A 56,736-nucleotide genomic window follows, 5' to 3' on the forward strand; every position below is an offset into this window, starting at 1 on the left:
AGGGTGTAGTCCCAGGTTTCGGGCATGGGTCAACTCCGTTCAGAGCGAGGGGATTTCGCGGGCGGTGGCATTGCCGCAGCCGTCATGGCAGGACGGCACGGTGCACTTCCGCTGCGTGTGCGTCGCGTCACCGACGGTAGGACCTAAATTTAGGTCCATGCAAGCCGCTGTCGTAATCTTGCCTCCGAACGAGTCACAGCCCCCCGGGAGTTGGGGGTGAGGAGGAATCCGATGGGGCGTCGTCAGCAGCCCACAGCACGTCAGGTGCGTCTGGGCCTTGAACTGCGGAAACTGCGCGAAGCTGCCGGCCTCAAGGCGACCGAGGCGGCAGGCCTGCTCGGCGTGAACTCGGTCCAGATGAGCCAGATCGAGTCGGGGATCTCAGGGGTCAGCGAGCAGCGCGTGCGCCGCCTTGCCGCGAACTACGCCTGCTCCGACGAGAAGCTGATCGATGCCCTGGTGGTCATGGCGACCGACCGCACCCGGGGCTGGTGGGAGGAGTACCAGGGCATCCTTCCTGCCGCATATCAGGACCTGGCCGAGCTGGATCACCACGCGAGGTTCCGCCACGACGTGGCGGTCATCCATGTACCGGGGCTCTTCCAGACGGAGGACTACGCCCGGGCCCTCTTCGCCTACATGAACCCGGAGTTCCCGGACAGCGAGGTGGGACTCCGTGTGGAGCATCGGATGAAGCGGCGGGTCGTCATCGAAGGCCCCGCCCCCATCCCGTACGAGACCGTGATCCACGAGGCGGCGCTTCGTATCAACGTGGCCGGGCGCGCCGCCACCCGGGCTCAACTGACCCGCATCCTGGAAACGTCCGAGGCCGCCCACGTCACGGTTCGGGTCATCCCCTTCGCCCTGGACGACTTCGCAGGAGCCGGAAGCACCATGGTGCACTTGGGTGGAGCCGTCGCGCGTCTGGAAACCGTCGTACGCGATGCTCCACACGGCACCGCCTTTGTCGACTCCGAAGCACAACTGGAACACTTTCGAAAGCTCTTCCGTAAGGTGAAGGAAGAGGCACTCCCCCCGCAGCAGTCACGTGACCTCATCCACCAGTTGGCCAAGGAGCTGTGAGGACCAGCATGATCACCCCCACCCCGTGGAAGAAGTCGTCCTTCTCCGGCGGAGGCGAGGGCAATGACTGCGTCGAAGTCGCGGACCTGGACTCCCACATATCCATACGCGACTCCAAGGCCCCCGCCAGAGCAGTCCTCACCTTCCCGACCGCGGCCTTCACCCCCTTCATCGAAGCCCTGAAGGAGACGTACCGCACCCGCTGAAGCCGCCGTTCTCGCGTCGCATAACATGACCAGACAAGCCAAGTTGCCTCAGACGGCCATAAGTTGAAAAGGGCAAACATGTCGTTCGGTCCGTCACCCGCAGGGTTCGGGCCTGCGACGCCGCCAACCTGGACTCCGCCTGCCTGGACGCCGCCGACGGAGATCGAGCAGGCGCTCTTCGAGGCCAAGTCGCGTGAGGACTGGACGGCGTACTTCGAGACCCTTGCACGGCATCACCTCTACTACGAGATACGGCGCGAGAAGTCGGATGCCGACCCGAGCAAGGTCCATCCCCTCTTCGGGCACGATCCTCGGGTTGCCGGCGGCCGAATCTGGGCCGTGTACACCGAGGGAATGCTGCCCGCGCCGGAGCCGCACCGCGTGTTCGACCGGAAGTCGCTCGGGTGGTTCGCCCGGGGGTGGGAGCCCACGGACCCTCCGTGGATCGTGGTCAATCCCGGCAGCCCCTGCGAGGCCTTCCTCCCGTCCGCGCCGCCGCACTCCGGGGCCTGGGGCCAGCACTCCGAACGGCTCGGTGTGCCCTCGTGCAGTCCGGGGCTGCGCGCCCTCCGGGTCGGTGGGCCGCTGCAAGGACCCGTGGCCCATGGACTGGCCTGTGGTGCTCTGCTCTTCGTGAAGTGCGGGCACTCCTGGAACGCCATGGCGCATCACGGCCACGGGTACCCCAAGGAGCGCGAGCTGCTCAGGGAGTGGTGGGGTGTCACCAGTCGCGAGGGGTGGCAGGAGCAGCAACGCGCCCTGCTCGATCCCGACGGCGGCAACCCCGTGTGGGAGTTCGCTCTCGGGCTGCGCCGGACCATCGCGCGTGACTTCGGCGGGCACGTCGACACCGCCTACTGGCGTGACGCGGTCGCCCGGGTGCTGCGCGGCAACGCGGGCGGCGAGACCGTCATCACCCCGGACGGGGTCACCACCACCCCCACCGTCCCCGAGGCGGAGACCGAGGCACGCATCAAAGGCGTCCAGGCTCTCGTCGGGCGCATCACCCGCTACGAGGCGCGTTTCCGGGCCGACGGCATCCTCGACGGGAACCGGTTCGTCAGCTCCGTGGACGCCTGGAACTTCGGGCGGGCGTCGGGCATGGCCCGCTGGGGGCTGGGCGCCCGGTTCTGCTCGCTGCAGGAGGCCGAGTCCGCCGTGGTCGAGGCCGGGCGTGCCGCCGCGCGGTCGTACAAGTCCTGGCAGGACTTCGCCGCCGGGTACATTCTCGGGCGCTGTCTGCACTTCGATGACGAAGAGTTCGGCTCGTGGTACACGGACATGGTCGACGTGCACCGGATTCTGATGTCCGATCCCGGCAGCCCCTGGCTCAACGTCTCCTTTCGGTGATCCATCCGATTACATTCATTAAATATGTAATTGAGACCAGTTTGCCCTAATGATCGTGATCCGGGACCATCCCTGCCATGGCAACCCTCTGCCGCCCTGCCGTCGCGGTTCCCGAGCACGTTCTGACCCTGGCCGAGACCCTGGAGCTGGCCCGCACCCTCCATCCGGACCACCCCCAACTGGCCCTCGCCACCCGCCTGATCGAGAACACCGGGGTCCGCAAACGGCACCTCGTACAGCCCGTCGAGGAGACCCTGCGGCATCCCGGGTTCGAGGCCCGCAACAAGGTCTACGAGGCCGAGGCCAGGCGACGCGTGCCGGCCGTCGTACAACAGGCCCTGGAGCACGCCGAGTTAGCTCCGCACGACATCGACATGATCGTGTACGTCTCGTGCACCGGGTTCCTGATGCCCTCGCTGACCGCCTGGCTCATCAACAGCATGGGCTTCAGGCCCGACACCCGGCAGCTGCCCATCGCGCAGCTCGGCTGCGCGGCCGGTGGCAGCGCCATCAACCGGGCGCACGACTTCTGCACCGCCCGCCCCGCGGCCAACGTCCTCGTCGTCGCCTGTGAGTTCTGCTCGCTGTCCTACCAGCCCACCGACCTGAGCGTGGGCAGCCTGCTGTCCAACGGCCTGTTCGGTGACGCGGTGGCGGCGGCGGTGGTGCGCGGCGACGGTGGCACCGGGATCCGGCTGGAACGCAACGCCTCGCATCTCGTACCGGGCACCGAGGACTGGATCGCCTACAGCGTCCGCGCCACCGGCTTCCACTTCCTGCTGGACAAACGTGTTCCGGGCACCATGGAGCCACTCGCTCCGGTCCTCGCCCAACTCGCCGACCGGCACGGCTGGAACGCCTCGGACCTCGACTTCTATCTCGTCCATGCCGGGGGCCCACGCATCCTCGACGACCTGTGCACCCACCTGGGGGTGGCGCCGCACGTCTTCCGCTTCAGCCGGGCCACGCTCACCGAGTACGGGAACGTCGCGAGCGTGGTCGTCCTGGACGCCCTCGCCCGGTTCTTCGACGAGGGCGGTGCGGTGGAGGGCGCCAAGGGGCTGATCGCCGGGTTCGGGCCCGGCATCACCGCAGAGATCGCCCTCGGCCGCTGGACCGGTGCCGGCTCCGCGCCCCGTCGGCGGACCACCACCGTCATCGGCCGCCAGCGTTCCGCCGTCGCCGGGCTCGACCGGGCCCACTGAGGGTCGCTCACCTGCCCTGCGACACCCGTTCCCGACACGCCGACACGCCGACACGCCGGCCCCCTACATCTCGGCATCCCCTATTCCTCCGACATCCGCAGGACGGACCGCCCTTGATCAGTACAGCGAGCACGCCACCCGTCCACTTCTGGACCCCGCCGGACCTTCCCGGTCTCGACTTCGACCCCCTGCTGGCCCGGCTGCTGCACGAGGAACCGGTGGCCCGCATCCGGTTGCCGAACGGCGAGGGGCACGCCTGGCTGGTGACCCGGTACGAGGACGTCAGGTTCGTCTCCACGGACCCGAGGTTCAGCCGGAAGGCCGTCGTCGGTCGCTCCGTCACCCGGCTCGCCCCGCACTTCATCCCGCTGGACGAAGCGATCGGGCTCGCCGATCCCCCCGACCACACACGGATGCGCCGGGTCGTGGCGGGCGCCTTCACCGCCCGCAGCATGAACCGTCTGCGCGACCACGCCCAGCAGGTCATGGGCGAGCTGCTCGACCGGATGGAGCGGCACGGCCCGCCCGTGGACCTCGTCGCACACCTCAACCGGCCCTTCCCGCTGGCAATGGTGAGCACCCTGACGGGCGTGCCCGAGGAGGACCGGGCGCAGATGGCCCGCTGGTCCGACGCCATCATCTCCGCCACGGCCGGGCGGGCGGCGAGCGAGCGGGCGAAGGGGGAGATCGCCGACTACTTCACGGCGTTGCTCCGGGAGCGCGCCGCCGGCCCCCGGGTCCCCGCACAGGTCCGTCCGGACGGCGCAGCCCGCCCGGACGACCTGGCCGGCGTCCTCGCCGAGGGCGTGGAGGCGGGCGCGCTCAGCCTGGACGAGGCCGTCGCCCTTGCGGTGCTGGTGCAGATCAGCGGCGCCCACGCCGTGCGCAACAACAGCGCCAACATGGTCTACGCGCTGCTCACTCACCCTGCCCACCTCGCCCGGCTGCGCGCCGAACCCGCGCTGGTCCCGCGGGCCGTCGAGGAGCTGCTGCGCTACATCCCCCACCGCAACGCCGTCGGTCTCTCCCGTATCGCTCTTCAGGACGTGGCGGTGGGCGGGGTGACCATTCCCCGGGACGACGCGGTGTACGTCTCGTACCTCACCGCCAACCGGGATCCCGCGGTGTTCGCCGACCCGGACGGGCTCGACTTCGACCGGGCCGGCCCGGCGCACGTCGCGTTCGGCCACGGGCCGCACTACTGTCCTGGCGCCGCGCTGGCCCGGATGGAGTCCGAACTCGTCGTCACCTCGCTCTGGGACCGCTTCCCCACCCTTCGGCTCGACGTGCCCGAGGAGAGGCTGCGCTGGCAGCGGCGTGCGCTGATCCGCGGGCCGGAGGAGCTGCCGGTGCGGTGGTGAGAGGGGGGTGAAGGGGGTGCGGGGGGTGAGTGAGACGCACGAAGAGTCGTACAGAGGAGAACGGGAGACAGCATGACGATGGCGCGGCCCACCCAGGGTCTGGTGATCCCGCCCGGTGCCGGGCGCACCGTCTCGACCGCCGCCCAGCAGGTGACCTTCAAGGTCACGGGAGCCCACTCCCGCGTGGCGTCGACCTTCGAGGTCGTCGTACCACCCGGCTTCGACGTGGGGGCGCACACCCACACCCGGGGCGAGGAACTGTTCTACGTGATCGAGGGCGAGCTGGACGTCATGGCCTTCGAGCCCAGGGTGCGCACCTGTGACGGCTGGCGGGACTGGGAGTCGGCCACGGGCGAGCGCCCGGTCCGCGCAACCCCGGGGACGCTGATCCTCGTTCCGCCCGGCTGCCCGCACGCCTTCGCCAACCTCACCGGCAGTCCGGTCCGGATGCTGTTCCAGTCCGCCCCGCCACCCGCTCACGAGCGGTACTTCGAGGAGTTGCTGGAACTGCTGAACTCCCCGGGCGGGCCCGCCCCCGAGGCGGTCGGGGAACTGCGTTCGCGGTACGACATCCAGCAGCTGACGCCGCTGCGGCATGCGCCGGCGGCCGCGGCGAGGGCGGTGGACGGATGACCGGGTCGACGAGCCGGGGAGGCGAGGGTGTGACCGAGGCCGCCGCCGTCCCTGCCGGGCGTCGCCCCGAGTCGTCCTCCGTCGTGCACCACTGGCCGGTGGACCACCTCGACGGCCTCGACGTCGACCCGCTGCTGCGCCGGCTGGTGCGGGACGAGCCCGTGGCGCGGGTGCGTATGCGCTACGGCGAGGGCGACGCGTGGCTCGTGACGTCGTACGAGCACGTCAAGAAGGTCACCGCCGATCCGCGCTTCAGCCGCGCGCTCACCGTCGGCCGGCCGGTGACGAGCATGACGCCGCACACGGTGGCCCCGGCCGGCGGCATCGGCAGGACGGATCCGCCCGACCACACCCGCCTCAGGCGGCTGGTCTCCCGGTCCTTCGACCGCAGGCGGGCGGCGCTGCTGCGGGTGGACGCCGAGGGCACCGCCGACCGCCTGGTCGCCGCCATGACCGCCCTGGGGCCGCCCGCCGACCTGACCGAAGCGCTGACCGGGCCGATGCCGGAGCGGTTGATCGGCACGCTGCTGGGGCTGCCCGCCACCGACTTCGCGCGGATCCAGGCCTGGCGCCGTGTCCTGCTCTCCAGCGACCGCTCGCTGCGGGAGAGCGACGCCGTGAAGGCCGAGATCGCGGTGTACTTCCGTGAACTCGCCGACCTGCGGAGCCGGGAGCCGCGCGACGACCTGTTCAGCGACCTGGTCGCCGCGCGGACGGCCGGGACGCTGAGCGGCCCCGAGCTGATCTCGCTGACCCTGATGGTGGTGCTGAACACGCTCGACCAGGTGCTCAACCAGGCCGCCACGATGGTCTACACCCTGCTCGTGCACCCGGCGGAACTCGCCCGGCTGCGGGCCGATCCCGTGCTGCTGCCCGGGGCGGTCGAGGAACTGCTGCGGTTCGTCCCGCAGCGCAACGGTGTGGGCCTGCCCCGGATCGCCGTGACGGACGTACCGGTGGGCGAGGTCCTGATCAGGGCCGGAGAAGCCGTCCACGTCTCCTACCTGGCCGCCAACCGCGATCCCCGCGTCTTCACCGACCCCGACCGCCTCGACCTGACCCGGAACGAGGCTCCGCACCTGGCCTTCGGGTCGGGCACGCACTACTGCCTGGGCGCGGCACTCGCCAGGATGCAGTGCGAGGTGATCCTCTCGACCCTGCTGCGCGAGCTTCCGGGCCTCCGGCTCGCCGGCGCACCGCAGGAGGTTCGCTGGCGGAGGGGCACCGTCAACCGAGGGCCCGAGGCCCTTCCGGTGTGCTGGTGACGCCGTCGACTTTCAGCCGGAGCCCGGGGGCGCCTTGGCGCGCTCTTGACCTGATCATGCCAACCCCTCACCATGAGCGCCAACCCCGCACAGCGGGCCCACAGCACCACGCACGACGGGTCCGCACCTGCACGTCGCACTGACGCACCCCCCAGCTCCACTCCCCACATCCGGCGACCCCGGAATTCCTGGAGACCCAAGGAGAGTTCATGCGACTCCGCATCCGCGCCTCCGGCGCGCGCGGCGGCAGGCGTACCGCGGCGCTCGGCGCGCTGCTGGCCCTCGCCCTCGCCGCCCCCGTGTCGGCCACCGCCACGCACGCCACCGCCGACAGTGCCCGGAAGGCCCCCTCCTCCGGCGAGGACGTCCGGCAGTACGAGATCCATCAGAGCACCACCCCCGTGACCCGTACGGCCATCCAGGCCACCGGCGTCACCGTCGACGAGGCCGACGAGGAGACCGTCGTCGTCTCCGGGCGGGCCGAACAGATCAGGAAGCTACGTCGACTCGGCTACGACGTCAGCCCGTTGGGCGCGGCACCGCAGCGGTCCGAAGCCCGGCTCTACGACTTCCCCAGCGCCGACTCGAAGTACCACAACTACGCCGAGGCGAACACCGAGATCGACCAGCGGCTCGCCGCCTACCCGGGCATCATGAGCAAGCGGGTCATCGGGAAGTCGTACCAGGGGCGGGACATCGTCGCCATCAAGGTGAGCGACAACGTGGGCACCGACGAGAACGAGCCCGAGGTGTTGTTCACCTTCCATCAGCATGCGCGCGAGCATCTGACCGTCGAGATGGCCCTGTATCTGCTGCGGGAGCTGGGCGCCGGATACGGGAGTGACTCGCGGATCACCAACCTCGTCAACAGCCGGGAGATATGGATCGTCCCGGATCTGAACCCGGATGGGGGCGAGTACGACATCGCCACCGGGTCGTACCGGTCGTGGCGGAAGAACCGGCAGCCCAACACAGGGTCGTCGTACGTCGGGACCGACCTCAACCGGAACTGGAACTACAAGTGGGGCTGCTGCGGCGGCTCGTCGGGCTCGACCTCGTCCGAGACCTACCGCGGTGCCGCCGCCGAGTCAGCGCCCGAGGTGAAGGTCGTCGCCGACTTCGTACGGAGCCGGGTCGTCGGGGGCAAGCAGCAGATCAAGGCCGGGATCGACTTCCACACCTACAGCGAGCTGGTGTTGTGGCCGTTCGGGTACACGTACGCGGACACGGCGACCGGGATGACCGCGGACGACGCCGCCACGTTCAAGGCCGTGGGACAGAAGATGGCCGCGAGCAACGGGTACACGCCCGAGCAGTCGAGTGATCTGTACATCACCGACGGGTCGATCGACGACTATCTGTGGGGTACACAGAAGATCTTCGACTACACCTTCGAGATGTACCCGACGTCCAGCTCGGGGGGCGGGTTCTACCCGCCCGACGAGGTCATCGAGCGGGAGACGTCCCGGAACAAGGATGCGGTGCTGCAGCTGCTGGAGAACGCGGACTGCATGTACCGGGCGATCGGGAAGGCCGCCCAGTACTGCAGCTAGGCCTCCTCGAAGTACGCGTCCAGTACCGCGTCCAGCTCCGACTCCCACTCCTTGAAGCGCGCCCTGGCCGCCGCCTCGATCTCGATCGGGAACCAGCGGCGGTCAGGGGTGTGCACCGTGATGGTGAAACGCTTGCCGAAGCGGGGGGACTCGGTCTCGACCGCGGCGATCTCGTCCCAGCGGAACTCGCAGTTCTCCTCGTCCAGGCTGAGCCGGACCCCGCGGTGGTCGGCGACGAACTTGGCGCGGCGGTCGGCGGCTTCGAAGACGGGGCCGTCCTCGGGCGCCGCCTCCTCTTCCTCCGGCTCTGCCGGTTCGTCGGGCGCCTTTGCCTCCGGCTCCTCGGCAGGTTCCGGTGCCGGCTCCGCCTCGGCCGTCGGCTTCGCGTCCTCCGGCTCGGCCTGCGCGGGCGCGGTGAGCCCGGGGATGAAGGCCGGGTCGAATCCGGCGCCCTTGACGGGCTCGCCCTCCAGGGGCTTGCTGCTCGATCCTATGCGCTGCTCCACGGCGGAAGTATGGACGACATACCTGTGCCGGAACCAGTCGGACCGTCCGACACATTGGTTGAGCCTGGTCACGCGTTCCACTTCTCGACACGGCCGACGCACTCCCGCCCCCTTCCTTGCCCGCACCTAGACGAACAGGCTCACCACGCCGGCCATCACGAACCCCGCCACCGACAGCACGGACTCCAGCACCGTCCAGGTCCGCAGCGTGTCCCGTTCGCTGATGCCGAAGTACTTGGCGACCATCCAGAAGCCTCCGTCGTTGACGTGGGAGGCGAAGATGGAGCCGGCCGAGATGGCCATGATGACCAGGGCGACGAACGCCTGGGAGTGGTCGCCCTCGGCGAGGAGCGGGGCGACGATGCCGGCCGTGGTCACGATCGCGACCGTGGCCGAGCCCTGGGCGACGCGCAGCACCAGCGAGATCAGATACGCCAGCACGATCACCGGCAGGCCGACGCCGTTGAAGGTGTCGGAGAGGGCCTGCGCGACGCCGCTCGCCTTGAGGATCGCGCCGAAGACACCGCCCGCGCCGACCACCAGCAGGATGTTGCCGACCGGCTTGAGGGACGAGGTCGACACCGCTTCGAGGGACTTGCGGGACCAGCCGCGCCGGATGCCGAGCAGGTAGTAGGCGAGCAGCAGGGCGAGGGTGAGGGCGACGAACGGGCTGCCGAAGAACTCGATCACCGAGCGGCCGGTGGAGGGATCGAGCGCGATCGAGGAGAAGGTCGCGGCGAGGATGAGGACGAGCGGCGTACCGATGATGGTGAGGACCGTGCCGAGCGGCACCGGCTTCTCCTGCGGCGGGACCCCGGCCCCCCGCTGCTCCTCCACGACCGCCCTCTTGGCCTCCTCCGCGGCCTCCACCATGTCCTGCGGTACGGCGACGAAGATCCGCTTGCCGATCCAGGCGGAGAACGCCCAGGCGGCCAGGACGGCGGGGATCCCGCAGACGATGCCCATGAGGATGACCCAGCCGAGCTGGACGTGCAGGAGACCGGCGGCGGCCACCGGGCCCGGGTGCGGGGGCAGGAAGGCGTGGGTCATGGACAGGCCCGCGAGCAGGGGCAGGCAGTAGAGCAGGATCGACTTGCCGGAGCGCTTGGCGGCCGCGTAGACGAGGGGCGCGAGGACGAAGATGCCGACGTCGAAGAAGACCGGGATGCCGAAGATCAGGCCGGTCAGGCCCATGGCCAGGGGTGCGCGCCGCTCGCCGAAGAGGCCCAGCAGACGGGACGCCAGCACCTCTGCCCCGCCGCTGACTTCGAGGATCGCACCGAGCATCGTGCCCAGCCCGATGATGATCGCGACGTGGCCGAGGATGCCGCCCATGCCGGTCTCGATGGTGGAGACGGCGTCGGAGCGCTGGACGGTGCCGAAGAGTTCGGTGACCGAGAGGCCGCCGAGGAGGCCGACGGTTATCGAGACGGCGAGCAGGGCGACGAAGGGCTGCAGACGGACCTTGATGATCAGGAAGAGCAGCAGGGCTATGCCGACGGCGGCGACGGTGAGCAGTCCCGCGGTGCCGTCGACGAGCAGGAGCAGGCCTCCGGTGTGGGGTGGGGCGGCGGGGGCGGTTGTGGCGAGGGGAAAGGACATTCGGGGGGTCCTCTTCGTAAAGGCATGGTTCCGGGGGGTCTGGGGGGTGTCCCCCCCCCAGAGGGCACAGCCGGGCAGGGGAGATCGCGGCACGGCACCCGGGGTGGGCGCCGTGCCGTGCGGACGTGCGGGAGGAGGGAGTCGAGCTGCCGTCAGCTCAGGACGGCGAGAGCGTCGATCTCGATGAGGAGTCCGGCCGGCAGACCGACGTAGACCGTGGTCCGGGCGGCGGGCGGCTGGGTGAGGCCCTGCTCCTCGAAGTAGGTGTTGTAGATCTCGTTCATCTCGGCGAAGTGGTCGACGTCGGTGAGATAGACGCGGATCATCATCACGTCGTCCCAGCTCGCGCCGCCCTCTTCGAGGATCGCCTTGACGTTGGCGAGGGTCTGGAGGGTCTGCTCGCGCAGGGTGGGACCGGCCGGCGTCGGGGGCTTGCCCTCCTCGGCGGGCAGGAAGCCGACCTGGCCGGCGACCTGGAGGATGTTGCCCTTCTTCACGCCGTGGGAGAACTTCGCGGGCGGGGTGGTGTGCGTCTTCGGGGTGAGCGCGATCTTCTCGGTCATTCGGGGGTGCCCTTCACTGGCGTTCTTCCGGAGTACTCGCCGCTGATCGCGTCCGCGGTACGGCGCACCTGCGGGAGCAGGGTGAGGAGTGCTTCGGCGGTGACGACGACGTTCGGCGCGGACACCGACATCGCGGCGACCACCCGGCCGTCGGCGCCGCGGATGGGGGCCGCGACACAGTTGATGGACTCCTCGTGGCCACCGAGGTCGGTGGCCCAGCCCTGTTCGCGCACCTGCTCCAACTCCCGCAGGAACGCGGTGGCGTTGGGGGTGGAACGGGCCGTGTACAGGGGGTAGTCGAGCTTCTCCGCGAGGGCTCGGCGCTCGGGTTCGGGCAGGTCGGCCAGGAGCAGCTTGGCGACGGCGGCGACCGTGATGGCGACGGGCTTGCCGATCCGCGAGTACATGCGGACCGGGTACCGGCTCTCGACCTTGTCGATGTAGAGCACCTCGTTCTCCTCGTACACGGCGAGGTGCACGGTGTGGCCGCAACTCTCGTTGAGGCGGACGAGGTGGGGGTGGGCGATCTCGCGGATGTCGAGGTTCTCCATCGCCTCCTGAGCGAGGGAGAAGAGCCGGGCACCGAGGCGGTAGCGCTGGTCGGACTGCCGGTAGACCAGGCCGTGCTCGTGCAGGGTGCGCAGGAGTCGCAGGGCCGTGGACTTGTGGACGCCGAGGCGGTCGGCGACCTGGCCCAGGTCGGCGGGGCCCTCGGCGAGCAGCGGCAGGATGCTCAGGGCGCGGTCGACGGTCTGACTCATGGGGTGTTCGCCTCCTCCGGGGCCTGCTCGGCTTGCGTCCAGCCGGGGCCGAGTCGAAGTCTCCCCCATGCCTCGTCGTCCAGGGCGGCCAGACGGTCGGCGTGGCTGCGGGCGGGAGGGGTGGCGAGGTCGCCGGGCGTGGTGAGCGCCGCCGCGGCCATGAGGTGTCCGTGCCGGATGCGCTCGCGCCGGGGCAGTCCGCGCAGGGTGGCGGAGAGGAAGCCGGCGGCGAAGGCGTCGCCGGCTCCGACATGGGCGATGACGTCCACGGTCGGTGGACGGACGAGGGTCGCGGTGCCGTCGGCGTCGTCCAGCCCTGCGGTGTCGCTGTCGAACGCGGTCGCTCCGCCCCTGCCGTGCTTGACGACCACGGTCCGCGGCTCGGGCAGCGCATCGAGGATGGCCCGGCCGCCGTGCAGCCCCCACGCCTGACGTGCCTCGTCGTCGCCCACGAACACGATGTCGGCGCGCCGCGCCAGCTCCAGCAGCACTCGTGACCCGTCCGCGTCCGGCCAGAGTGCGGGACGGTAGTTGACGTCGAAGGAGACGAGCGGACGGCCGGGCCGGGGTGCCGTCAGTTCGTGCATCAGGGCCAGGCAGTCGTCGGAGAGGGCCGCCGTGATGCCCGACAGGTGCAGGATGCGTCCCGCCCGCACCGCCGTCAGGTCGACGTTGTCGACGGCCATCGCGGAGGCGGCCGATCCCGCCCGGTAGTACGCCACCTCGTGTGCGTCGGTGGCGCGGTCGGCCGCCGTGCGGAAGTAGATGCCCGTCGGCCGGGCCGCGTCCCGCCGTACCCGGGCGACGTCGACGCCGTAGCCCCCGACCGTCTCGACCAGGTGGTCGCCGAACCCGTCGGCCCCCACCCGGCTCACCCAGCGCGTGGAGTGGCCGGCGGCCGCCAGCATGCACGCCACGTTGGACTCCGCGCCGCCGATGGTCCGCTCGAAGGAGGGGACGTCGGCGAGGCGGCCCGGGCGGGTGGGGAGGAAGGTGACCATGGACTCGCCGAGCGCGACGACATCCACGACGTCGGGGGCGGCGCTGGAGTGTCCGTCGGCGGTCACGATGGGGAGGCTCCTCGTCGGTCCTGGGGTCGGTGGCGGCTTCGTTGACCCCGTGTTGGCCGAGATGTTAGACAGCAGTAAGCGATATACGCAATGGATGTTGCAGAGTATGCAATGCAGCAGATCAGGAGGGTCCTATGGTCCGTGACACCGGCACCGAAGCGCTTGCCCACCTCGCCGAGGAGCGGGTCGACCACCGCTTCAAGGGCCTCCCGACGGACGCCGTGGGCCTGACCGTCGCCGAGCTGGCCGCCCAGCGCCGCAACCTCTTCACCGACGGCTTCACCACGCCCGTGCTCGCGCTCTCCGCCGAGCGCCTGGAGCACAACCTGCAGCTCATGGAGACCTACGCGACCCGGCACGGCCTCGCCTTCGCCCCGCACGGCAAGACCTCCATGGCCCCCCAGCTCTTCCGGCGCCAGATCGAGCACGGGGCATGGGGCATCACGCTCGCGGTGCCGCACCAGGTCTGGGTGGCCCGGGCGTTCGGGATCGAGCGGATCTTCCTGGCCAACGAACTCGTGGACCCGGCCGCCCTGCACCGTGTCGCCGCCGACCTGGCGGCCGACCCCGACTTCCGGTTCGTCTGCTACGTGGACTCCGTGCGCGGGGTCGAGCTGATGGACGCGGCGCTGCGCGGCGCCGCCCGCCCGGTGGACGTCGTGGTGGAGCTGGCGGCGGGCGAGGGCGCCCGCACCGGCGTGCGCACGGAGGCGGAGTGCGCCGCGGTCGCCGACGCCGTGGCCGCCGTACCGACCCTGCGTCTGGTCGGGGTCGCGGGCTACGAGGGCGAGGTCCCGCAGGCCGATCCGGAGCGGGTGACGGCCTATCTGCGGCGGCTCACGGCGCTGGCCGCCGACTTCGACAAGGGCGGCCGGTTCGCCGCGACGGACGAGATCGTGGTGAGCGCGGGCGGCAGCGCGTGGTTCGACGCGGTGGCCGACGTGTTCGCGGAGCTTCCCGAACTCTCCTTGCCGGTCCTGAAGTTGCTGCGTTCCGGCGCGTACGTCTCGCACGACGACGGGCACTACCGCAGGCTCACCCCGTTCGCCCGCGTCCCCGAGGAGGGCGCCCTGGAGCCCGCCTTCCGCCTGTGGGCGCAGGTCGTCTCCCGCCCGACGCCCGAGCAGGCCTTCGCCAACGCGGGCAAGCGCGACGCGGCCTACGACCTGGATCTCCCCGACGCCCAGGTGATCCGCCGGGACGGCACCGAACGCGCGGCCGCGGGCGTCTCGGTGACCGGCCTGTCCGACCAGCACGCCTGGCTGCGCACGACGGCGGAGGCGGACCTGGAGGTGGGTGACTGGATCGGCCTCGGCCTGTCCCACCCCTGCACGTCCTTCGACAAGTGGCAGCTGATCCCGGTGGCCGAGGCCGACGGAACGGTCGTCGACTACATCCGTACGTTCTTCTAGGGGGCGCCGTGGAGGAGCTGGTCATCCGGGACGCGGACGTCGTCGACGGCAGCGGCGCGGACTCCTACCGCGCCGATGTCGTGGTCGACGGCGGCCGCATCGTCTCGATCGTCAAGGAGGCCGCGGCGGCGGGCTGCCAGCGGCCCGGGGCGCGGCGCGAGCTGGACGCGGAGGGACTGGTCCTCTCCCCCGGCTTCATCGACATGCACGCGCACTCCGACCTGGCCCTGCTGCGCGACCCGGACCACAGCGCGAAGGCCGCGCAGGGGGTCACGCTCGAGGTCGTCGGCCAGGACGGTCTGTCGTACGCGCCGGTGGACGAACGCACCCTGGAGGAGGTCCGGCGGGCGATCACCGGCTGGAACGGGTACGGCGACGACGTCGACATCGACTGGCGGACGGTCGGCGAGTACCTCGACCGCCTGGACCGGGGCATCGCCGTCAACGCCGCCTACCTGATCCCCCAGGGCACGGTCCGCGCGCTCGCCGTCGGCTGGGAGGACCGGCCGGCCGCGCCCGCCGAGCTGGAGCGGATGCGGCAGCTGGTCGCCGAGGGCCTGGAGCAGGGCGCGGTCGGCCTGTCCTCGGGACTCACGTACACGCCGGGGATGTACGCCGGGGACGCCGAACTGACCGAGCTGTGCCGGGTGGTGGCACGGTACGGCGGCTACTACTGCCCGCACCACCGCTCCTACGGCGCCGGCGCCCTGGAGGCCTACGCCGATATGGTCGCGCTGACCCGGGAGGCGGGCTGTCCGCTGCACCTGGCCCACGCGACGATGAACTTCGGGGTGAACAAGGGCCGGGCCCCGGAGCTGCTGGCCCTGCTCGACGAGGCCCTGGACGCCGGCGCGGACATCACGCTGGACACCTACCCCTACACCCCGGGCTCCACCACCCTGGCCGCGCTGCTGCCGAGCTGGGCGAGCGAGGGTGGCCCGGAGCAGGTGCTGGCCCGGCTCGCCGACCCGGCGACGGCCGCACGGATCCGGCACGACCTGGAGGTGACCGGCTCGGACGGCTGTCACGGGGTGCCCGTGGAGTGGGAGACGATCGAGATCTCCGGCGTGACGGCCCCGGGACTCGCGGACCATGTCGGCCGCACCGTCCGGGAGTCGGCGCGGCTGCGCGGCGAGAGCCCCTGGACGACGGCCCGTCGCCTGCTGGTCGAGGACCGGCTCGGTACGACGATCCTCCAGCACGTCGGCCACGAGGAGAACGTCCGCACGGTCATGCGGCACCGCGCCCACACCGGCGGCTCCGACGGCATCCTGCAGGGCGCCAAGCCGCACCCGCGGGCCTACGGCACCTTCCCCCGCTATCTCGGCCACTACGTCCGGGAGCTGGGCGTGCTGACGCTGGAGGAGTGCGTCGCGCACCTCACGGCGCGGCCCGCGGCCCGGCTGCGCCTGCCGGACCGCGGGCTGGTGCGCGAGGGGTACCGGGCCGACCTGGTGCTCTTCGACCCGGACACGGTCGCACCCGGCGCCACCTTCGCCGAGCCCCGCACGCTCCCGACCGGGATCCCGTACGTGCTGATCGACGGCAGGTTCGTCATCGAGGACGGGCGCCGGACGGACGTACTGGCGGGCCGGGCGGTCCGCCGGACACCGGTGTGACCGCCCGGGCGCGGGCTACGGCTTGGGCAGGGTGCAGCCGGAGGCGCTGAGGTTGAGCTTGTTGCCGGTCGTGAAGCAGGCCGGGATCTGGTAGGTCTCCTCGGCGTAGTTGATGCCCTGGCGGACGGTGACGTTGCCGCTCTCGTCCACCTCGCACGGGTTGTTCTCGGTGCAGCGCTCGCCGTCCTCGTTGCCCGTGTTGTTGACGGCGACGACGTTACCGGTGGCCGTGTCGATCACCGGGGAGCCGGAGGTGCCGCCGATGGTGTTGCAGGCGGAGGTGTAGCGCAGCGAGTCCTTCCAGGTCCAGTCGCCCTCCTTCAGGCGGTACACGAACCCGTCGGCGTTGCAGCTGTAGATCCGCTTCCAGTAGCCGGAGACGACCTTGATGGCGCTGCCGGCGGTCGGGTGCGTGTTCTGCACGGTGAGCGGGCTGATGCCGTACGAGCTCTTGATCGCCGCGTACGTGGTGGTCAGCCGGTAGATCGTGACGTCCGTGTCCGTCATGGTCGAGTAGACGACCTGGTTGGCGCGGAGCGTGGCGACCCTGCTGCCGGAGGAGTTCAGCAGACCGAAGGTACGGCTGGAGGACTGGCCGGTGATGACCTCGCCCGGCTCCGGGAAGCCGGTCTCCAGGCAGTGGCCGTTGGTCATCACGAGCGCCGGGTCGCTGTCCGCGGAGTTCGGGAAGCGGACGACCGAGCCGGAGCAGTTGCTGAGCGAGACGGTCCCGGCGAAGTTGACGGTCACCGCCTTGGCCGCCTTGGTCTGCGGTGCGGCGACCGCGGGGGTCGCACCGAGCCCGGCGATCGCCAGGGCGGAGAGCGCGGCCAGGAGAGGCTTGTTCATGTGGGGGTCCCCTCTTACGACTTGGGCGACCGGAGTTCATCCGGCCGCCCCTCGTTTGTCATGCGCATTGTCAATGCAGGAGGGGGGTGGGAACAAGGAGCCGGCTCAGGTCATAGGGGTTTCCCTGTGCGGAACGACCGCCTTCGGCTTCGTGACGACGGCACCGAACAGCGCCAGTCCCTTGACGACGACACGCGGGGCACCCGGCCGTCCCGGCCCGCGGGCGCCGCGCCTTTTGAACACGCCGAACAGGGCGAAGCCCCTGACCTCGACGTCGATGTCGTCCGGGACGACGATCCCGGTGCCGCCCCACAGGGCCACGGCCCGGATCACGGTCTCCCGGGCGGTGAAGCGAGCCTCGCTCAGGTCGAGCCGGCCGCCGCCCCACATCGACCAGGCGGTGAACCTGGCCGGAACCACCCACTCGCCGTCCCGCCGGAACCCGCCGAACAGGCCCAACGCGAAACGTGATGTGGGCGCTCGGTCCACCACCAGCGCGTCCCTGGGCCCGGGCTCGGGCAGTCCCCTTCCGGCGGCCTGCAGCTCGACCGGCGTCCGGGCGTCGTAGACCTCGGTGAGCCGGCCGTCCAACTCGGCCAGGTCCAGGCGCCCGTCCGCCACGGCAACCCGCACCCGCTCGGCAACGCGCTCACGGTCCGCGTCGGAGGCGAGCACGTCGGGGTCGGGAGCGGCAGAGGAAGACGTCTGCTTCTCGAGGGGAGAAGGGCGGGACGGTTCGGACATGGGGGCAACTCTCGCATGCCGCAACTCGGATGCCCACCATGAGGTCGACTGCCTTGCTGTGGAAGGCAGTTGCCGCGAAGGCGGCACCGACCGCGGAGCGGTGGGCCCGCGCCGGTCCGCCGTTCAGTGGGGCCATTTCGTGCCGTGGCCGTGACCTCTGCCGGGTCCGCGGGAGACGGACGTCGTCGGGCCCGGCCTGGTTGTGGTGGCGAGCGTGGCGGACGCCGTGGTGGCCGGGGCCGAGGCCGTGGCCCCCGAGGTGCCGCTCGTTCCGCCGGTCGTGTCGCCCCGGGATGCGCCGGCCGTCGGTGAGGACGCCGTACGGGACGACGGGGCCGCGGCGGGCGGGTCGGCGGCGGTCGGAGCCGCCGTGGTCGAGGCGGTGGTGTCCGCGGTGTCGGGTTCCCCGGCGATGCCACGGCCGCCGTCCGCGGGACGGGAGCCGCCGGAGGAGCCCGAGCCGCCCGCCAGCGCGGCGATCACCGCGACGGCACCGGCCGCACCGAGGACCCCGGCGACGACCGCCCCCCGCCGGCGGCCGCTCTGCTTCCGCCGACGCCGGAGATCGGCCCGGCCGCGGACCTCGGCGGACCGGCGCGGACCGGCAGGATCACTGGGCCCACTCGGCTCGGGCGGCGGCGGCACCGGGGGCAGCTCACGGGTCTCGTCGTAGGCGTTCTGCCAGCCGTGGGCGGCGGCGGGATCGACGTACTCCTCGTACGACGGGGCCGGGGCCGTCTGCAGGTGGTAGACGTTCGGCAGGACGCCCGGCTCGCCGGCCGGTCCCTACGCGCCGTCCGCCCCCGCCTCGTGCTCGCGCTCGGTGGACATGACGGCGGATTCTAGAGATGCAGGCGACTCCTGAGACAGCTACCGGCGATAACAGCGCAAATCTCCGTGTCTCACGTGGTGGAAAACACGGCCCGTGGCGCGTTACCGGGCCGTAAGCTCACGGACATGCAGGTGATCCAGTCGACCAAGCTCGCCAACGTCTGTTACGAGATCCGGGGTCCGGTTCTCGAGGAGGCGATGCGCCTCGAAGCAGCAGGTCACCGCATCCTGAAGCTCAACACCGGAAACCCGGCCGCCTTCGGCTTCGAGTGCCCGCCGGAGATCCTCGAGGACATCCTCCGCAACGTCTCCACCGCGCACGGCTACGGCGACGCGAAGGGCCTGCTGGCCGCCCGCCGCGCGGTCGTCATGCACAACCAGACCCTCGGTATCGAGACGGACGTCGAGCACGTCTTCATCGGCAACGGCGTGTCCGAGCTGATCGTGATGGCGATGCAGGGCCTGCTGGACGACGGCGACGAGGTCCTCGTACCGGCCCCGGACTACCCGCTGTGGACGGCGGCCGTCTCCCTGTCCGGCGGCACGGCGGTGCACTACCGCTGCGACGAGCAGTCCGACTGGATGCCCGACCTCGCCGACGTCGAGCGCAAGGTCACCGACCGCACCAAGGCGATCGTCATCATCAACCCGAACAACCCCACGGGCGCGGTCTACGACGAGGCGATGCTCAAGGGGCTGACCGACATCGCCCGCCGGCACAACCTGCTGGTCTGCTCCGACGAGATCTACGACAAGATCCTCTACGACGGCGCCACGCACACCCCGACCGCGAAGGTCGCCCCCGATCTGCTCACCCTCACCTTCAACGGCATGTCCAAGGCCTACCGGGTGGCCGGCTACCGCGTCGGCTGGATGTCGATCTCCGGCCCGCGCGCGCACGCCGACTCCTACATCGAAGGCCTGACGATCCTGGCGAACATGCGGCTGTGCGCCAACATGCCGGGCCAGCACGGGGTGGTCGCCGCGCTCAGCGGACGCCAGTCGATCAACGACCTGGTGCTGCCGGGCGGGCGGCTGAAGGAGCAGATGGACGTGGCCTACGAACTGCTCACCCAGATCCCGGGTGTGAGCTGCGTACGCCCCAAGGGCGCGCTGTATCTCTTCCCGCGTCTCGATCCCCAGGTCTTCAAGATCAAGGACGACCGGCAGATGGTGCTGGACCTGCTGCGCCAGGAGAAGATCATGGTCGTCCAGGGCACCGGCTTCAACTGGCCCGAACCGGACCACTTCCGTGTGGTCACGCTGCCGACCGCCGGCGACCTGAGGGACGCGGTGACCCGGATCGGGAACTTCCTGGACGGATACGGCCAGCTGTAGCGGACGGAGACCGGCGGACCGCGATCCGTGACATGACTCAACTTTAGACCGAATCTAAGCTAGGATGGCTTCCTGTCAGAGCACAGGAGGCCATCCCCATGTACGAACCGATCCGCACCAAGTCGGTCCACAGCACGATGGCCGGCACCCCTTCCGACTTTCCGCACCGCTCGCGCGAGGAGGAGCTGGACATCCAGCTCGCCGGACACCTCGCCGCGCTGCTCGCCGTCACGGACGAGCTGCGTACCCTGACGCCGTCCGCCGACCTGGAGGCGGCCGCCGAGCGGCTCGCCGGCCAGGTGGCCCGGCTCCGCGGCGAGCGCACCCCGCTGCGGACGGCGCCGTCCGCCACCGGTGCGCCCGAGATCCTGCACCGGCGGGCGCACGCCCTGGCGGGCCGCGCCCTCGTGGTCGCGGCCTCCCGGGCGGACACCGCGGCGGCCATCCTCGCGGCCGAACGGATGGACGCGCACACCGCCGCCCTCTCCGAGCCGAAGGAACTCAGCCCGGCCCGCTGACCCCGCCCGGGGTCCCCCGAACGGCCCCGGTCCGCGCGCACCCGCAGCGACGCGCGGACCGGGTTGCCACACACCCTCCGCCGGAGGACCCGGCTCCGGTTGCATACCGGGATAGGCCGGTCACCTCTCGTTCATCTCCCCAGGTGGGGAACTTGGGGTTCCGCGAGCACGCTCCCCCGCGTGAGACGTATCGCGGGAATAGTCCTCGCGGTCCTGCTGATCGGCGGCGTGGTGGCTGCCGTCGTCGCGGGGCGGCACGGTGAGGACACGGGCACGGCAACGAAGACCGTGCGGGGAGTGATCGGATCGGAGAAGGCGGACTTCTTCGCCGATCCCGACGTGGTGAAGGCCCTCGCCGCCAAGGGCTACACCGTGAAGACGGAGGCGTCCGGGTCCTGGGCCATGGAGGGCCTGGACCTCAAGGGGTACGACTTCGCCTTCCCGTCCAGCCAGGCGCCCGCCGACCAGCTGGCCGCCAAGTACCACGTGCAGGAGCCGCTGCCCCGGCCGTTCCACTCGCCCCTCGTCGTCGTGGCCCACCGCAGCGCCGCAGACGTGCTGGCCGCGGGCGGCCTCGCCAGGCTCGACGGGAAGAGCCGGGGCACGCTGACGATGGGCGCCTATCTCGACGCCGCCCGGCACGGCCGCACCTGGCAGCAGCTCAAGGGAGCCTCCGGCCACGGCGAGTTGACCGGCACGCTCTACATCGCGAGCACCGACCCGGAGACCTCCAACTCCGGCGCTCTGTATCTCGCCGCCGCCTCCTACGTCGCGAACGGCGGCAAGGTCGCCGCGGGCCGGGCCGACGTCGACCGCACCGCACCCCTGCTGCACCAGCTGGTCAGCGTCCAGGGCGCCCAGCAGTCCAGCTCGGACGCGGTCTTCCGGGACTTCATCAGCGGCGCCGGCAACCCGCTGGTGCTCGTGTACGAGTCGCAGGTCGCCTCACTGCTCGCCGAACAGCAGCCCAGCTCGGACGCCGACGACCTCGTGGTGCTCTACCCGGACACCACGGTCAACAGCGACCACACCGTCGTACCGCTCGACGCGAACGGGCGCGCGCTCGGGGAACTCCTCAGCACCGACCCGACCTTGCGCAAGCTCGCCGTACGGCACGGATTCCGGCCGCAGGGCGACGCCGCCGAGTTCGTCGCGGCCACCGCGGACCGCACCGCCTACCTCAACCAGAAGCTGACCGGCGTCCGGCAGGCGCCCGTGCCCACCTCCGCGGTGCTGCACGAGATGGCCCGCCGGGCGCGCGGATGACGGGGGGATCGTCACATGACCGGCAGTGAAGCAGAGTTCACCCTCACCCCGCCCGAGGCCGTCACGCCCGTGCCGCGGGAGAAGGCCGGCGGGCTCGTGCCCGTCGAGGACAGCGTCCGTACGGACATGGCGCGCAAGGCCGCCGCCTACGTCGAGGGGCTCGCCCTGCTCGACGCCCGCTCGCCCGAGTTCGCGGGCAAGGTCGGGGAGATCACCGCCCTCGGCTCCGGCGAGATGCGCACCGCCACCGCCCAGTCCAACCGCATGCTGGAGCGAGCCGTGCGCAGCCTGCTCGACAAGGGCGGGGACACCCAGTCGAAGGTCGCCGGCTCGCTGGTGGAGCTGCGCCGGGTCGTGGAGGACCTGGACCCGCGCGACCTGCCCGCGAGCAAGGGCCGCAGATTCCTCTCCAAGCTGCCCGGCGGCAACAGGCTGCGCGACCACGTCGCCAAGTACGCCTCCGCACAGGGCACCCTCAACAAGATCGTGGGCTCGCTGCGCGGCGGACAGGACGAACTGCGCCGGGACAACGCCGCGTTGCAGACCGAGCGGGTCCGGCTGTGGGAGACCATGGGCAAGCTCCAGGAGTACGTCGTCCTTACCCAGGCCCTCGACACGGCCGTCGAGGAGCACATCGGCGGGGTCGAGGCGGGCGATCCCGAGGCCGCCGACACCCTCCGCGCCGACGTGCTCTTCCCGGTCCGGCAGAAGCACCAGGACCTGCTCACCCAGCTCGCGGTGTGCGCACAGGGCTACCTCGCCATGGACGTCGTACGCCGCAACAACGACGAGCTGATCAAGGGGGTCGACCGGGCCGCCACGACCACCGTGTCGGCCCTGCGCATCTCGGTGATGCTGGCCTCCGCCCTCGACAACCAGAAGAAGGTCGTCGAGCAGGTCAACGCGCTGCGCGGTACCACCGAGGACCTCATCCGGGCCAACGCGGACATGCTCACCACGCAGAGCGGGGAGATCCAGCGCATCGCCGCCGACCCGGCCGTCGGGGCGGAGACGCTGCGCTCGGCATTCCAGCAGATCTACCGCACCCTCGACGCCATCGACACCTACAAGGTGCAGGCCACCGAGGTGATGGCGTCCACGGTCCGGTCCCTGACGGACGAGCTGGAGAACGCGAGCACGTACCTGGAGCGCAGCCGGTCGCAGGGCGCACTGGAGGGCGGCCTCGCATGACGAGACGCGCACTGGTCCTCGTCGCGGCAACGGCCGCTCTCCTGACCGCCTGCACGGCCGGGAGATACGGCGACGGCACCGACGACTCCACCGCCCCGAAGCCCGGCACGCTCCGGGTCCTCGCCTCCAGCGAACTCAGCGACATGACCGCCGTCTTCGACCGCGTCCGCAAGGACACCGGCGTCACGATCCGCCCCACCTACATGGGCACCCTGGACGCCGTCGACCTGCTCGCCGAGGGCAGGACCGACGGGGCGTACGACGCGCTGTGGCTGTCCTCGGACGACTACCTGCGGCTGCGCCCGGACGCGGCGAAGAAGGTGCTCTCCGAGACACCGGTCATGTCCAGCCCGGTCGCCGTCGGCGTGAAGACGGCGACCGTCCAGGCCCTCGGCTGGAAGCCCGAGCAGGTCACCTGGTCGCAGATCGAGCAGGCCGTGCAGGACGGGAAGCTGACCTACGGCATGACCGACCCGGCCCGCTCCAACTCCGGTTTCTCCACCCTCGTCTCGGTCGCCTCGGCCCTGTCCGGAGCCCAGTCCGCGCTGACGGACGCGGACGTCGCCAAGGCCACGCCCAGGCTGAAGGAGTTCTTCAAGGGCCAGAAGCTGACCTCGGGTTCGTCCGGCTGGCTGGCGACGGCCTACAAGCGGCGCGGCACCGTCGACGCCCTGCTCAACTACGAGTCCGTCCTCAAGGGCATCCCGGGCCTGACCGTGATCCGTCCCCGCGACGGCGTCGTCACCGCCGACTACCCGCTGTCCTCGCTCACCGCGAGCGACGCCCGTACCCGCGAGGACGTCCGCAAGGTGGCCGAGGACCTGCACACCGACGCCGTGCAGGAGCTCATCACGGACACCACCCACCGCCGCCCGGTCGTCGCCTCGGTGGCGCCCGGGTCCGGCCTGGACACGAGCCGCCGGCGCGAACTGCCGTTCCCCGGCAGCCGTTCCGTCGCCGACGGGCTCCTCGACTCCTACGAGAACGAGCTGCGCCGCCCCTCCCGCACGGTGTACGTCCTCGACACCTCCGGCTCGATGGAGGGCGACCGGCTGGCGGCGCTGAAGAAGGCGCTCACCGGGCTCACCGGAGACTTCCGGGACCGCGAGGAGGTCACGCTGATGCCGTTCGGCTCGGACGTGAAGAGCGTACGGACGCACGTCGTGGACCCCGCGGACCCGAAGGCCGGCCTGGACGCCGTCCGCCGGGACACCGACGCTCTCGACGCCGACGGCAACACCGCGATCTACACCTCGCTGGAGAAGGCCTACGACCACCTCGGCGCCGACCGTGACACGTTCACCTCGATCGTGCTGATGACCGACGGCGAGAACACCACCGGCGCGAAGGCCGGGGACTTCGACGGCTTCTACCACCGACTCACCGGCGCCCGGCGGGACATCCCCGTCTTCCCGATCCTCTTCGGCGACTCCGACCGCTCCGAACTGGCCCACATCGCCGACCTGACCGGCGGCCGCCTCTTCGACGCCCGGCAGGGCTCGCTGGACGGCGCCTTCGAGGAGATCCGTGGCTACCAGTAAGGTCCTCGGCTATCTCGAGTCCCGCAAGAACCTGACGGGGGGCGCCTGCGGTCTGCTCGGCCTGGTGCTGACCTTCACCGGGGTCGCCGGCCCGTACTGGCCCGTCGTGGTGGCCGGGCTCTACGGCGCGGGCGCGCTGATCGCCCCGCCGGAGCGGCCGGCACCGCCCACGTTCCCGGATCCGTCGGCGCAGCTGGACGCGGTGCGCGAGGACTTCGCGAAGCTCGGCGGGTATCTCGCCGATGTCGATCTGCCGCCCGCCCTCGGCACCCGGCTCACCGAACTGACCGGCCTGCTGGCCGCGCTGCTGGAGCCGGGCTGGGTCGCGGAGGTGCTCGCCCAGGCCCCGGAGGGCGTGCACACCCTGTCCCGGGCCGTGCGGCAGGACGTCCCCGAGGCCGTCGACACCTTCGTACGGACCCGGTGGTGGACCCGGCTGACCCCGGGCACCGAACCGCCCGAGCACCATCTGGAGCGGCAGCTCACCGTGCTGCACGAGGAGGCCGAGCGCCTGGCGTCGGTCCTGCGGGACGCGGAGGCCCGGCGGCAGGAGTCGCACACCCGCTATCTGGAGGACCGCTCGCAGTGACCGGCCCACGGACGAGGCCGGCCTCCTGTGCACAGGAGGCCGGCCTCGATCCCTTGTCGGGGGGGGTCAGGGGCAGCTGATACGCGTGTCGCCCGGGTCGGTGGTGCAGGTGTCGAAGTCGGGGCCGCCGTTGGCCGTGTCGTTGCCGGACACACCGTCGGTGGTGATGAGCCGGTCGTTGCCGAAGGAGCCGGTCACCGTGTCGTTTCCGGCGCCGCCGTTGATGGTGTCGTTGCCGGTGCCGCCGTCGGCGTTGTCATTGCCGTAGTCGCCGTAGACCATGTCGGCGCCGCCGACCGAGCGGATGATGTCGTTGCCGCTGAGGGCGCAGATCACGTCGTTGCCGGCCGTGCCGTTGATGGTGTCGTCCCCGCTGGTGCCGACGATCGTGCAGGCGCGGGAGTTGCCCACGCCCGTGGTCGCCGTGCCCGCGTTGTTGCTCGTGTTCGGGTCGCTCTGCGTGGCACCCGCCGTGGCGGTGTTCCTGATCGTGCCGGTGGTCCGGGGCTCGGCGACCACCGTGACCGTGGCACTCGTACCCGGAGCCAGGGTGTTGAGCGAGCAGCTGGCGCTGGTGGCGGAGGTGACGGTGCAGCTGCCCTGGGTGGTCGTGGCCGACAGCAGGGTCGCCCCCGCTCCGGAGACCTGGTCGTTCAGCATGATGCCGGAGGCGGACGCCGTCGAGGTGGCGGCGTTGGTCACCTGCACGGTGTACGTGGCCCGGTCGCCCACGTTGAGGGAAGACGTTCCCGACTTGGTGACGGAGAGGTCCGCGCTGGGCGGTGGCGGCGGCGGTGGCGGTGTGCTGCCGCCACCCTCGTAGCGGGCCAGCGCGAAGTCGTTGTTCGGTCCGCCCTGGCCGGCCGCGACGATCTTGCCGTCGGGCTGCAGCGCCACGCCGTACGCGACATCGCCGCCGCCGAAGTCGGTCCACACGATGCCGTCGCCGTCGAGGCTGGTGTCCAGGCTGCCGTCGGGGTTGTACCGCAGCACCGCGAAGGCGCCGCCGGATCCGTTGTTGCCGACGATGACGATCCTGCCGTCGCCCGGTTGGAGCACCACGTCCTCGGCCCCGCCGCCACCGGTGGTGAGCACCTTGCCGTCGCCGTCGAAACTCGCGTCCAGGGCGCCGTCGGTGTTGTAGCGGGCCAGCGCGAACCTGCCGCTGCTGCCGCCGGCCGCGACGATCCTGCCGTCGGGCTGAATCGCGAGCCCCTGCACGGACTCGTAGTCACCGAAGTCGGTGCGCTGGATGCCGTCGCCGCTGAAGCTCGTGTCCAAGGTGCCGTTGGCGTTGTAGCGCAGCACGGCGAAGTCGAAGCGGGTCGTTCCGACCTCGCCCCCGACCACGATCTTTCCGTCGGGCTGGAGCGCCAGGGCGCGCCCGTCGCCGCCCTCCTCCGGCAGCCCCGGCGCCGGGTCACTGCTCACCTGGCCGTCGCCGTCGCCGAAACTCGTGTCCGGGGAGCCGTCGGCGTTGTAGCGGGCCAGCGCGACTCCGGCGCCGCCGAAGCCGGCGGCCACGATCTTTCCGTCGGGCTGCACCGCCACGTCCCGGGCCTCGTCCGGGCCCCCGAAGTCGGTGAACACCCGGCCGTCGCCGCCGCCGAAACTCGGGTCCAGCGTGCCGTCGGTGTTGTACCGGGCCACGATGAACCAGCAGCAGTTCTCGTACCCTCGCCAGCTGGTGCCCGCCACGACGATCTTGCCGTCGGGCTGCAGCGCCACGGCCTTGGCCTCGCCCCACTGGAGATCCGGGTCCATGTTGTTGATGGCGGTCGTCACCGTACCGTCGCCGCCGAAGCTGGTGTCCGGGGTGCCGTCGGCATTGTGCCGGGTCAGCGCGAAGTCGCTCTCCACCGCCGAGTTGTCGGCGGCACTGCCGACAGAGACGATCCTGCCGTCGGACTGCACCGCCACGTCGTTGGCGCGATCGTCGTCGGCGAAGCCGGTGAGCACCTTGCCGTCGCCGCTGAAGGTGGCATCCAGACCGCCCGGGGCGGCGGCCGCGGTGCCGGGCAGGCCCAGGATGAGTGCCAGAACGGTGGTTGCCACGATCCCGGCCCGGGTCGCCCTCGGCCGGCGGCGCCACTTCTGGCATCGGCGCAGCGCCGCTCGCAGTTGACTTGTCAGCATGGGCCGCACCCTTGCGCCGGACACAGGGCTTCCGTCCGTCGCCGGGCCGCCTTGCGCTCACTGGACGCCGGAATTCCACCCCCGGGGGTGAGCGAGGAGGCTCGCTCCGGGGCCCTGGCCCCTGCGGGCGTCCTGCACGCAATGACCGGGGCCCCGCACGCCTTTGTGCAGGGCCCCGATGTCGTCACCACGGCCGGCCGTGACGATCGCTGGTCAGGGCATCCCAACCGGCCGTGGAGTCTTCTGCGGGCCTCAGCCCAGGCGCTCGACCAGCGCGCGGTACTGGTCCCACAGCTCCTTCGGGGTGTGGTCGCCGAAGGTGTTGAGGTGCTCGGGGACGAGGGCCGCCTCCTCGCGCCAGACCTCCTTGTCGACCGTGAGCAGGAAGTCGAGGTCGGAGTCGGCCAGTTCGAGGCCGTTGGTGTCCAGCGCGTCCCGGGTCGGCAGGACACCGATCGGGGTCTCGACGCCCTCGGCCTTGCCGTCCAGGCGCTCCACGATCCACTTCAGGACGCGGCTGTTCTCACCGAAGCCCGGCCAGACGAACTTGCCCGCGTCGTTCTTGCGGAACCAGTTGACGTAGTAGATCTTCGGCAGCTTGGACTGGTCCTTGTCCTTGGCCACGTCGATCCAGTGGGCCATGTAGTCGCCCATGTTGTAGCCGCAGAACGGCAGCATCGCGAACGGGTCGCGGCGCAGCTCGCCGACCTTGCCCTCGGCGGCGGCGGTCTTCTCGCTCGCCACGTTGGCGCCGAGGAACACGCCGTGGTTCCAGTCGAAAGACTCCGTCACCAGCGGCACAGCGGTGGCGCGACGGCCGCCGAAGAGGATCGCCGAGATCGGCACGCCCTTCGGGTCCTCCCACTCGGGCGCGATGATCGGGCACTGCGAGGCCGGGACGGTGAAGCGGGCGTTCGGGTGGGCGGCGGGCGTCCCGGACTCCGGCGTCCACTCGTTGCCCTTCCAGTCGGTCAGGTGGGCGGGCGACTCCTCGGTCATGCCCTCCCACCACACGTCGCCGTCGTCGGTGAGCGCGACGTTGGTGAAGACCGCGTTGCCCCACAGCGTCTTCATCGCGTTGGCGTTGGTGTGCTCGCCGGTGCCGGGCGCGACACCGAAGAAGCCGGCCTCGGGGTTGATCGCGTACAGCTGGCCGTCCTCGCCGAACCGCATCCAGGCGATGTCGTCGCCGATGGTCTCCACGGTCCAGCCGGAGACCGTGGGCTCCAGCATGGCGAGGTTGGTCTTGCCGCAGGCGCTCGGGAAGGCGGCGGCGACGTACTTGGACTCGCCCTGCGGCGGGGTGAGCTTGAGGATCAGCATGTGCTCGGCCAGCCAGCCCTCGTCGCGGGCCATGACGGAGGCGATGCGCAGGGCGTAGCACTTCTTGCCGAGCAGCGCGTTGCCGCCGTAGCCGGAGCCGTAGGACCAGATCTCGCGGCTCTCCGGGAAGTGGGAGATGTACTTGGTCTGGTTGCAGGGCCAGGGGACGTCCGCCTGGCCGGGCTCCAGCGGGGCGCCGAGCGAGTGCACGGCCTTGACGAAGAAGCCGCTGTCGCCCAGCTCGTCCAGGACGGCCTGGCCCATGCGCGTCATCGTGCGCATGGAGACGGCGACGTAGGCGGAGTCGGTGATCTCCACGCCGATCGCGGACAGCGGGGAGCCGAGCGGGCCCATGCAGAACGGGACGACGTACATCGTTCGGCCGCGCATCGAGCCGCGGAACAGGCCCTTCTCACCGGCGAAGATCTCCCGCATCTCGGCGGGCGCCTTCCAGTGGTTCGTCGGGCCCGCGTCCTGTTCCTTCTCCGAGCAGATGAAGGTGCGGTCCTCGACGCGCGCGACGTCGGTCGGGTCGGAGGCGGCGTAGTAGGAGTGCGGGCGCTTGATCGGGTCGAGCTTCTTGAAGGTGCCCTTGCCGACGAGCTCCTCGCTGAGGCGCTCGTACTCGGCCTCGGATCCGTCACACCAGACCACGCTGTCCGGCTGCGTCAGTTCGGCGATCTCGTTGACCCACGAGATCAGTTCCTGGTGGTGGGTGGGGATGCCGGTGGGAGCCGCGATGTCGCGCGCCACGATTGCTCCTAATTGAGGGATTTTTTGTCTTGTCGCCCCGTGGGGGCCGCGACCCGGATGCTTCACAGTGTCGACTGTTTGGCGCTCATCCGGTGCCGACCGCACTCATTTGATCATCCGATTCTAGTGCGCATCTGTCCAGAGGGCATCACAGGTGAGCGACGTGAGGAATCCCACGGTTTCCGTGATTCTTTGCGTGCACATAGAGTTCAACAGAAGGACTTTTTGCGTTACGTCCGCTCACCAGCGTGCGCTGACACACGACTTACGGCGCCGTAGGTACCATGCCCCGCATGACTGCGTCCGCCTCCGACGCGCCCACGGACCCGCCGGCCGCCGGCCGCGGTCCCGTCGCGCTCTCCTTGCCGCATCCGGTCAAGCCCAGGCTCCGCGGCTGGCTGCACCTCGGCATGTTCCCGGCCGTGCTCATCGCGGGGCTGGTGCTCACCGCCCTCGCCGACTCCAGTAGAGGCCGCATCGCCTGCGGCGTCTACGTCCTGACAGCATGCCTGCTCTTCGGCGTCAGCGCGCTGTACCACCGGGGCAACTGGAGCCCGCGGATGGACGGTGTCCTGCGCCGCCTCGACCACGCCAACATCTTCCTGATCATCGCGGGCACCTACACCCCGCTGACCATGCTGCTCCTGCCCGGCGCCAAGGGCCAGTGGCTGCTGTGGGGCATCTGGGCCGCGGCCGCCGCGGGCATCGTCTTCCGCGTCTTCTGGGTCGGCGCCCCGCGCTGGCTCTACACCCCCTGCTACATCGCGATGGGCTGGGCGGCCGTCTTCTTCCTGCCCGACTTCATGCGCAGCGGCGGCATCGCCGTCCTGGTCCTGGTGATCGTCGGCGGCCTCCTCTACAGCGCCGGGGGCGTGATCTACGGCATCAAGCGACCGAACCCCTCACCGCGCTGGTTCGGCTTCCACGAGGTCTTCCACTCCTTCACCCTCGCCGCGTTCGTCGTCCACTACGTCGGCATCTCGCTGGTGGCGTACCAGCACGCGTGACCCCCCTCCCCCGCCTCCCGGCCACGGCTCACGAGCCGTGGCCGTTTTTCTGTGCACCGCGAGAGCGAATCGTGAGAGTCACTCCCATTTCACAGGCGCACGATCACATGCCGGAGAATGAGTCCCATGACGGCCGCACGCACCAGTTCCCCCACCGGCCAGCCGCCCCGGCTGGGTCTGCGCGAACGGAAGAAGATCAAGACCCGGGCGGCGATCCGCGACGCGACGTACGCACTCGTCGCGGAACAGGGGTACGACGCCACGACGGTCGAGCAGATCGCCGAACGCGCCGAGGTGTCGCCGTCCACGGTCTTCCGCTACTTCCCCACCAAGGAGGACATCGTCCTCACGGACGAGTACGACGAGATCCTCCTGGAGGAGCTGCGCACCCGGCCCGCGGACGAGTCGTGGGCGGACTCCCTGCGGTACGTGATGCATAAGGCGGTCACGTCCGGCACTGCCGAGGAACCGGAGGTGGGACGGCTGCGGGCGCGGCTGGCCGTCGACGTTCCCGCGGTCCGCTCCCGGATGACGGAGAACATGTCGGCCACCGGTCGGCTGCTCTGCCGGACCATCGCGGACCGCACCGGCCTCGCCCCGGACAGCCTCGAGGTGCGGGTCCATGCGATGTCCCTCGTCGGCGGGCTGATGGAGGTCTCCCTGTACTGGGCGGAGAACGGCCACCAGGACGACCTCCGCACCCTGGTGGACCGCGCCCTGGACACCCTGGAGCACGGTCTGCCCGCCGGAAAACCCTGAGGTCCCTGCCGCTGCTCGTGCCATCCTGACGGTGTGAACGGACCCGAGATCCACGTCGAAGTCGCCCCCGCACTGCATCTGTTCGTGCCGTCCGCCCGGCGCGCGGGAGCCACCGCCCTCGGCACGGACGGCGTCTCGACCCTCGGCCACGTGATCGAGTCCCTCGGGATCCCCCTGACCGAGGTCGGCACGCTGCTGGTGGACGGCCGCGCGGTGGAGCCGTCCCACATACCGGCCGCGGACGAGCGCGTCTCGGTCCGGGCGGTGGACCGGCCCCAGCAGGTCCCGGGTGCCCCGCTCCGCTTCCTCCTCGACGTCCACCTCGGCACCCTCGCCCGCCGGCTGCGCCTGCTCGGCGTGGACACGGCGTACGAGTCGACCGACATCGGCGACCCGGCCCTGGCCGCCCGCTCGGCGGCGGAGAAGCGGGTCATGCTCAGCCGCGACCGGGGCCTGCTGCGCCGCCGCGAGCTGTGGGCGGGGGCCTACATCTACAGCACCCGCCCGGAGGACCAGGTGCAGGACGTCCTGGACCGCTTCGCCCCCGACCTCCACCCCTGGACCCGCTGCACCGCCTGCAACGGCCTGCTGAAGGAGGCCACCAAGGAGGAGGTGGCCGACCAGCTCAAGGGCGGCACGCAACGCTCGTACGACGTCTTCGCCCAGTGCACGGACTGCGGCCGCGCGTACTGGAAGGGCGCGCACCACGAACAGCTGGAGGCGGTCGTGGAGCGGGCGTTGAGCATGCGTACCCAGCGGAGCTGAGTACGGAAGCCGATCAGCCGGGCCGGGCCGGCGTAGTTGGCTGAGGGCATGACGACACTGAACCACCCGCAGCCGCCGCGCCCCGGCCATGCCCTCACCCGGTGGTCGGCCTGGGGCCTGGCCCTGCTCATCCCGAGCGTCCTGCTGGCGGCGATCGCCACGCTCGCCACCGAGCGCGGCACCCGGTGCGTCACCTACGACGAGTGCCCCCAGGTCCCGGGGGCACTCGTGTACGGCAGTCTCCTCACGGCCGTCGCCGCGGGCCTGGCGGCCCTGGTCTGGCCACGGCACCGGCTGCCGGCCGGACGGACCTGGGCCGTGGTCCTCCAGTGGAGCGCCCAGGTCCTGCTGATCCTGCTGATCCTCAGCTACGGCGGCTGACGTCACCCTTTCCGCAGGCGAACCTGTCCCGGTTCCGGTCCAGGCCCAGGGCATCGTCCCCGCCGTTGACCTTCAGCCGGCCGTAGTGGTTCTGCTTCAGCCAGGTGCAGCGGGCCGCGGCCGTCTTCTTCACCTGAGGCGGGAAGACCGTCGGCACGCACACGTTGACCGAGCCGTAGTGCCGGTCGCAGCCGGAGATCGTGGTGCTGACCTTCTGCGAGGACCGCTTCCTGCCCGGCCCCGAGGTCTTGCCCTGGAGACCGTCGGCGAAGGAGTGGACGTGCGCCGAGGCGTCGGAGGCGCTGAGCGCGGCCGGGCCCTGCAGGTGCACCCACTTGGCGACCGACGGCACCCCGTTGGCGTCCACCGCGAAGAGCATGTACCAGCCGGGCGGGGCCAGGTTGGGGTTGCTCGTCACGTTCAGGTCGACGTTGTTGCCGTCGACGGACAGGGGCAGGTCGACGAAGCGCTGGTTCGGGTCGGAGGAGTGGGTGACCGCGGCCGGGCGGATCAGCTCGGCCTTGGCGATGGGCCGGTCTACGGTGATGCGCTGGGTGTCGCCGTACTTCCACTCCTGGTTGATCACCGAGGTGATCGTCGGCCGGGTGCCCTTGTAGAGGTAGGGCGGGGTGTAGATCGACACGTTGTGGTTCCAGGTGCCGTTGCCCGGGTTGTCGCCGGTGGCCATCACCCGGCCGTCGGGCAGCAGGAACGCCGAGGAGTGGTAGCCGCGGGCCTCGGGGTCGGCGGCGACGGGGTCGAAGGTGTTGGTGCCCGGGTCGTAGATCGAGGACTCGTACACCGGGTTGGCGCGGTTGTGCAGGGCGCCGCCGGTCTCCAGGACCTTGCCGTCGGGCAGCAGGACGGCGGAGACGTACATCTTGCCCTGGTTGCCGGTCTCGGCGACCTTTCCGTTGCCGAGGTCGACCGTGCCCTGCGGGAGCGGGGGACCTGCGACGTACGACGGGTTCGCCTGCTTCAGGTCGATCAGATCGGTGAGGCGGTTGCCGTCGGGGTTGGAGTCGATGTTGCCGCCGCCGATGGTGAGGACCTTCTGGTCCTGCGCCGGAGGCAGCAGCACGCTCGCCGACTGGTCCCGCTGGTCCTTGTTCTGCAGCCCCGGGATCTGGGTGACCGTGTTGGCGTTGTAGTCGTAGACCGCCGAGCCCGTGCCGGGGATGTTGTTGCCGAAGACATGGCTGCCCGTGTAGAAGAGGCGGCCGTCCTGCATGAGGACCATCGACGGGTACAGACCCCAGTACGACCAGGTCTGATTGACCTGCCACAGCGCGAGCCACTTCTGGTCCTTGTCCGACCAGTACTCGGCGGTCACCGAGCCGGTGGAGTCCTCGCGCAGGCCGCCGAAGGAGATGACGTCACCGTTGCCCAGCTCGGTCGCCGAGGGATACCAGTGGCCGTCGTTGAGGTCGTTGGTCTTGCTGTAGGTCTCGGTCTTCGGATCGAAGACGTACGAGTCCTTGAACCCCTCGTAGCCGTGTCCGCCCGCGACCGGGTACGCCTTGTTGCCGCTCATGACGAGCACCCGCCCGTCCTGGAGCTGCACATGGCCCGCGCAGAACATGTCCTTCGGCGTCGGAATCACCTTGTACGTGCCGTTCGCCGGGTCGTACACCGCGCTGGTGAAGGTGCCCGCGTTGAAGTTCTCCTCGCTGTTGCCGGATCCGGCGATCAGCAGCACCTTGCCGTTGTTGAGGACGACGGAGTGCATGGAGCGCACCGGGTTCTGCGTCGGCAGCACCGACCAACCACCGTTCGCGCACTGGTCGTTCGTGCCCGTGCACTGGGCGGGCGGGAGCACGTCGGGGACCTGCTCCATGGTGTAGTCGTCGGTTGTCGCCGAGCCGGTGCCGTACACCGAGACACCCCAGGTGATCCGGTCGGTGCCGGCCGGAACCTCGGGCGTGCGGACCGTGGCCTGCGTCCAGGCGGAGGCCATGTCCAGGGTCTTGAGGTCGGTCCAGTACTGCCAGCCGGCGGTGGTGTCGTGCCGGAACAGGGTGAGGTTGGCGTCGGGTGTCGTGGTCTTGTACCAGAGCCCGAGGTCGTACTGCTTGCCGGCGCTCACCACCGGCGCGCACGCGGTGGACTCGGTGATCAGCGCCTTGCGGTCGCCCTCGACCCGGCGGGTCAGCGTGACCTTCATGGCCTTGGCGCCGGAGTGGGCGTCGGACGTGGTCTGGAAGCTGAAGTCGTTGTCGCCCCAGCCGGACTTCTCCCAGCAGTACGGCATGTCGTCCGTACCCGCGGTCTCGAAGCCCGGGTTCTTGACCAGGTTGGCGGCCTCGGCGCTCTGCGGCGAGGTGAGGAGCAGACCGGCGGTCAGGGCCCCCACCCCGACCAGCGCGGTCCGTCTGCGGCGTTTGTTCACACGGCTCTCCTAGCGGTTGTACGACCCCCGGTCTTGCGGCGCGGGAGGTAGACCAGCGCTTCGGTCCCGGCGAAGCGCAGGACGAACGTCGTCACCAGCGCGAGCGCGGTGGCGGTCAGCGCGCCCATCCCGAACCGGTCGACGAGCAGCGCGATCAGCGGGATGCGCAGCACCAGGTCCGCGTTGGCGAGCAGCGCGAACCGGCCCAGGCGGTCCCACCAGCGGCGGTGTGCGCGCCGGTCGCGGAACAGCAGCTGCTCGATGAGCAGGAAGTTCCAGGCGACGCCGAGCTGGTTGGCGAGGATCTCGGCGGGGACATAATGCAGACCGAGCACGGTCAGCGCCCACAGCCCGACGAGGTTCGGCACGAAGCCGCTCGCACCGATCAGCCCGAAGCCGACCATGCGGGCGACGGGCGAGGCGGTGCGCAGCCCGACCAGGTGACGCAGGAAGCGGAAGCCCTCCTGCGCGGTCGACTTGGACTCGCCGGCGAACCGGTCCTGGAAGACGAACGGCACCTCGGCGACCTGCCGGGGTCTGCTGCGGACGGCCAGCTCCAGGAGGATCTTGTAGCCGAGCGGCTTGAGCACCTCCGCCGTGACCGCGCTGCGCCGGATGGCGAAGAAGCCGCTCATCGGGTCGCTGACACCGCGCAGCTTGCGCGGGAACAGGGCCTTGGTCAGCCAGGTCGCGCCGCGCGAGACGGCCACCCGGTAGCTGCCGGCGAGCCCGGCCCGGCTGCCGCCCTTGATGTACCGGGAGGCGACGACGAGCCCGGCGTTCGCCCGCTCGCCGGTGGCCACCAACTCCGGCACGAGGGACGGCGGATGCTGGCAGTCGCCGTCCATGACGACGATCCACTCCGAGGTCGCCGCCTTCAGGCCCTCGACCACGGCCCCGCCCAGCCCGCCGACCGGCTCCTCTCGGTGCAGGACGGCCACCGGGAACGGGCAGTCCTGTGCGGCCTCGCGGATCACCTCGGGGGTGTCGTCGGTGGAGTCGTCCACGAAGACGACTTCGCAGGGCAGCCGGGCAGGCACCGACTCGGTGATCTGGCGCAGCAACTGCCGGATGTTCGCGGACTCGTTGAAGGTCGGTACGACGATGGTGACGGCACCCGGCTCGGGCACCTCGACCGCGTCGAGGCCGGGGACGGGGGCGGTGTACTCGTGGCTGCTGCTCATCGCACGCCTCCCGCGGCGGCCGTCCGGATCTGCCGGATCTCGATGCGGTCGGGTCCGGTGCCGAAGGTGGCGACCGGTGCCGAGTGCTGGATGGCCGCCTTGACGTTCGGCAGGTCCCGGGCGTCGCGGCGGACGGTCGGCGAGGCGACGACGTAGTCGAGGTCCCGCCAGCCGTGCGGCATGGTCTTGGTGACGGCCGGGTCGAGGTCCGCCTTGTAGAACCAGATCGCGCCGAGTCCGGGCCGGTACCCGGCGTGCACGAGGTCCAGCCAGAGGGCGTCGTCGACGAGGACCCGGGTGCCCTTCGGGTCCTCGACCCGCGTGCTGAGCCAGGCGGAGGCCTGCCGGTAGGGCTTGTTGGCGTCGGCGGTGAGGGCGGTGCGGTCGCCGTCGTACCAGTGCGGGACGACATAGGCGCCCGCGGCGACGGCGAGGACGGCGGCCAGCGCGTACCGGCCGACGGAGACGGCCCGCTTCTGGCCCTCGGCGCGCCACCGGCGCAGCACCGCGTGGGCGACGGAGGCGGCGCCCCCGGCCAGGACCAGGGCGAGGAAGGGCAGCGCGCCGATGATGTACATGGCGGGCAGATAGCCGTTCGGCCGCATGGCCACGGCGGCCAGGATCGCCACGGTCAGCGCCGGTCCGGCGAGCGCGCGGGCGGTGACCGACCAGCGCCAGGTGACGATCAGCAGCAGGGCCCCGGCGAGGCCGCCGAGGGGCAGCACCCGGTCGTAGTACAGCCAGGAGTGCAGCACGCCGTAGGAGCCGGAGGAGGTGTCCAGGATGAAGCCCGAACCGGGCCTGGACATCTGGTACTTGATGCCGTCCCAGAGCGATACGTGCCCGCTGCCCGGGAACAGCTCGCCCTTCAGCAGCGCGAAGAGCGGGTAGGAGAAGCCGATCAGGACGCAGGCGGTGATCGCTCCGGTGAGGGCGAACTTGCGGGTGTCGCGGTGGCTGTGCCGCCACATGGTGACGAACAGGGCGGGCAGAACGACGAGCATCGTCTCCTTGGTGAGCACGCCCGCGGCGGCCGCGAGGCCCGCGCCGAAGTGGTGCCACAGGTGCCGGCTGGGCGAGGCGGCCAGGCAGAACGCCAGCAGCAGCCACATCACGGCGATGTTGTCCAGGAAGATCTCCCGCTGGAGCACCACAGCCAGCGGGGAGAGCCCGAAGAGGGCCATGCCGAGCCCGGCGGCCCAGCGGGGCAGGGAGAGCCTGCGGCCGAGGACGTACACCAGCACCGCGCTGACGCCGCTGATGACGAGCATGGTCATCCGCATGGAGCCGACGGTCATGGAGCCGGGGCTGATCGCGGAGGGTATCCAGGTGAGCAGGGCGATCTGGAGCCAGCCGAGCGGCGGGTGGTCGTACCAGTAGGTGTAGTGGGCCAGGCCCTTGCCCTGCTGGACGGCCCAGGCCTGGGCGAGGTAGGTGCCCTCGTCGTCGCTGAGGGTCGGGTAGTCGGCGATGTTCCAGCCCTGGACGACGAGGATCGCCGCGAGCAGGAGACCGCACAGGAGCAGGTCGGAGCGGGAGGAGCGGAGTCGCTCCGGCGGGCTCGTTCGGCCGGTCGAACGCACATCAGGCGCAGGCCGGCTCTGCGCGGGGACCTTCGACGTGGTCACCGCGGGAAGAGTGGAGGTCACGCAGGAACGTCCTCTCGGATGGGCTCGGCCGCGGTGAGGTGCGCGCCGACGTGCGTGGTCAACTCCCAGTCGTTCCGACCGCGTTGTTCGCGCCACACGGCACGGATCGCGGCCCCGGCGAGGAGGACCTGATAGAAGGGGCCGCCCACGATGAGCTTCACATAGTGGACGAAGCGGACCCTGAGGCCGTACTGCTTGCCGAAGTCGTGCAGTCCGACCACCTCGAAGACGAAGGTGACGGCGGCCGTGACCAGCGGCAGGAAGGTGAGGAAGGCCACCCCGACGGGCACGTCGAGGAAGAGCGCGACGGCCGCGTTCAGCGGGATGATCACGCCCGAGAAGGCCTGCAGGAACGGCGTCATCAGCGTGTACCGGGCCAGCAATCGCTGTCCGAATCCCGGGAGTTGCTTCCAGTCCTTCTTCCGGTACACCTGGAGGAAGCCCTGGTTCCAGCGGGTGCGCTGCTTGAGCAGCGACATCAGCGAGCCCGGGGTCTCCTCGCGGGTGACCATGTCGGAGTCGTAGGCGACGACGACCTTCTTGCCGACGCTGGAGAGCCTGACCCCCAGGTCGCAGTCCTCGGCGAGGCAGTTGGGGTCCCAGCCGTCCGCTTCCCTGAGCACGTCCGTGCGGACGAAGACGGTGTTGCCGCCGAGGGGGATGAACCCCTTCTGCGCGTGCAGGTGCAGCCGGGAGCGGAACCAGAAGAAGTACTCCAGGCAGTTGCGCAGGCTGTACCAGCTGGAGTGGAAGTTGATGAGCTGGACGCCGCCCTGCACCACGTCCGCCCCGGTCGTCCGGAACGCGTGGTCGACGTGGGCGAGCAGCTCCGGATGGACCTGGTCCTCGGCGTCGAAGACTCCGACGACGTCGCCGCGGCAGTGCGGCAGCGCCGTGTTCATGGCCTTCGGCTTGTTCTTCTTCTCGTGGGTGTCGACGACCACCCGCACGCGCGGGTCACGGGCGGCGGCCTGCTCGGCCACCGCCGTGGTCTCGGGGTCGTCGTGCCCCACGATCACGATGATCTCGAAGTCGGTGTGCGTGGACTCCAGCAGCCGCTGGATGGTGTGGTCGAGCACGGCCTGCTCGTGCCGGGCCGGCAACAGCAGTGAGAACGACAGGTGTTCGCCCCCGTCCGGTCTGCTGAACCGGGTGGAGGCGAGCACTTCGGGCGTACGCCACGCGTGCATCTGCCACCACAGGGTGAAGGCCGCCATCCAGAACAGAGCAAGCGAAACGGCAGCGACAAAGACAGACGTCAGCAAAAAGATCCCCCCAGATCCCCAATACCCCCTGTGCGCGCAACGGTCAGTGACACCCGTAGCGCCGCTATGGAGAGACTAGGGGGGATCTGTGAAGTGTGGGAGCTCTTCCGATAAATAACGTGTTTCGGAACGGTGGTGCTGGTAGTGGGATCTATCCGAACAGCTGCTCACATTTGGACAGTTCGCCGTCTCCGCTCCCCCACGCTTCCGTGCTGCTCAGCGGGTGTTCAGCGCCGCGCCCAGCCGTTCCGGATCCGTCGTCGGCGCCTCACAGGTGAAGTTACGGCAGATGTACGCCGCCGGTTCACCGCCTACGAGCGGACGGTCGGCGAGCAGCGGGAACTCGTCACTGCCCGCAGTCCCCGCGGCGACGACGGCGCCCGGGACGGTGCCGAGCAGGGCCGTGCGGTGCAGGACGGCCGTCTTCTCGTCGGCGAGGGACGGCCCGACGACCGCGACCTCCCGGGGCCCGTCGAGCAGCGCCTCCGCGACGGCCAGCCCCCACCCGATGAACCGCGGCACCCGCGGTCCGAGCGTCCGGACGACGCCCAACGCCCGTTCCGCCGCGGCCCGGTGAGGCTCGGAGCCGGTGTGGGCCGCGTAGCTCAGCAGGGCGCCGGCCGCCGCGGTCCAGCCGGACGGGGTGGCGTTGTCGGTGGGGTCCTGGGGCCGGCGGATGAGCTGCTCGGCGTCGGCGGCCGTGTCGTACAGGGCGCCGCTGCCGGGATCGGTGAAGCGGGCCAGCACGTGGTCGACGAGCAGCCCGGCGAAGTCCAGCCAGACCCCCTCGCCGGTCACGGACGCGAGGGCGAGGAAGCCCTCGGCGACGTCGGCGTAGTCCTCCAGCACGCCCGCGTTGGGCCCCACCCGGCCGTCCCTGCTGGTCCGGGCGAGCCGGGCCTGCTCGTCGAGATGCACGCGTACGAGGAGATCGGCGGCGCCGACGGCGGCCTCGACGAGATCGGGCCGGTCGAAGTAGGCGCCGGTCTCGGCGAGCGCGGCGATCGCGAGACCGTTCCAGGCGGCGACGATCTTGTCGTCCCGGCCGGGGGCGGGCCGCTCGGCGCGCGCCGCCAGCAGGCGCTCCTTGACGGACGCGACCCTCTGAGCGTCGAACACCTCCTCCAGCTGCGGGAGTTGGAGGACCGACCGGCCGTGCTCGAAGGTGCCTTCCTCGGTCACCCCGAAGTACTGGGCGGCGAGGCCGGCATCACCGTCGAGGGTCTCGCGAAGCTGCTCGGGCGTCCACACGTAGTACGCGCCCTCGACGTGCCTGCCCGTGCCGTCGTCACTGTCCGCGTCGAGCGCCGAGGCGAAGCCGCCCTCGCCGGTGCGCAGTTCACGCACCATGAAGTCGGCGGTCTCCAGTGCGACCCGCCGGGCGAGGCCGGACCCGGTGGCCCGCCACAGATGCGCGTACACGCGGCACAGCAGGGCGTTGTCGTACAGCATCTTCTCGAAGTGCGGCACCACCCAGTCCCGGTCGACGGAGTAGCGGGCGAAGCCGCCGCCGAGCTGGTCGTAGATGCCGCCACGGGCCATCCGCTCGCACGTGTCCCGGGCCATCTGCAGGGCGCCCTCGGCGCCGGTGCGGGCGTGGTGGCGCAGCAGGAACTCCAGGACCATGGACGGCGGGAACTTCGGCGCGCCGGCGAATCCGCCGCGCTGCGCGTCGTACTCGCGGGTGAGTCCGAGCAGGGCCTGGGCGAGTTCCTGCTCGCCCGGCGCCTCGGCACCCTGGTGGCTGATCTCCCGCTCCGCGAGGTCGCGGACGATCTTCCCGGCGACCTCGCCGACCTCGTCGCGCCGCTCGTCCCAGGCGTGCCGGACGCCCTCCAGCACCTGCCGGAAGGAGGGGCTGCCGTGCCGGGGCTCGGGCGGGAAGTAGGTGCCGAAGTAGAAGGGTTCGGCGTCGTGGGTGAGGAACACGGTCATGGGCCAGCCGCCCTGGCCGGTGGCCGCCTGGACGGCCTCCATGTAGACGGCGTCGACGTCGGGGCGCTCTTCCCGGTCGACCTTGATGCTGACGAAGTGTTCGTTGAGGTAGTCGGCGGTGGCCTGGTCCTCGAAGGACTCGTGGGCCATGACATGACACCAGTGACAGCTGCTGTACCCGACGCTCAGCAGGACGGGTCTGCCGGTCTTGCGGGCGGCCTCGAAGGCCTCGGCCGACCAGGGCCACCAGTCGACGGGGTTGTCGGCGTGCTGGAGCAGATACGGGGACGTCTCATGGGCCAGTCGGTTCACCGTTCCACTCTCCCACGGGCTCCGACACCGCGTAGAAACGGATCGACACCGGGCGCGCCCCCTCGGGGGCCTCCTCGCGGAGGTGGCCGTAACGCTGGAGGAGGGTGTGGTACTCGCCCATGAAGGCGAGCAGTTCCTCGCGGGTCATCCACGTGCCGTGCCGCTGGACCTGGGCCCAGCCCTCGGGGCCGCGGTACTCCTGGTGGGCGCGGCGGAAGAGGGCGGTGTCGAACTCGATCTTGAGGTGGGCGAGGTGTTCGGCGGCCGCGTACTCCTCGGGGGACATCGTGGCCGGGTCGGGCGTGGTGTGGCTGAAGGGCAGCACCCGCCACCAGCGCTCGCGGCCGCCGGACTTCTCCGGGATCTCCTCGATGAGCCGCTGCTCGGCGAGTTTGCGCAGGTGGTAGCTGGTGGTGCCGGAGCTTTCGCCGAGTTCGCGGGCGAGGACGGTGGAGTTCGCCTCGCCGTGCCGGCCGAGGTAGTCGAGGATCCGGCGGCGCAGGGGGTTGCCGAGGGACTTGTAGAGAGCGGTGCGCTCAAGGCTGGTCATCTCGGGCATGCCGTCGGTCATGCGGCCACCGTAACCCTGAGAACCCTGAGGCGTCCCTGATGTCTGCCGAATTTTCTTTGCAGAACTTTCTCTGCGGTCTACGGTGGGGGGCAGACGGTGAAACAGGGGCCGTGACGAAAGAGACGGGGGCCGCGATGAAGACGAGGAAGACACCGCTCAAGAGGTGGACGCTGATCCTGCTCGGCACAGGAGCCGTCCTGCTCGTGCCGTGGGTGGTGGTGCTCGCCGTGACCCTCCCGGCCAGCACGGAGGTCCGGCACTGGTCGCTGGCCTGGATCGGTCTCGACGTCCTCATGGCCACGGGCTGCGCCACCACGGCCCTGCTCGGTCTGCGCGCCGACCCCCGCGCCCGCCTCACGGCCTCGGCGACGGCGGCGATGGCGGTCCTGGACGGGTGGTTCGACATGACGACGGCCCAGTCGGGCAGCGACTTCGCGCAGGCCCTTGTGTGCGCGGTGGTGGAGACGGTGCTGGCGGGGGCGTGCGTGTTCCTGGCGCTGTCCAAGGGGCCGCGGCCGGCAGGGGTCCCTGTGGCCAAGGCGGCCGTTCACCAGGAAGCTGCCACGAAATCCTCACCCACCCGCTGATCCCCGCCCCCTCGCGTTCCCGTCTCCCCCGAAGGACACTCGTAGGCAAAGGAGTTGCCGCCGGAGGGGGACGGGACATGCGGGACAGTCATCGGGCGGAGGCCGAGCGGTTGCTGGGGCGGGCCGTGGAGGAGGAGGTACGGCGCTCCGGCGGGCGGACCGACGGGCCGCTCCTGCTGTCACGGACCCGCGGTGCGCTGGACGCCATGGCGCAGAAGGCCGCCGAGGAGTACGAGACCTACACCCGCGCGCTCGACGAGGCCGAGGCCGGCCGTCTCAGCTTCGGCCAGCGCTACGCACGCGAGGGCGCCGGAACGGCCTTACTGGTGGCCGCTGTCGCCGCGGTGGCCGCCGCCGTCGCCGATCTCTCCCTCGGCACCGGCACCGGCACGGCCGTCGGCGCGGGCGTCGCCGTGGGCGTGGTGGGTGCCGCGGCCACCGTGGTGAAGGTGGCCGGTTCCCATCTGCCCGCGGCTCACCGTCGCGCGGGCGCGGCCGGCCAGCCCGGCGGCCCGGAGCAGCTGCGGCTCCAGTGGCTGACCGCGCTGGAGGTGCGCGGCATCCGCCCGTTCCTCGACCAGCAGCGGGTGATCAGCGCCTCCACGGGCCCGGCGAAGACAAGCGGCCCGGCGCTGCGCGGCGCGGACAAGAGCGCGGCGGCCCGCCGGCGTACGGTGCTGGAGCAGTCGTTCGGCCAACTGCCCGAGCCGGACGGCCCGTTCGCGGGGCGCCGCCAGGAGCTGGCGCGGATCAGGCAGTGGGCGCAGTCGGCCCGGGCGGCCACGGAGACCCGGCCCACGGTGGTCGTCCTGCACGGGGAGCCCGGCTCGGGCCGTACGACGCTCGCGGTCCGTGCGGCGCACGACCTCAGGGACCACTTCCGCGGCGCGGTCGTCGTGGACCTGCGCGGCGCCAGCCGGGACGAGCCGCCGCTGCCCACCCGGGACGCCTTGCTGCATCTGCTCAACCGGCTCGGCGCACCCCGCGAGCAACTGCTCTTCCGCGAGCGCTCCTCCCCCGACCAGCAGGTCAAGCGGCTCGGCGAGCTGTACCACCGGACGCTGACCGGCCTGCCGGTGACGATCGTGCTGGACGACGCCTCGGACCCGGAGCAGGTGCGCGCCCTGGTGCCCGACCGCTCCGACAGCCTGGTCCTGGTCACCGCCCGCACACCGCTCGAACTGCCCGCGGACCTGTCGGCCTGGGTGCACCACCTGCCGGTGGAGGCGCTGGACCAGGCGGGTGCCGAGGAACTGCTGAGCGCGTCCGCACAGGACGCGTCGGGTCCGTACGACGCCGAATCCGCCGACCGGGTCCGCCAGTTGTGCGGGGGCCTGCCGCTGGCACTGCGCGTAGCGGGCTCGTCGCTGGGTCCACGCTCGCCGCGGCAGCTGGCCGCCGACCTCGGCGCGTACGGCCCGGTGGAGCCGGCGGAGCGCGTGCTGTGGCTGCGCTACACCGACCAGCCGGAGAGCGCGCGCCGGCTGCTGAGAAGGCTCGCACTGGTCGGCCGGGCCTCGCTCGGCGCTGCCGCGGCCGCCGCCCTGCTGGCCACCGACGAGCCGGAGGCCACCCGGCATCTGGTCGCCCTCGCCCGGGCCGGCCTGATCGACCATGTGCGCGGCAACCGCTACCGGCTGCACGACCTGGTGCGCGCCTTCGCCCAGGCCCGGCTGCTGGACGAGGAGGACCCGGCCGAGCGCACGGCCGCACAGGAGCGGCTGATCGTGAACTACGCGGAGCTGGCCGACTCGGTGCTGCGCCTGGTCGACGGCAACATGTCGACGCGCTCGGACCGGTTCGGCCCGCACGGCTTCACCTCGCTGGACGAGGCGCTGCGCTGGCTGGACGACGAGTCCAGCTTCATCACGGCGGCCCTGCGCCACGCGGAGGGCGTGGACCAGGCCGCCGTGCAGAACCTGCTCGGCGCCCTGTGCGACTACTGCCTGCTGCGCGGCGACCTCTACCGGCTCGGCGAGATCAGCGAGCTGGCCCAGGCGGTCGACGAGGGCCTGCTGGTGCGCTCGGTGCAGTGGCGCACGGGTATCGCGGCCCGCCAGCTGGGCGAGCTGGACAAGGCGCGCTCCACGCTCACCTCCGTCGTGGACCTGTACCGGGAGGCCCACCACGACGCGGGCGCCGCCCGCGCCCTGTGCTCTCTCGGGATCACCCTGCACCACCAGGGCAACCTCACCGAGGCGGCCGCCAAGCTCCAGGAGGCCCTGGACCTGCAGGCGGCCCCGGAGCTGTCGACGGACCGCGCCTGGACGATGCACGCGCTGGCGGCGGTCCAGCGCGACCGGGCCCGGCTGTCGGAGGCCCTGGACCTCCTCACCCGTTCCCTGGTCCTGCACCGCGAGGGCGGCTCCCTGCACGGCGAGGCCTGGGCGCACTTCCAGCTCGGCCAGCTGGCCCTGCGCCGGGGCGAGGTGCCGCGTGCGGAGACGGAGCTGCGAGCCGCGCTGGAGCGGTACGGCCGGACGCACGACGCCCGCGGGGAGGCCTGGGCGCTGACCCAGCTGGCCCGGGCGCGGCTGGTCGACGGCGACGCCTCCCCCGCCCTGGAGGGGCTGCGCCGGGCGGCGGCCCGCCACCGGGAGAACGAGGACGTGCGCGGCGAGGCCTGGACGCTGTACTACCTCGGCCAGGCCCTGGAGGAGACCGGCGAGCTGGACCAGGCGGTCCGGGAGCTCGAACGCTCCCGGCAGATGTTCTCCCGGATGCGTGACGTCTACGGCCTGGCCTGCGCCCGGCACCACTCGGCCCGGGTCACCCGGGACCAGCGGGCCGCGCAGACGGGCTCGCTGCGCAACTCGGGCTTCGCCCGCCAGCTGCTGGTGGACGCCCGCGCCGACTTCCAGCGCATCGGGGTCGCCCACGGCGAGGCCTGGACCTGCCTGGAGCTGGCGGTGGTGGACGCGGGCAACGCCCGGATCCAGCAGGCGCTCGCCCTGTGCGACGAGGCGCTGACCCTGTTCACGTCGTACGGCGACCGGCGCGGCGAGGACTGGGCGCGCTTCCTGCGCTGCACCCTGCTGCCGTATGCGGCGCCGGGCGGGTTCGAGGTGGGTACGGCGGTCGCCCAGGAGGAGCTGGCCCAGCTGGCCCGCGCCACGCATCCGCTGCGCGACGAGAAGCTGGACGAGTGGGTGTCGGCCTACGCCGTACTGCTGGAGCGGGGCGTGAGCCTGGAGGCGGGCTGGCAGGCCTGGCCGCTGCGCATGACGCCGGACCGCCATGCCCGGGAGGTGATGGGCGTGGCGGTGCCGGCCGGCCGCTGACTCAGCCCTGCGGTGCCGTGGAGTCGGCCTTCTTGGCCGCCTCGGTGTCCGGGGCCTCCTTGAAGTCGACCTTCTGCATGTGCTTGCTCATCGACTTCATCAGGCCCCAGACCGCCAGGGCCATCACCGCGAAGACGATGAAGCCGAGGACGCCGGGGGTGACCTTGTTCTCGTCGACCTCCTTGGCGAGGGGGACGAGATGCGTCAGTGCCAGGCTTGCGCTCATGTCAGGCATTGTCGCGGATGCCCGCGAAGAGGTCGTCCTCGGGGAGGGAGGTGTCGACGAGCGACTTCGCCAGCTCGTACTCCTCCGTCGGCCAGACCTCCTTCTGCAGCTCCATCGGCACCCTGAACCAGCCGCCGTCGGGGTCGATCTGCGTGGCGTGGGCGATCAGCGCCTTGTCACGGATCTCGAAGAAGTCCGCGCACGGGATGTGCGTGGTCAGCGTGCGCGGGGTCAGCTCGAACTCCTTCCAGCGCTTGAGCCAGTCCCCGTACGGCGACTCCATGCCGCGGTCGAGCATCGCCTGGTGCAGGGCCTCGGTGCGGGGGCGGTTGAAGCCCTGGTTGTAGTAGAGCTTCAGCGGCTGGTACGCCGGGCCGAACTCGGACTCCGGGTACTTCTCGGCGTCCGCCGCGCCCTCGAACGCCACCATCGAGATCTTGTGGGTCATGATGTGGTCGGGGTGCGGGTAGCCGCCGTTCTCGTCGTAGGTGGTGATCACCTGCGGGCGGAAGGAGCGGATCTTCCGCACCAGCTCGCCGGCCGCCTTGTCGACGTCCTCCAGGGCGAAGCAGCCCTCGGGCAGCGGCGGCAGCGGGTCGCCCTCGGGCAGGCCGGAGTCGACGAAGCCGAGCCACTCCTGCTTGATGCCGAGGATCTCCCGGGCCTCGTCCATCTCCTTCTTGCGTACCTCGTGGATGTGCTCCTCGATGTACTTGTCGCCCTGCAGCTTGGGATTGAGGATGGAGCCGCGCTCTCCGCCGGTGCAGGTCACCACCAGCACGTCCACCCCCTCGGACACGTACTTCGCCATGGGCGCCGCGCCCTTGCTCGACTCGTCGTCGGGGTGCGCGTGCACGGCCATCAGTCGCAGCTGGTCAGTCAAGACTCGATCCTCGGTAGGTCGGCGCCCCCGCGTCTTGGGGTGCGTTCGGCGGCTTCTATAGTGACCGAATCGGGGGGCGAATAATTCCGCGGAGAGGACGATCATGGGTACGGCGAGCACGCGGCTGCCCGAGGGCCGCTACGGCCGCTCCTCGGACGAGCGTGCCGACCGCAAGCTCAGGATCGCCGGATCGGTACTGGGCGCTGCCCTGCTCGCGCTGGTCGGCTACTTCGCCTACCACTACGTGGCGCAGAACGAGATCAGCGCCCAGGTGATCACCTTCAAGGCCTCGGACGACGCGGTCCAGGTGCATCTGGAGGTCCACAAGGACTCCGGCGCCTCCGGCTACTGCACCCTGCGCTCCCAGTCGGCCGACGGCGCCGAGGTGGGGCGGGCGGACTTCCGCTTCACCGGCTCGGCCACGCGCATCGACAAGGTCGTCACGCTCCGTACGACGGCCGAGGGCACCACGGCCGAGCTGCTCGGCTGCCACACCGACTGATCGATCACCCGGAACACCTCCACGCTGACCTGCGTTGACGTGATTCTTATGGCTTATGTCCTCCCCCTTTCGCCGTTGAATTGTTAGGCTCGTGGTTTCGCCCTTCCGAGAGGGAACATGCTTCTGGATAGGGCGATGCTTTGTATTCCCAGTACCGACGAGGAGCACCCTGTGACCCAGACCAGCGAGAACGTCACCTGGCTGACCCAGGAGGCGTACAACAAGCTCAAGGTCGAGCTTGAGTACCTTACTGGTCCTGCGCGCACGGAGATCGCCGCCAAGATCGCGGCCGCGCGCGAGGAGGGCGACCTGCGCGAGAACGGCGGGTACCACGCGGCCAAGGAGGAGCAGGGCAAGCAGGAGCTCCGCGTGCGCCAGCTGACCCAGCTTCTGGAGAACGCCCAGGTGGGCGAGGCTCCGGCCTCCGCGGACGGTGCCGTCGCGCCGGGCATGGTCGTCACGATCGCCTTCGACGGTGACGAGGACGACACGCTGACGTTCCTGCTCGCCTCCCGCGAGTACGCGAGCGCCGACATCGAGACGTACTCGCCGCAGTCCCCGCTCGGCGCCGGCGTCACCGGCCACAAGGTCGGCGAGGACGCCGAGTACGAGCTGCCGAACGGCAAGAAGGCCTCGGTGCGGATCCTGAAGGCCGAGCCGTACTCGGCCTGATCCCACCACCCCCCGCTTCACATCGCGCCCCCGGTGTCCGCGTGACACCGGGGGCGCCGCATGTTCTCAGGCGGTCGCCGAGCGGTACTTACGGACGGCCAGGGTGCGGAATATGACCACGATCAGGACCGAGTAGAGCAGCGAGGCCCAGACCGGGTGCTGCATGGGCCAGGCCGTCGAAGTGGACTGGCCGGGGTTGCCGAACAGAACACGGCACGCCTGGACGGTGGCGCTGAACGGGTTCCACTCGGCGATGTGGCGCAGCCAAGGGGTCATGTTGCTGGTGTCGACGAACGCGTTGGAGATGAAGGTCACCGGGAAGAGCCAGATCAGTCCGCCGGAGGTGGCCGCCTCCGGGGTGCGGACGGTCAGGCCGATCAGGGCGCCGATCCAGGTGAACGCGTACCCGAGCAGGAGGAGCAGGCCGAAGGCCGCGAGGACCCTGCCGGCGTCGGTGTCGTGGAAGGTGCCGATCCGCCAGCCGACCAGCAGCGCGACGACGGCCAGGACCAGCAGGGTGAGGGCCGTCTGGACGAGGTCGGCGAGGGTGCGACCGGTCAGCACCGCGCCGCGTGCCATGGGCAGGGAGCGGAAGCGGTCGATGAGGCCCTTGTGCATGTCGTCGGCGATGCCGGCGCCGGAGCTGGCGGTGGCGAACGTCACGGTCTGCGCGAAGATGCCGGCCATCAGGAAGTTCTTGTAGTCGATCGCGCTGGTGCTGGTGCCGATCTTCATGGAGCCGCCGAACACGTAGGTGAACAGCACCACGAACATGATCGGCTGGATCAGCCCGAAGATCACCATCTCGGGGATCCGGGACATCCGGATCAGGTTGCGTTTGGCGACGATCAGCGAGTCACGGACGGACCGGCCGATGGGGTTGCCGGGCGCCGCGATGCGTACGGCGTCGGTGACGGCACTCATTTCACGGCCTCCTTGCCGTTGGTCCCGTCCTGGTCGGCGGCCTCGGCCACATGTCCGGTCAGGGACAGGAAGACGTCGTCCAGGGTGGGGCGGCGCAGTCCTATGTCGTCTATCTCGATCCCGCGGGTGTCCAGTTCCCGGATGACCTCGGCGAGCAGCTTGGCGCCGCCGGTGACGGGGACGGTGAGCTGGCGGGTGTGCTCCTCGACCGTGGTGTCGCCCTTGCCGAAGCCGCGCAGGACCTCCGCGGCGCTCGGGATGTGCTCGCGCTCGTGCACCACGACCTCGACGCGCTCGCCGCCGGTGCGGGCCTTGAGCTGGTCGGAGGTGCCCTTGGCGATGACACGGCCGTGGTCGACGACCGCGATGTCGTGGGCGAGATGGTCGGCCTCTTCCAGGTACTGCGTGGTCAGCAGCAGGGTCGTACCACCGGAGACGAGCTGCTTGATGACCTCCCACAGCTGCTGGCGGTTGCGCGGGTCGAGGCCGGTGGTGGGTTCGTCCATGAACATCACGGGCGGTGAGACCACGAGGGCGGCGGCGAGGTCGAGCCGGCGGCGCATGCCTCCGGAGTAGGTCTTGGCGGGGCGGTCGGCGGCGTCCGCGAGGTTGAACTGCTCCAGCAGTTCGGCTGCGCGCTGCTTGGCCACCCTGGCCCTCATCTGGTAGAGCTGCCCGACCATCTGGAGGTTCTCCCGGCCGGTCAGGTATTCGTCGACCGCCGCGAACTGGCCGGACAGGCCTATGGAGCGGCGCACGGTGTCGGGGTGTTTGAGCACGTCCACGCCCGCGACGACGGCCCGGCCGCTGTCGGGGCTCAGCAGGGTCGTCAGACAGCGGACCGTCGTCGTCTTGCCGGCGCCGTTCGGCCCGAGCAGGCCGAGGACCGTGCCCTCGGGGACATCGAGGTCGACGCCGTCCAGTGCTCTCACGTCGCCGAAGGTCTTCACCAGACCTTCGGCATAGATGGCGCCTGGCATGTGAGTCTCCACGTCGTCGGGGATTCTTCGAGAAGGCTAGGTTTGCGCGCTCGGATCCGCCTGCGGTTTTCCACGTGGGGTTTCTGCGCGTGAAGTCTCCGCGTGCGAACCGGCGGACCGGCGGCCACGCGACACACCATAACGCGATGTATCGCGTCTCTCAATGGGTTTTCCCGAACGAAGGACACTGCCGCTCCGGACCCCGGACAGGCCCTAGTCGATGACCGTGTAACCCGCCTCGCGCAGGGCCTGGCCGACCTCGGCGCAGTGCGCCGGTCCCTTCGTCTCGAGGTGCAGCTCCACCTCCGCCTCCGTGAGCCCGAGCCGGGGATCGGTTCGCACGTGGCTCACGTCGAGGACGTTAGCGTCGACCACTGACAACACCCCGAGAAGCGTGGCGAGGGCGCCCGGCCGGTCCGTCAGCCGCAGCCGAACAGCCAGGTAGCGGCCCTGCGCGGCCATACCGTGCCGCAGCACCCGCTGCAGCAGCACCGGATCGACGTTGCCGCCGGACAGCACGGCGACGACCGGTCCCGCGAAGGCACCGGGCTCCCCGAGCAGAGCCGCGACCGGGCTCGCCCCGGCCGGCTCCACGACCAGCTTGGCCCGCTCCAGGCACAGCAGCAGCGCGGCCGACAGCTGGTCCTCGCTGACCGTGCGCACCTCGTCCACCAGCTCGGAGATGATCCCGAACGGCACGAGCCCCGGACGCCCCACCTTGATGCCGTCGGCCATCGTCGCCGGGTTCCGGACCGACACCGGCCGGCCGGCCGCGAGCGAGGGCGGGTAGGCGGCCGCACCCTCCGCCTGCACCCCGACGATCCGCACGTCCGGCCTGAGCGCCTTCACCGCGACCGCGATACCGGCCGCGAGTCCGCCACCGCCGATACCGACGACGATCGTGCGCACCTCCGGGCACTGCTCCAGTATCTCCAGGCCGATGGTTCCCTGACCTGCGATGACGTCCGGGTGGTCGAAGGGGTGGATGAGCACCGCACCCGTCTTCTCCGCGTACTCCTCGGCGGCGGCCAGCGTCTCGTCGACCACCTGGCCGTGCAGGCGCACCTCGGCGCCGTAGTCCCGGGTCGCGCTGATCTTCGGCAGCGGGGCGCCCTTCGGCATGAACACAGTGGCGTGGACACCGAGCAGCGCGGAGGCGAGTGCGACGCCCTGCGCATGGTTCCCGGCGCTCGCGGCCACCACTCCGGCGGCACGTTCCTCCGGGAGAAGTCCGGCAATCCGGACGTATGCGCCACGCAGCTTGAACGAGCCGGTCCGCTGGAGGTTCTCGCACTTGAGGTGCACCGGCGCACCGACCAGCTGGGACAGGTGGCGGCTGCTCTCCATCGCCGTCACGCGTGCCACGCCGGAGAGCATCTTCCGGGCTCCGCGCACATCGTCGAGGGTGACGGAGCGCAAGGAGTCAGCCGTGCCATAGCTCATGACTCAAGTCTCGCAGTTCACGCTCGCGGGCTACTGGTGTGACCAAGCTCCGAGACCGGTTTGGTCGGCGCCGGTACGGCTTGCCCCCGGGCCGCGTACCCTGTCCCCCAACCCAGCAGCCCTTCATGAAGCGAGCCTCCGGCCATGCCCACAACACCTGAAATGTCGATGGACATGACGACCGTCGGTGACACCGGTCTTCTCGACACCCTTCAGCACGAGGTGGCGGTGTTCGCCCGCCGTGCCGAACAGACCCGGCTCGGCGGCGTCGGACAGGTGCGCAACTCCATGGACCGCGCCGCATACCTGCTGCTCAACCGCCTCGACAAGGAAGGCCCGATGGGCGTCAAGGCGCTCGCCGCGAGCATGGGGATCGACTCCTCCACGGTCACCCGGCAGGTGGCGCCCCTGGTCGACACCGGGCTCGTCAAGCGCACCTCGCACCCGGAGGACGGGCGTGCGGTGGTGCTGCAGCTGTCCCCTCGCGGGGCCTCGCGGCTGGAGGAAGTGCGCTCGTCGCGGCGCCAGTTGATGGCCGAGCTGACACACGACTGGGCGCCGGAGGAGCGCGAGCAGTTCTGCACGCTCCTGACCCGCTTCAACACGGCGCTCTCCGCGCGGATGGCGGTCCAGGGGGTACCGGCCCCGGATCAGCCGCCGGCGTCCTGAGGCCCGCCGCGGGCACACCGCACCGGTGCGGTCCCGAGTATTGACCTCGGGCCGCCGCTGGCCTCATATGAGACCGGGTCCTGCGGCGTACGCGATTCGGCCGTCCCGTACCGGACGGGACCCCCTCAGGGGGGAGGCGCGGTGCGTGATCGACAGGCATCCCGTGCTGCCCGCCGGGCCCGGGAGTTCGAGGCGTTCGTCGCGGGCGCGGCGGGGCGGCTGCTGCACAGCGCCACCCTGTTCACCGCGGAGGCGCCGGATGCCAACCCGCGCGCGCGGCGCCTGCTGACGCTGGCGCTCGCCCACACCTACGCCCGCTGGGACCGGCTGCACGGCGAGGACCCCTACGAGTGCGCCCGCCAGGACCTCGCCACGCGCTTCGCGCACGAGGCGTGGCACCACTACGGCGCCTTCGGCCGCGCCCGGCCGCATCCGCGCAGCCCGCTCTGCGCCCTGACGCCGCAGGAGCGGCTGGTCCTGGTGCTGCGGATGTACGAGGGAGTGGCCGAGGAACAGGTGGCGGCCCTGCTCGGCCTGCCCGTCGAGCGGGTGCACTCGCTGTGCGACCGCGCCACGGCCACCGTGCTGCATCCGGCGCCCGCGGCCGTCCCGCGCGCGGTGGGTGCGAAGGTGGCGCCGTCATGAGGCGGCGGCCGGGCGGGAGACCCCGGTGAACCGCCCCGAGCGGGAGGCCGCCGTACGGCGGATCCTGGAGCAGACGTCGGCCCACGTGCCGCCGGACCTGTACGGCGAGGCCGTCCGGCGCGGCGAGCGCCTGCTGCGGCGCCGCCGGCTCGTCCACCGCGTGCTGTGGCTGCTGCTGTTCGCCGCGGCCGTGGCGTTCACCGTCTGGGCGGTGTCGGTCCGTCCCTGGGTGGAGCCGCCGTCGCAGACGACCCCACCCTTCATCGACTGGTGACCGGCTAGCCCAGGGCCTGCTGCAGGTCCTCCAGCAGGTCGTCGACGTTCTCGATGCCGACGGACAGCCGGACCAGGTCGGCGGGAACCTCCAGGGCGGAGCCCGCCGCGGAGGCGTGCGTCATCCGGCCGGGGTGCTCGATGAGCGACTCGACACCGCCGAGGGACTCGCCGAGGGTGAACACCTGGGCACGGTTGCACACCTCGACGGCGGCCTCCTCGCCGCCCTCGACCTGGAAGGACACCATGCCGCCGAACGCCTTCATCTGCTTGGCGGCGACCTCGTGGCCGGGGTGCTCGGGCAGCCCCGGGTACAGGACGCGGGTCACGCGCGGGTGCCGGGTCAGCATGTCGGCGATCCGGGTGGCGTTCTCGCTGTGCCGGTCCATGCGCACCGCGAGGGTCTTGGTGCCGCGCAGCACCAGCCAGGAGTCGAAGGGGCCGGCGACGGCACCCATCGCGTTCTGGTGGTAGGCCAGTTCCTCGGCCAGCGTCTGGTCGGAGACGATCAGCGCACCGCCGACGACGTCGGAGTGGCCGCCCATGTACTTGGTCAGCGAGTGCACGACGACGTCCGCGCCGAGCGACAGCGGCTGCTGGAGGTAGGGCGTGGCGAAGGTGTTGTCGACGACGAGCTTCGCGCCCGCGTCATGGGCGATCTGGGCGACCGCGGCGATGTCGGTGATACCGAGCAGCGGGTTGGAGGGGGTCTCCACCCAGACGGCCTTGGTCTTCGGGGTGATCGCGGCGCGTACGGCGGCCGGGTCGCTGGTGTCGGCGACGGACCACTCCACGCCCCATCGGGTGACGACCTTGGCGAAGAGGCGGAAGGTGCCGCCGTAGGCGTCGTTGGGGATCACCACGTGGTCGCCGGGGCTGAGCAGCGTACGCAGCAGGGTGTCCTCGGCCGCCAGGCCGGACGCGAACGCGAGACCGCGCCGCCCGCCCTCCAGCGCGGCGAGGTTCTCCTCCAGGGCGGTCCTGGTCGGGTTGGCGCTGCGGCTGTACTCGTAGCCGCCGCGCAGTCCGCCCACGCCGTCCTGCTTGTAGGTCGAGACCTGGTAGATCGGCGGGACGACCGCGCCGGTGAGGGGATCCGCGGTGTTGCCCGCGTGAATCGCCAGTGTCTCGAAGTGCTGACTGATCTGCCTGTCGCTCATTCCACCGAGCGTAGTGCGCCTGGCCGGATGCTGTGGTCCGGCAGGCCCGCCCTCGAGTCGGGGACGAGTTGTCCACAGGCCCGTCCGGCGGGGTTGGCCAATTGTCGGCGGTGTCTGGTTCGCTTGAGGCATGTCGATTCTCTGGCTGCTCATGGCCCTGGTCCTGCTGAGCTTCGTGCTGCTCCCGCTCCTGCGGCGCAGGCGCGGGGTGATCGAGCGGGTCTCCCCGGGCCACCCGGACGCCGCCGATCCGGCGCGCTACGGCTTCGTGGGCCAGGAGGAGCTGGACGTGCGGATGCCCGGCCCCGACCAGGACCTGCTGGCGGCCCTGGAGCTGGTGCAGCGCACACAGGACTATCGCGCGGCCGCCCAGCTGCTGGCCGGCACCGAGGCCGAGGGCGAAGTGCGCTGGCAGCGGGTGCAGGCCTTCGCCGGTGCGGCGGCCCTCGAGCTGCAGCAGCGGCCGGGCGGGGTGCACGAGACGCCGGGCGGGCAGTGGCTCCGGGTGTGGCGGGCCGAGCAGCCCAAGGACGCGGGCGGTGCGGCGGTGCACGCCGAGTTCCTGGTGCAGCAGGCGTGGCGGACGTCGACGCCCGGCGCGGAGGACTTCCGGATCATCATGGAGGAGGCCCGGGAGGCCTGCGGACAGGCGGCGCTGCCGGCCCCCGGCGACCCGGTGCCGTACATCGTCGAACTGTCCGTCGCCCGCGGCCTCGCCTTTGCGCAGCCCGAGTTCGAGAAGCTCTGGCTGAGCGTCCTGGACCGCGCACCCCACCACATGGGCGCACACCTGGCCGCGCTGCACTACTGGTGCGAGAAGTGGCACGGCTCGCGCGCGCAGGCGTACGCGTTCGCCGAGGCCGCTGCGGCCCGCGCCCCCGAGGGCTCGCTGCTCGCCGCGCTGCCGCTGTTCGCGGTCTTCGAGCACCTCCCCGAGGTGAACCTGGTCGCGAGTTTCTACGAGAGCGAGGTCGTCACCAAGGCGATGCACGGCGCGCTGCACGCGGTGCACACCGCCCGCCCCGACGACCCGATGCTCGCGCACGTCCGCCATCTGCTGCTCTTCTTCCTGGTCCGCGCCGAGCGCTGGGCGGAGGCCATGGACCAGCTGATACACGTCGACGGCCATGTGGGCGCGCTGCCCTGGACCCTGTCCGACGACCCGGCCGAGGCATTCGCCCTCTACCGCGCGCTGGCGGTGGGCGGCTACGAGGCGAACGGCGGCAGCCCGGCGAGCCTGCCCGGCTGACCGGCCGGCCGGCGGCTCCTGTGGATTGCCCCGCTGACCTGGGGTAGGGCATACTCCGCATGCTCCGAGTTTGCTCTTGCTTTGCCTTGGGCCTGCTCCGGACGTGCTCCGAGTCCCCCCACACTCTCCGGCACCGCGACGCGGTGTCCGCCATGTCCGCTTTCCTGGGTCCTGTGGGGGGATCTGCCCGATGGGCGCAACTCTGCGCGCGCTGCGCGCCCTCGTCCTGCTGTGCGGCTTCTATCTGCTGAGCGTGCTGCTGCTCGCGGCGCTGGCCGGTGTCGACGTCGCCGCGTACAGCTCGGGGCTGCGCGGTGCGGCCGCCTTCAAGATCTTCATCGTCTCCGTGGTCCTCGCCGTCCCCGTCGTACGCGGCATGTTCATGCTGCGCACGCCCCGGGGCGAGGAACCGCCCGGCATCGAGGCCACGGAGGCCGACGAGCCCCGGCTGTGGGCGCTGGTCCGGGAACTCGCGACGGCGACCGGGACCCGCGCACCCGACCGGATCCTGCTCACCGCCGACGTCAACGCGGCCGTCAGCGAAGAGTCCCGCCTGCTCGGCCTGCTCCCCGGCCCGCGCCGGCTCCACCTCGGCGTACCGCTGCTGACCGGTCTGACCGAGGCGCAGCTGAGGGCCGTACTCGCCCACGAATACGGCCACTTCACCGGCGGTGACACCCGGCTGTCCGCGCTCGTGGTGCGCGGCCGGGCACAGATCGCCCGGGTCATCGGGCATTTCCGTGCCAAGGCCGAGGGCAAGGTGGCAGCCGAGCGCGCCCGGCAGGAGAAGGCCTCCGCCAAGCGGGTCGCGAGGGGCAAGAAGGCCAGGGAGATCGAGACCGGCGGGGCCGGGGCGACGTACCGGATGATGGCCGCGATCTACACCTGGTACGGCAAGCTCTATCTGCGTGCCTCCCTCAGCACGGCCCGCGCCCAGGAGTACGCCGCGGACCTGGCCGCCGCCCGGATCGCCGGGCGCGACGCGACCGCCTCGGCGCTGCGCGAGATCCCGGTCCTGGCCGACTGCCACGACTTCTACCTCGACTCCTACGCCACCCTCGGCCTGCCGGTACGGCTGCTGCCGCCGCGCGGCGAGTTCTTCGGCGGCTTCGGCCGGCTGCTGACGGCCCGCGAGCCGGAGCTGGCGGAGCTGCGGGCCCACCGACCGAGCGATCAGACCTCGCCGTACGACTCCCATCCGCCGATGGACGAGCGGGTACGCCGGGTCGAGGCGCTGCCCGCCGACGGGCGCACCGAGGAGGCCAAGGGCTCGGCCCTCGCCCTGCTCACCGATGCCCGGCGCACCCTGGCCGTACTGGAGGAGGCCGTCCTGGCGGACGAGGTCCTCGCCTACCGGCGCTCCGCCGAGTGGCAGGAGCTGCTGGACGCCGCCATGGCCGCGGGCATGTCCTCCGCGAACACCCCGCTGCACCGGGCGCTCGCCGACTACACCGGGCAGCCTGCGACGCTGTCCGCCCTGCTGGAGGTCATCGACGACGGCCGGCTGTGGCGGCTGGCGGAGCGACTGCCACTGTCCGAGCAGGCGGCCGCGGCGAAAGGCCGGGCCTTCCGCGAGTTCGTACGGCCCCAGCTGCACCGGTCGCTGCGGACGATGGTGCTGGCGGAGTTCAGCGCCCGTTCGCTGCTGAGCTGGGAGTTCTCCTGGTCGCGCGCGGCCGCCGTCCGGCTGCCCGGCTGGGCCTCGGAGAACACGGCGGACGAGGGCCCCGAGGCCGCACTCGAGGCGGCCGTGGACG

51 protein-coding genes (1 of these 51 only partly in view) are annotated in these 56,736 nt (G+C 71.0%); 29 read left to right on the plus strand and 22 right to left on the minus strand.

Features of this window, described 5'->3' with window-relative positions; all coding sequences use genetic code 11:
* The first annotated feature begins 231 nt into the window (after positions 1-231).
* From ABZ471_RS13035 to ABZ471_RS13070, 8 genes are all read left to right on the plus strand, one after another.
* On the plus strand, positions 232-1,083 hold the full coding sequence (locus ABZ471_RS13035; protein WP_359065581.1) for a helix-turn-helix transcriptional regulator: 852 nt from the start codon (positions 232-234) through the stop codon (positions 1,081-1,083).
* Positions 1,084-1,091: 8 nt separating this feature from the next.
* A complete protein-coding gene (locus ABZ471_RS13040) occupies positions 1,092-1,289 on the plus strand; it encodes a DUF397 domain-containing protein (RefSeq protein ID WP_359065583.1) in 198 nt (65 codons plus the stop codon).
* A gap of 78 nt (positions 1,290-1,367) precedes the next feature.
* Complete coding sequence (locus ABZ471_RS13045; RefSeq protein ID WP_359065585.1) at positions 1,368-2,639, plus strand: DUF1266 domain-containing protein; 1,272 nt, start codon at positions 1,368-1,370, stop codon at positions 2,637-2,639.
* A 77-nt stretch (positions 2,640-2,716) separates the two neighbouring features.
* The gene (locus ABZ471_RS13050) at positions 2,717-3,844 is read left to right on the plus strand and encodes a type III polyketide synthase (protein ID WP_359065587.1); all 1,128 of its coding nucleotides are present in this window, start codon (positions 2,717-2,719) and stop codon (positions 3,842-3,844) included.
* A gap of 113 nt (positions 3,845-3,957) precedes the next feature.
* Positions 3,958-5,205 carry a cytochrome P450 gene (locus ABZ471_RS13055; protein ID WP_359065589.1) on the plus strand — a complete coding sequence of 416 codons (1,248 nt, stop codon included), beginning with the start codon at positions 3,958-3,960 and terminating at the stop codon, positions 5,203-5,205.
* Between the two features lie 72 nt (positions 5,206-5,277).
* On the plus strand, positions 5,278-5,838 hold the full coding sequence (locus ABZ471_RS13060) for a cupin domain-containing protein (RefSeq protein ID WP_359065591.1): 561 nt from the start codon (positions 5,278-5,280) through the stop codon (positions 5,836-5,838).
* 29 nt (positions 5,839-5,867) lie between these two features.
* Positions 5,868-7,103, plus strand: coding sequence for a cytochrome P450 (locus tag ABZ471_RS13065; RefSeq protein WP_359065593.1), 1,236 nt, complete (start codon positions 5,868-5,870; stop codon positions 7,101-7,103).
* A gap of 209 nt (positions 7,104-7,312) precedes the next feature.
* The gene (locus tag ABZ471_RS13070) at positions 7,313-8,656 is read left to right on the plus strand and encodes a M14 family metallopeptidase (RefSeq protein WP_359065596.1); all 1,344 of its coding nucleotides are present in this window, start codon (positions 7,313-7,315) and stop codon (positions 8,654-8,656) included.
* Here ABZ471_RS13070 and ABZ471_RS13075 read toward each other — a convergent pair.
* The 5 genes from ABZ471_RS13075 to ABZ471_RS13095 all read right to left on the minus strand — a co-directional run bounded on the left by ABZ471_RS13075 (position 8,653) and on the right by ABZ471_RS13095 (position 13,155).
* The gene (locus tag ABZ471_RS13075) at positions 8,653-9,162 is read right to left on the minus strand and encodes a hypothetical protein (protein ID WP_359065598.1); all 510 of its coding nucleotides are present in this window, start codon (positions 9,160-9,162) and stop codon (positions 8,653-8,655) included. The two genes, ABZ471_RS13070 and ABZ471_RS13075, sit on opposite strands and share 4 nt — an antisense overlap.
* A 126-nt stretch (positions 9,163-9,288) precedes the next feature.
* Entirely contained in the window at positions 9,289-10,764 is a 1,476-nt protein-coding gene (locus ABZ471_RS13080) for a gluconate:H+ symporter (protein ID WP_359065600.1), read from the minus strand.
* 152 nt (positions 10,765-10,916) lie between these two features.
* Complete coding sequence (locus tag ABZ471_RS13085) at positions 10,917-11,327, minus strand: RidA family protein (RefSeq protein WP_359065602.1); 411 nt, start codon at positions 11,325-11,327, stop codon at positions 10,917-10,919.
* Positions 11,324-12,088 carry an IclR family transcriptional regulator gene (locus ABZ471_RS13090; RefSeq protein ID WP_359065604.1) on the minus strand — a complete coding sequence of 255 codons (765 nt, stop codon included), beginning with the start codon at positions 12,086-12,088 and terminating at the stop codon, positions 11,324-11,326. Before ABZ471_RS13090 ends, ABZ471_RS13085 begins: the two co-directional genes overlap by 4 nt.
* Complete coding sequence (locus ABZ471_RS13095; RefSeq protein WP_359065606.1) at positions 12,085-13,155, minus strand: sugar kinase; 1,071 nt, start codon at positions 13,153-13,155, stop codon at positions 12,085-12,087. Before ABZ471_RS13095 ends, ABZ471_RS13090 begins: the two co-directional genes overlap by 4 nt.
* Positions 13,156-13,292: 137 nt before the next feature.
* Between ABZ471_RS13095 and ABZ471_RS13100 the strand changes: the two genes are divergently transcribed.
* Positions 13,293-14,570: an amino acid deaminase gene (locus ABZ471_RS13100; RefSeq protein ID WP_359065608.1), complete on the plus strand. Its 1,278-nt coding sequence runs from the start codon at positions 13,293-13,295 to the stop codon at positions 14,568-14,570.
* A gap of 8 nt (positions 14,571-14,578) precedes the next feature.
* Entirely contained in the window at positions 14,579-16,189 is a 1,611-nt protein-coding gene (locus ABZ471_RS13105) for a D-aminoacylase (RefSeq protein WP_359065610.1), read from the plus strand.
* A gap of 15 nt (positions 16,190-16,204) precedes the next feature.
* Here ABZ471_RS13105 and ABZ471_RS13110 read toward each other — a convergent pair whose 3' ends face one another.
* The 3 genes from ABZ471_RS13110 to ABZ471_RS13120 form a co-directional block, all read right to left on the minus strand.
* Positions 16,205-17,038, minus strand: a complete 834-nt coding sequence (locus tag ABZ471_RS13110) for a trypsin-like peptidase domain-containing protein (RefSeq protein WP_359065612.1) — start codon at positions 17,036-17,038, stop codon at positions 16,205-16,207.
* Positions 17,039-17,143: 105 nt separating this feature from the next.
* The gene (locus tag ABZ471_RS13115; RefSeq protein ID WP_359065614.1) at positions 17,144-17,782 is read right to left on the minus strand and encodes a DUF1707 domain-containing protein; all 639 of its coding nucleotides are present in this window, start codon (positions 17,780-17,782) and stop codon (positions 17,144-17,146) included.
* Positions 17,783-17,905: 123 nt separating this feature from the next.
* Positions 17,906-18,427 carry a hypothetical protein gene (locus ABZ471_RS13120; protein ID WP_359065616.1) on the minus strand — a complete coding sequence of 174 codons (522 nt, stop codon included), beginning with the start codon at positions 18,425-18,427 and terminating at the stop codon, positions 17,906-17,908.
* A 312-nt stretch (positions 18,428-18,739) separates the two neighbouring features.
* Here ABZ471_RS13120 and ABZ471_RS13125 point away from each other — a divergent pair, with 312 nt between their 5' ends.
* From ABZ471_RS13125 to ABZ471_RS13150, 6 genes are all read left to right on the plus strand, one after another.
* Positions 18,740-19,951, plus strand: coding sequence for a pyridoxal phosphate-dependent aminotransferase (locus tag ABZ471_RS13125; RefSeq protein ID WP_359065618.1), 1,212 nt, complete (start codon positions 18,740-18,742; stop codon positions 19,949-19,951).
* Between the two features lie 98 nt (positions 19,952-20,049).
* Positions 20,050-20,469 (plus strand): hypothetical protein, encoded by a 420-nt coding sequence (locus tag ABZ471_RS13130; RefSeq protein ID WP_359065620.1) that lies wholly within the window; start codon positions 20,050-20,052, stop codon positions 20,467-20,469.
* A 180-nt stretch (positions 20,470-20,649) separates the two neighbouring features.
* Positions 20,650-21,735: a substrate-binding domain-containing protein gene (locus ABZ471_RS13135; protein ID WP_359065622.1), complete on the plus strand. Its 1,086-nt coding sequence runs from the start codon at positions 20,650-20,652 to the stop codon at positions 21,733-21,735.
* A 15-nt stretch (positions 21,736-21,750) separates the two neighbouring features.
* Positions 21,751-22,926 (plus strand): toxic anion resistance protein, encoded by a 1,176-nt coding sequence (locus ABZ471_RS13140; protein ID WP_359065624.1) that lies wholly within the window; start codon positions 21,751-21,753, stop codon positions 22,924-22,926.
* The gene (locus tag ABZ471_RS13145; RefSeq protein WP_359065626.1) at positions 22,923-24,467 is read left to right on the plus strand and encodes a substrate-binding domain-containing protein; all 1,545 of its coding nucleotides are present in this window, start codon (positions 22,923-22,925) and stop codon (positions 24,465-24,467) included. The genes ABZ471_RS13140 and ABZ471_RS13145 overlap by 4 nt, the downstream gene beginning before the upstream one ends.
* Complete coding sequence (locus ABZ471_RS13150) at positions 24,454-25,056, plus strand: hypothetical protein (protein ID WP_359065628.1); 603 nt, start codon at positions 24,454-24,456, stop codon at positions 25,054-25,056. The genes ABZ471_RS13145 and ABZ471_RS13150 overlap by 14 nt, the downstream gene beginning before the upstream one ends.
* Before the next feature lie 66 nt (positions 25,057-25,122).
* Here ABZ471_RS13150 and ABZ471_RS13155 read toward each other — a convergent pair whose 3' ends face one another.
* On the minus strand, positions 25,123-27,192 hold the full coding sequence (locus ABZ471_RS13155; RefSeq protein ID WP_359065630.1) for a calcium-binding protein: 2,070 nt from the start codon (positions 27,190-27,192) through the stop codon (positions 25,123-25,125).
* A 252-nt stretch (positions 27,193-27,444) separates the two neighbouring features.
* Positions 27,445-29,268: a phosphoenolpyruvate carboxykinase (GTP) gene (locus tag ABZ471_RS13160; protein ID WP_359065632.1), complete on the minus strand. Its 1,824-nt coding sequence runs from the start codon at positions 29,266-29,268 to the stop codon at positions 27,445-27,447.
* A gap of 293 nt (positions 29,269-29,561) precedes the next feature.
* Between ABZ471_RS13160 and ABZ471_RS13165 the strand changes: the two genes are divergently transcribed.
* The 4 genes from ABZ471_RS13165 (at position 29,562) to ABZ471_RS13180 (ending at position 32,180) form a co-directional block, all read left to right on the plus strand.
* Positions 29,562-30,275 (plus strand): hemolysin III family protein, encoded by a 714-nt coding sequence (locus tag ABZ471_RS13165; protein ID WP_359065634.1) that lies wholly within the window; start codon positions 29,562-29,564, stop codon positions 30,273-30,275.
* Between the two features lie 126 nt (positions 30,276-30,401).
* Positions 30,402-31,034, plus strand: coding sequence for a TetR/AcrR family transcriptional regulator (locus ABZ471_RS13170; RefSeq protein ID WP_359065636.1), 633 nt, complete (start codon positions 30,402-30,404; stop codon positions 31,032-31,034).
* 33 nt (positions 31,035-31,067) lie between these two features.
* Positions 31,068-31,799, plus strand: coding sequence for a Mut7-C RNAse domain-containing protein (locus ABZ471_RS13175; RefSeq protein WP_359065638.1), 732 nt, complete (start codon positions 31,068-31,070; stop codon positions 31,797-31,799).
* A gap of 48 nt (positions 31,800-31,847) precedes the next feature.
* A complete protein-coding gene (locus ABZ471_RS13180; protein ID WP_359065640.1) occupies positions 31,848-32,180 on the plus strand; it encodes a hypothetical protein in 333 nt (110 codons plus the stop codon).
* On the opposite strand, the gene ABZ471_RS13185 is transcribed toward ABZ471_RS13180, so the two are convergent.
* From ABZ471_RS13185 to ABZ471_RS13210, 6 genes are all read right to left on the minus strand, one after another.
* Positions 32,164-34,569 (minus strand): galactose oxidase early set domain-containing protein, encoded by a 2,406-nt coding sequence (locus ABZ471_RS13185; protein WP_359065642.1) that lies wholly within the window; start codon positions 34,567-34,569, stop codon positions 32,164-32,166. The genes ABZ471_RS13180 and ABZ471_RS13185 overlap by 17 nt on opposite strands.
* Positions 34,566-35,753, minus strand: a complete 1,188-nt coding sequence (locus ABZ471_RS13190) for a glycosyltransferase family 2 protein (protein ID WP_359065644.1) — start codon at positions 35,751-35,753, stop codon at positions 34,566-34,568. The genes ABZ471_RS13185 and ABZ471_RS13190 overlap by 4 nt, the downstream gene beginning before the upstream one ends.
* Positions 35,750-37,402 (minus strand): glycosyltransferase family 39 protein, encoded by a 1,653-nt coding sequence (locus tag ABZ471_RS13195; protein WP_359065646.1) that lies wholly within the window; start codon positions 37,400-37,402, stop codon positions 35,750-35,752. The genes ABZ471_RS13190 and ABZ471_RS13195 overlap by 4 nt, the downstream gene beginning before the upstream one ends.
* Positions 37,399-38,667 carry a glycosyltransferase gene (locus tag ABZ471_RS13200; RefSeq protein WP_359065648.1) on the minus strand — a complete coding sequence of 423 codons (1,269 nt, stop codon included), beginning with the start codon at positions 38,665-38,667 and terminating at the stop codon, positions 37,399-37,401. Before ABZ471_RS13200 ends, ABZ471_RS13195 begins: the two co-directional genes overlap by 4 nt.
* A gap of 216 nt (positions 38,668-38,883) precedes the next feature.
* Entirely contained in the window at positions 38,884-40,914 is a 2,031-nt protein-coding gene (locus tag ABZ471_RS13205) for a thioredoxin domain-containing protein (RefSeq protein ID WP_359065650.1), read from the minus strand.
* Positions 40,895-41,485 (minus strand): helix-turn-helix domain-containing protein, encoded by a 591-nt coding sequence (locus ABZ471_RS13210; protein WP_359065652.1) that lies wholly within the window; start codon positions 41,483-41,485, stop codon positions 40,895-40,897. The genes ABZ471_RS13205 and ABZ471_RS13210 overlap by 20 nt, the downstream gene beginning before the upstream one ends.
* Positions 41,486-41,595: 110 nt before the next feature.
* Here ABZ471_RS13210 and ABZ471_RS13215 point away from each other — a divergent pair, with 110 nt between their 5' ends.
* Both ABZ471_RS13215 and ABZ471_RS13220 read left to right on the plus strand, forming a co-directional pair.
* Positions 41,596-42,072, plus strand: a complete 477-nt coding sequence (locus ABZ471_RS13215) for a hypothetical protein (protein ID WP_359065654.1) — start codon at positions 41,596-41,598, stop codon at positions 42,070-42,072.
* Between the two features lie 77 nt (positions 42,073-42,149).
* On the plus strand, positions 42,150-45,353 hold the full coding sequence (locus ABZ471_RS13220; RefSeq protein ID WP_359065656.1) for a tetratricopeptide repeat protein: 3,204 nt from the start codon (positions 42,150-42,152) through the stop codon (positions 45,351-45,353).
* Position 45,354: 1 nt separating this feature from the next.
* Here the strand turns inward: ABZ471_RS13220 and ABZ471_RS13225 are convergent, their stop codons facing one another.
* Entirely contained in the window at positions 45,355-45,579 is a 225-nt protein-coding gene (locus ABZ471_RS13225; RefSeq protein WP_359065658.1) for a hypothetical protein, read from the minus strand.
* Between the two features lies 1 nt (position 45,580).
* On the minus strand, positions 45,581-46,462 hold the full coding sequence (gene mca, locus ABZ471_RS13230) for a mycothiol conjugate amidase Mca (RefSeq protein ID WP_359065660.1): 882 nt from the start codon (positions 46,460-46,462) through the stop codon (positions 45,581-45,583).
* 103 nt (positions 46,463-46,565) lie between these two features.
* Between mca and ABZ471_RS13235 the strand changes: the two genes are divergently transcribed.
* Positions 46,566-46,964, plus strand: coding sequence for a DUF4307 domain-containing protein (locus ABZ471_RS13235; RefSeq protein WP_359065662.1), 399 nt, complete (start codon positions 46,566-46,568; stop codon positions 46,962-46,964).
* Between the two features lie 171 nt (positions 46,965-47,135).
* Positions 47,136-47,636, plus strand: a complete 501-nt coding sequence (gene greA, locus ABZ471_RS13240) for a transcription elongation factor GreA (RefSeq protein ID WP_359065664.1) — start codon at positions 47,136-47,138, stop codon at positions 47,634-47,636.
* 66 nt (positions 47,637-47,702) lie between these two features.
* Here the strand turns inward: greA and ABZ471_RS13245 are convergent, their stop codons facing one another.
* The 3 genes from ABZ471_RS13245 to ilvA form a co-directional block, all read right to left on the minus strand.
* A complete protein-coding gene (locus ABZ471_RS13245; protein WP_359065666.1) occupies positions 47,703-48,560 on the minus strand; it encodes an ABC transporter permease in 858 nt (285 codons plus the stop codon).
* Positions 48,557-49,540 (minus strand): ATP-binding cassette domain-containing protein, encoded by a 984-nt coding sequence (locus tag ABZ471_RS13250; protein WP_359065669.1) that lies wholly within the window; start codon positions 49,538-49,540, stop codon positions 48,557-48,559. Before ABZ471_RS13250 ends, ABZ471_RS13245 begins: the two co-directional genes overlap by 4 nt.
* Positions 49,541-49,753: 213 nt before the next feature.
* Positions 49,754-50,983, minus strand: coding sequence for a threonine ammonia-lyase (gene ilvA / locus ABZ471_RS13255; protein WP_359065671.1), 1,230 nt, complete (start codon positions 50,981-50,983; stop codon positions 49,754-49,756).
* 162 nt (positions 50,984-51,145) lie between these two features.
* On the opposite strand from ilvA, the gene ABZ471_RS13260 reads away from it, so the two are divergent.
* The 3 genes from ABZ471_RS13260 (at position 51,146) to ABZ471_RS13270 (ending at position 52,571) form a co-directional block, all read left to right on the plus strand.
* Positions 51,146-51,652 carry a MarR family transcriptional regulator gene (locus ABZ471_RS13260; protein WP_359065818.1) on the plus strand — a complete coding sequence of 169 codons (507 nt, stop codon included), beginning with the start codon at positions 51,146-51,148 and terminating at the stop codon, positions 51,650-51,652.
* Between the two features lie 141 nt (positions 51,653-51,793).
* Positions 51,794-52,297, plus strand: a complete 504-nt coding sequence (locus ABZ471_RS13265; protein ID WP_359065673.1) for a sigma factor-like helix-turn-helix DNA-binding protein — start codon at positions 51,794-51,796, stop codon at positions 52,295-52,297.
* 25 nt (positions 52,298-52,322) lie between these two features.
* A complete protein-coding gene (locus ABZ471_RS13270; RefSeq protein WP_359065675.1) occupies positions 52,323-52,571 on the plus strand; it encodes a hypothetical protein in 249 nt (82 codons plus the stop codon).
* A 4-nt stretch (positions 52,572-52,575) separates the two neighbouring features.
* On the opposite strand, the gene ABZ471_RS13275 is transcribed toward ABZ471_RS13270, so the two are convergent.
* Positions 52,576-53,730: a cystathionine gamma-synthase gene (locus tag ABZ471_RS13275; protein WP_359065677.1), complete on the minus strand. Its 1,155-nt coding sequence runs from the start codon at positions 53,728-53,730 to the stop codon at positions 52,576-52,578.
* Positions 53,731-53,860: 130 nt separating this feature from the next.
* Between ABZ471_RS13275 and ABZ471_RS13280 the strand changes: the two genes are divergently transcribed.
* Both ABZ471_RS13280 and ABZ471_RS13285 read left to right on the plus strand, forming a co-directional pair.
* Complete coding sequence (locus tag ABZ471_RS13280; protein WP_359065679.1) at positions 53,861-54,979, plus strand: hypothetical protein; 1,119 nt, start codon at positions 53,861-53,863, stop codon at positions 54,977-54,979.
* Between the two features lie 190 nt (positions 54,980-55,169).
* Positions 55,170-56,736: the 5' portion of a M48 family metallopeptidase gene (locus ABZ471_RS13285; protein WP_359065681.1), read on the plus strand. The gene runs 74 nt beyond the window's last position; 1,567 of the gene's 1,641 nt are visible here — the first part of the coding sequence; its start codon is at positions 55,170-55,172; the stop codon falls past the right edge of the window.

The sequence above is a fragment of the Streptomyces sp. NPDC005728 genome, from assembly GCF_040630895.1.
GTDB lineage: Bacteria > Actinomycetota > Actinomycetes > Streptomycetales > Streptomycetaceae > Streptomyces.

Coding starts and splice junctions, on each gene's coding strand:
- ABZ471_RS13035 (WP_359065581.1), top strand. CDS start 232: ATGGGGCGTCGTCAGCAGCCCACAGCACGTCAGGTGCGTCTGGGCCTT.
- ABZ471_RS13040 (WP_359065583.1), top strand. CDS start 1,092: ATGATCACCCCCACCCCGTGGAAGAAGTCGTCCTTCTCCGGCGGAGGC.
- ABZ471_RS13045 (WP_359065585.1), top strand. CDS start 1,368: ATGTCGTTCGGTCCGTCACCCGCAGGGTTCGGGCCTGCGACGCCGCCA.
- ABZ471_RS13050 (WP_359065587.1), top strand. CDS start 2,717: ATGGCAACCCTCTGCCGCCCTGCCGTCGCGGTTCCCGAGCACGTTCTG.
- ABZ471_RS13060 (WP_359065591.1), top strand. CDS start 5,278: ATGACGATGGCGCGGCCCACCCAGGGTCTGGTGATCCCGCCCGGTGCC.
- ABZ471_RS13070 (WP_359065596.1), top strand. CDS start 7,313: ATGCGACTCCGCATCCGCGCCTCCGGCGCGCGCGGCGGCAGGCGTACC.
- ABZ471_RS13080 (WP_359065600.1), bottom strand. CDS start 10,764: ATGTCCTTTCCCCTCGCCACAACCGCCCCCGCCGCCCCACCCCACACC.
- ABZ471_RS13085 (WP_359065602.1), bottom strand. CDS start 11,327: ATGACCGAGAAGATCGCGCTCACCCCGAAGACGCACACCACCCCGCCC.
- ABZ471_RS13090 (WP_359065604.1), bottom strand. CDS start 12,088: ATGAGTCAGACCGTCGACCGCGCCCTGAGCATCCTGCCGCTGCTCGCC.
- ABZ471_RS13100 (WP_359065608.1), top strand. CDS start 13,293: ATGGTCCGTGACACCGGCACCGAAGCGCTTGCCCACCTCGCCGAGGAG.
- ABZ471_RS13110 (WP_359065612.1), bottom strand. CDS start 17,038: ATGAACAAGCCTCTCCTGGCCGCGCTCTCCGCCCTGGCGATCGCCGGG.
- ABZ471_RS13115 (WP_359065614.1), bottom strand. CDS start 17,782: ATGTCCGAACCGTCCCGCCCTTCTCCCCTCGAGAAGCAGACGTCTTCC.
- ABZ471_RS13125 (WP_359065618.1), top strand. CDS start 18,740: ATGCAGGTGATCCAGTCGACCAAGCTCGCCAACGTCTGTTACGAGATC.
- ABZ471_RS13130 (WP_359065620.1), top strand. CDS start 20,050: ATGTACGAACCGATCCGCACCAAGTCGGTCCACAGCACGATGGCCGGC.
- ABZ471_RS13140 (WP_359065624.1), top strand. CDS start 21,751: ATGACCGGCAGTGAAGCAGAGTTCACCCTCACCCCGCCCGAGGCCGTC.
- ABZ471_RS13145 (WP_359065626.1), top strand. CDS start 22,923: ATGACGAGACGCGCACTGGTCCTCGTCGCGGCAACGGCCGCTCTCCTG.
- ABZ471_RS13155 (WP_359065630.1), bottom strand. CDS start 27,192: ATGCTGACAAGTCAACTGCGAGCGGCGCTGCGCCGATGCCAGAAGTGG.
- ABZ471_RS13165 (WP_359065634.1), top strand. CDS start 29,562: ATGACTGCGTCCGCCTCCGACGCGCCCACGGACCCGCCGGCCGCCGGC.
- ABZ471_RS13170 (WP_359065636.1), top strand. CDS start 30,402: ATGACGGCCGCACGCACCAGTTCCCCCACCGGCCAGCCGCCCCGGCTG.
- ABZ471_RS13180 (WP_359065640.1), top strand. CDS start 31,848: ATGACGACACTGAACCACCCGCAGCCGCCGCGCCCCGGCCATGCCCTC.
- ABZ471_RS13190 (WP_359065644.1), bottom strand. CDS start 35,753: ATGAGCAGCAGCCACGAGTACACCGCCCCCGTCCCCGGCCTCGACGCG.
- ABZ471_RS13210 (WP_359065652.1), bottom strand. CDS start 41,485: ATGACCGACGGCATGCCCGAGATGACCAGCCTTGAGCGCACCGCTCTC.
- ABZ471_RS13220 (WP_359065656.1), top strand. CDS start 42,150: ATGCGGGACAGTCATCGGGCGGAGGCCGAGCGGTTGCTGGGGCGGGCC.
- ABZ471_RS13225 (WP_359065658.1), bottom strand. CDS start 45,579: ATGAGCGCAAGCCTGGCACTGACGCATCTCGTCCCCCTCGCCAAGGAG.
- ABZ471_RS13235 (WP_359065662.1), top strand. CDS start 46,566: ATGGGTACGGCGAGCACGCGGCTGCCCGAGGGCCGCTACGGCCGCTCC.
- ABZ471_RS13245 (WP_359065666.1), bottom strand. CDS start 48,560: ATGAGTGCCGTCACCGACGCCGTACGCATCGCGGCGCCCGGCAACCCC.
- ABZ471_RS13250 (WP_359065669.1), bottom strand. CDS start 49,540: ATGCCAGGCGCCATCTATGCCGAAGGTCTGGTGAAGACCTTCGGCGAC.
- ilvA (WP_359065671.1), bottom strand. CDS start 50,983: ATGAGCTATGGCACGGCTGACTCCTTGCGCTCCGTCACCCTCGACGAT.
- ABZ471_RS13260 (WP_359065818.1), top strand. CDS start 51,146: ATGTCGATGGACATGACGACCGTCGGTGACACCGGTCTTCTCGACACC.
- ABZ471_RS13275 (WP_359065677.1), bottom strand. CDS start 53,730: ATGAGCGACAGGCAGATCAGTCAGCACTTCGAGACACTGGCGATTCAC.
- ABZ471_RS13280 (WP_359065679.1), top strand. CDS start 53,861: ATGTCGATTCTCTGGCTGCTCATGGCCCTGGTCCTGCTGAGCTTCGTG.